This window comes from Nocardiopsis alba (assembly GCF_000710955.1).
Lineage (GTDB): Bacteria > Actinomycetota > Actinomycetes > Streptosporangiales > Streptosporangiaceae > Nocardiopsis > Nocardiopsis alba.
The window spans coordinates 1-57,671 of sequence record NZ_BAZE01000012.1 but is presented as its reverse complement, the minus strand read 5'-3'; the positions used below and the strand labels follow the sequence as shown (position 1 = coordinate 57,671).

Below are 57,671 nucleotides of genomic sequence, written 5' to 3'. Positions count from 1 at the left end.
GCGTGGGCCCTGCTCCAGGACCAGCTGCCCTCGACCCACCCGATCGCCGCCGACATGGTCGACATCCAGGCGGTCGAGGTCAACTTCGACGGCATCACCTACGCCAAGGGCGCCTCGGTCCTCAAGCAGCTCGCGGCGTACGTGGGCGTGGACGCGTTCTTCGCGGGCGTGCGCGCCTACTTCAAGGAGAACGCCTACGGCAACACCGAGCTGAAGGACCTCCTCAAGCACCTGGAGGCCGCCTCCGGCCGTGACCTCTCCGGCTGGTCCCGTGAGTGGCTGGAGACCACCGGCGTCAACACGATGCGCCCGGAGTTCGAGGTGGACGCGGACGGGAACTTCACCTCGTTCGCCGTGCTCCAGGAGGCCGCCTCCGAGCACCCGACGCTGCGTTCGCACCGCCTCGCGGTGGGCCTGTACGACCGCACCGAGAACGGCATCGTGCGCCGCGAGCGTGTGGAGCTGGACGTCAGCGGTGAGCGCACCGAGGTCGCCGAGCTGGTCGGCAAGGCCCGCCCGGACCTGGTGCTGATCAACGACGACGACCTCACCTTCACCAAGATCCGTCTGGACGAGCGTTCCCTGCGCACCGTGGTCGAGGGCGTCGGCGAGATCCGCGAGTCCCTGCCGCGCGCGCTGGCCTTCGGCGCCGCCTGGGACATGACGCGCGACGGCGAGATGGCCGCCCGCGACTACGTCGAGCTGGTCATCTCCGGGATCAGCGGCGTGGACGACGTGATGGTCGCCCAGACCCTGCTGCGGCAGGCCGCGGGCGCGATCGTCAACTACGCCGACCCGGCCTGGCGCCCGATCGGCTTCGAGAAGCTGGGCTCCCGCCTGCGCGAGCTGCTGTCCTCGGCCGAGCCCGGCGGCGACCTCCAGCTGGCCTACGTCAACGCGCTCGCCTCGGTGGCCGTGACCGAGGCCGACCTGTCGCTGCTGCGCGGTCTGCTCGACGGCGCGATCACCGTGGACGGTCTGACCGTCGACACCGACCTGCGTTGGACCCTGCTGCGCCGTCTGGTCTCCACCGGTGAGGCCGGCGAGGCCGAGATCGACGCCGAGCTGAAGGCGGACCCGACCGCGGCCGGTCAGCGCAACGCCGCCGGCGCCCGGGCCGCGATCCCCACCTCCGAGGCCAAGGAGGCCGCGTGGGAGCGGATCGTGGGCGGCGACCTCGCCAACGCCGAGTTCCGTTCGGTGCTGGTGGGCTTCACCGAGCCGCTCCAGGCCGACCTGTACCGTCCCTTCCTGGACCGGTACTTCGCCCGGCTCGCTCCGGCCTGGGAGAGCTGGACCGGTGAGTTCGCGCAGTCCTTCGCCGAGATCGCCTACCCGAGCCACCTGGTGGAGGAGGCGACCCTGGAGCGCACCGACGCCTACATCGCCGAGAACTCCCCCGCTCCGGCGCTGCGTCGTCTGCTGATCGAGGGTCGGGCCGGGGTGGAGCGCGCCCTGCGCGCCCGCGCCACGGACATCGCCGCCGGCGCCGAGGGCTGATCTCGGACCGTTCGGTCGACCGTCACGGCGGCCCCGGGGTTCCTCCCCGGGGCCGCCGTCGTGTTCCTAGTCCCGGGTCCAAAGACCCAGGGGGCCCAGGGCCCTGCGGATGCGGCCCACCATGCGCGGGTCGGCGGACAGTTCGTCCACCAGGACCGGTTCCCCTTCGCCGCTGGTGAGCGGGATCCGCCAGTTCGGGTACTCCGTGGAGGTCCCGGGTTGGTTCTGCATGCGCCGCTCCCCCACCACGTCGGTGAGCGCGACGCCCAGCATCCGCGCGGGGGTGGCCTTCAGGTAGGCGTGCATCGCCGCGACCACCGCCGGGGGGTCGGCTATAGGATCCACACCGGCGTCCAACAGGCCCAGTTCGACGAGGAGGTCCCGCCAGCGACCCACCCGCTCCTCGGAGTCGGCGAGTTCCTCCTTCAGAGGACGGTCGAGCAACCCCAGACGGGCGCGCAGGTCGACGTGTTCGGCGGACAGGTGGGAGGCCACCGGCGGGAGGTCGTGCGTGTCGACCGTGGCCAGACAGTCGCGACGCCACCGACCGGGGGCGATCGGGCGTCCGTCCTCGTCGTTCTCGAACCAGAGCACCGAGGTCCCGAAGACGCCCCGGTCGGACAGGTGCTCGCGCACCCACGGCTCGACGGTGCCCAGGTCCTCGCCGATCACGATCGCGTCGGCCCGACGCGCGGCCAGGAGCAGGGCCCCCACCATGCCCTCGTGGTCGAACCTCAGGTAGGTGCCCTGGTCCGGGGAGGCGCCCTCGGGGACGCACCAGAGACGGAAGAGACCCATCACGTGGTCCATCCTCAGCCCGCCCGCGTGGCGCAGGTTGTGGGCGAGGATCTCCTGCAACGGCCGGTAGCCCGTACGGGCGAGTTCGGTGGGGTGCCACGGAGGCTGCCCCCAGTCCTGCCCGAGCCGGTTGAACTCGTCGGGCGGTGCCCCCACGTGCAGGCCCCGGACCAGGGCGTCGCCGTACATCCAGGAGTCGGAGCCGCCCGGCCGGACCCCGACGGCCAGGTCGTGCACGATGCCCACGCTCATCCCGCCTTCGAGGGCGTTGCGCTGGGCGTGGGCGAGCTGTTCGTCCAGGATCCACTGGAGCCAACGGTGGAACTCCACCCGATGCCACCGTCGCAACGCCTCCTCGCCCACCGCGAGCGCGCCGACGTCGCGCAGGTGGGCGGGCCAGGTCCGGTGGTCGGGGCCGTACTCCTCCGCCAGCGCCGACCAGGTCGCGAACTCGACCAGGGGGCGGCCCTCACGTTCCAGGTAGGAGCGGAGCCGCTCCTCCCGTACCGGGGTCCTGGGCACCTGGAAGAGCACCTCCAGCGCGGCGCGCTTGGCCTCCCAGACCGCGTCACGGTCCAGCAGGTCCGCGGTCCTGCCGCGTTCGCGCAGGGGGCGGGCCAGACGCTGCACGCTCTCGCGCCGGGTCGGGTCGAGGCGTGCGTACTCGGGCACGTCCTCGACCCGGATGTAGAGGGGGCTGGTGTAGCGCCGGCCGACCGGGAGGTAGGGCGAGGCCTCGATCGGGGGAACGGGCTCGGTGGCGTGGAGGGGGTTGATCATGGTGAAGTCGGCCCCCAGATCGCGGGCGCTCCAGTCGGCGAGTTCGGCCAGGTCGCGCAGGTCGCCGGTCCCCCAGGAGGCCCGGGATCGCACGCTGTAGAGCTGGGTCATCACCCCCCACAACCGGGGGTTCTCCCGGAGCGCGGTGGGTTCGATCCGATCGGGGACGACCAGCAGCGGGGCGGTGTGCTCTCCGTCCCGATCGGTCACCCGCAGAGTGTGCGTCCCCAGTGGTAGGCCCGGGTCGAAGGGCAGCAGGGAACCGTCGGCGGTCTCCACCGTGCTGCGGACCCCCTCCGGCAGCACCGGGTCCGGGGCCTTGCCCTCACGGACCACGACGGCGGGCGGGAGCGGTCCGCGGCCCGTCTCCGGGGAGGACCCGGGGTCGGACATATCCACCCCCAACGCCTCCAGGACATGGCGGATCGTCTCCGGGGAGACGGACACCCGCCGTCCCCGCCAGTCCTCGTATGCGGTCGCGACCCCGTACCGCTCGGCCACCCTGGCAAGCTGAACGTCCTTCACAGAGAACGATCATGCCCCACCTGGGCTTCCGTACACCGGAGGCCGACCCGGCGTGGGGTCGAAAGATCGCCCCCGGGCCATCGATGAGGCCCTCGGGCGCTCTCCGGAACGAGTCCGATATCCCATCGCGCCCGAGACGGACGAACTGCATAATCGAAAGCGTGCTCGCCAACTACCGGCGCCTTTTCGCCGTGCCCCACGTCACGTCCCTTCTCGTGTGGTCCCTGACCGCCAGGTTCTACACGCCGGGACTGATGATCGCGGTCACCTTCCTGGTGGAGGGTTGGACCGGTTCCTACACCCTCGCCGGTCTGGTCGCGGGCGCCTTCACCCTGGGGATCGCGCTGGTGGGACCGTTGCGCGGACGGATGGCCGACCGCGGCGGCTCCGACCGGCTGGTGCTGGTGTGCGGTGTGGTGTTCACCCTGGGCCTGTTCGCCCTGGCCCTGTTGCCCGCCTCGCTGTGGTGGCTGTCGTTGCCGTTGGCCCTCGGAACAGGGCTGTTCGGCACCCCCGCCAACCAGATCGTGCGTGCCCTGTGGCCACGCCTGACACGAGGCCCCGAACGCCAGGCCATCTACGCGGCCGAGGCCACCACCCAGGAGCTCCTGTTCGTCTTCGCCCCGGTCCTGACCGCCGCCGTGGTCGCCATGGCCGGTCCCCGCCAGGCCCTGCTGATGCTGGGTGTACTGGGGCTGTTGGGCGCGGTGGGGTTCGCCTGGGCGTTGCGCCGTGCCGGGGTGACCGGGCCCGCGCCGGTCGAGGAGGCCCTGGAGGGAGAGGCCGCGGAGAAGGGCGACAAGGGCCCTCGCGGGAGCCTGCTGTTCCATCCCGCCCTGTGTCTGCTGTTCGCGATGTGCCTGCTGATCATCTCCGGTGTGGTCGGGATGGACCTGGTCATCGTGGCCTGGGCCAACGAGCTCGGCGCGCCCCAGTACGTGATGGTCCTGGCCTCGGTCTGGGCCCTGGGTTCGCTGGTGGGCGGTGCGGTCTCCGGCATGTTGAAGGGGGCCCCTCGGCTCACTCTGCGGGCGTTCGCCGCCGCGCTGGGCATGGCGGTCCTCATCCCCTTCGTCCCGCCGATCTCCCACCTGCCCACCCCGCTGCTGATCACCCCGCTGCTGTTCGTCTCGGGGCTGGCCCTGGCCCCGACCCTGGCCGCCATGATGGGAAGGCTCGGCGATACCGCCCCCTCCCACCGTCGCGCGGAGGCGTTCGGCTGGATGTCCACCGCCATGAGCACCGGGGCCGCGGTCGCCGGCCCGCTCACCGGAGCCCTCGTGGACACCAACGGCATCGCGGGAGGGACGGTGGGCGCGGCCTCACTGGTCCTCCTCGCCGCGGTGCTCACCCTCTTCCTCCCCCGCACGGGGGCCTCCACCGCCCCTCCCGCGGACGTTCCGGAAGAGCCGGCGTCCGACGGGACGGCCGTCCCCCTCGCGACGGACGGAGGCGATCGGATCAGTCCGTCCAGCCCTCGGGGACACGGTGGGCCCACGGTCGGGCCCGTTCCAACTGAGCGGACAGGGACAACAGCGTCCCCTCCCCGCCCATCCTCCCCGTGAACATCGAACCGATCGGCAGGCCGTCCTCGGTGTGGTGCAGCGGGACGCTCACCGACGGCTGCCCGGACACGTTGTAGACCGAGGTGAAGGGCGAGAACCAGGTCATCAGCCGGAACTCCGTCTCGGGGCCGTCCCCGGTGAAGTGGCCGACGGGGACCGGGGGCGACGCCAGCGTGGGACTGAGGACCACGTCGTAGACCTCATGGGCCGTGAGCATGGAGCGCGCCCCTCGTTGCAGGCGGCCCCAGGCCGCGACCAGGTCGGGGGCGGCGGTGGAGCGGGCGCGCTCGCGCAGCCACCGGTTGATGGCGGTGAGCTCGCCCTCTCGGGCCGGGTCCACGGGGATGGTCGAGGCGACGGCCTCCCACAGGTACTGGAAGTCACGGGCGTAGGAGCCGCCGAAGTGGGCGTCGGTGGGGGTCTCGATCTCCTCCACCTCGTGCCCCAGGTCGGTCAGGATCCTCAGGGTCCTTTCGTGCGCGGCGAGGACCTCGGCGTGGACGGGGATCCCCGCCGTCCCGGTGTCGGCGTAGTACCCGATCCGCAGCCGTCCCGGTTCGCGGAGGACGTGGTCGGCGAAGCTCGTACCGGGGGCCGTCGGCGGGGCCGGGTAGACGTCTCCGGGGGCGCTGTCCGCCATGACGTCCAGGAGCAGGGCCGCGTCCAGGACGGAGCGGGTCAGGGGCCCCGAGGTGGAGAGTCCGAACAGCTCGGCCCGGTCGGCTCCGGTGGAGATCCTGCCTCGGGTGGGCTTGAGGCCGAACAGTCCGCAGACGGAGGCCGGGATCCTGATGGAGCCCCCGCCGTCGCTCGCGTGGGCGACGGGCGCGAGTCCGGCCGCCACCGCGGCCGCGGCCCCTCCGCTGGAGCCGCCGGGCGAGAGCCGTGTGTCCCAGGGGTTGCGCGTGGGCGGGGCGACGTCGTTCTCGGTGTAGCAGGTCGACCCGAATTCGGGGGTGTTGGTCTTTCCGAGGAGGACCGCCCCCGCTTCGCGCAGTCGACCGACGACGGCGGAGTCGTTCGGGGCGACGAGATCGGCGTGGAGTCGTGAGCCGAAGGTGACACGGGCGCCCGCGAGGGGATCCAGGTCCTTGATCGGCAGAGGGATCCCGAGAAGCGGGGGGAGTTCCTCCGGCGTGTCGCGAACGATCCGGTTTCGGGCATTACGGGCCTGTTCCAGGGCACTTTTCTCAAGGACCGAAATATAGGCACCGTAACGGTCGTCGAGACGGTGAATCCGGTCCAGATAGTGCTCAGTGATCTCAACAGGCGACAGTTCACCACTGCGGATCGACGCCGCGAGCCGATGAAGGGGAAGGTCGTGAATCCGTGTCATGCCGATCGAGATTAACGGGGTAGGGCAACGGGCACCACGGCGAATGAGGTAGGTCTTCTCTAGAGAGACAGAGAAAAGGAAATCCTTCCCCGCCCGAGGTATCCGAACACATGGAGGACCACGAGTACCAGGGAGGGAAAGTGTGAGATCCAATGCACTAGGACTCGCTTATGGATGGAACTACCCTGTCCGACGTGGAATCGGCAACCAGAGTGAACAGTCGTAGCCCATCGTCCGGCGGTTCGGATCCCGACCCGCCCGAAGCCCTCTTCTTCCCCAACCAGCGCAAGGAATCCAGCACCAAGGCCCTCTACGGTGCCCTCAAGGCCAACGACGCCATGCGTCGGTGGATCATCCGGAGCACCGTGGCCGCCCTGGTCGCGGGCGGCTGCGGCATGCTCACCGGCGACTGGCGGGTCGGAGTCACCCTCGGACTGATCACACTGGTCTCGGTCATGGTGTGGAGCTCGCGCAGGGAATCGGAGATCCCGCGCTGGCGTAAGCCCTCGGCGGCACAGCGTCGCACCGAGGCCCAGCTCAAGGTCATGAAACAGCTCGGCTACCGGGTCCTGCACGCTCGCGCCGTGCCCGGCGGCAACGGTCAGATCGACCACTTCATCGTCGGTCGACGCGGCGCCTTCGCGATCGACTCCGAATCCTGGGACAAGCGCCTGCCCCTGCGCAACAAGCTGGAGAAGCTCTACCACGGGCGGTTCAGCAAGAACGAGAGGATCGACGAGGCCCTGGAGGAGGCCAAGCGGGCCGAGGAGCTCATCAGCGAGGAACTCGGCCGTGACATCAAGGTCCGGGCCTCTCTGGCCATCTACGGGCCCGGCATGCCCTGGGACAGCCACCGGCTGCGGGGCGTGGACATCATCACCGGGACCAAGGTCCGCAAGTGGCTGCGCACCGGCCGCGACCGGCTCAGTGAGACCGAGATCGAGGAGATCTATCAGGCCGCGAAGAAGGCTCTGCCACCCCGTTACTGACCCCGACCCCCTGTCCGCCCTCGGGCCCGGAGCCCCCGTACCACGGAGCCTCCGGGCCCGACGCATGTCCGCTCACCCCAGGGCGAACCAGGGCGAACATCCTTCGATGTCTCATAATACGGAACAGCCGTCTCCCCGAGCGAGACCGAAGCTGTCCGCGAGGGGGGCTACCATCGTGGGGAAACACCTGTAACGAGGGGAGCCCAACCCATGCCGGCCCTACGCTCACGCACGGTCACCCACGGCAGGAACATGGCAGGCGCACGCGCCCTCATGCGCGCCACCGGTGTAGAGCGTGAGGACTTCGGCAAGCCCATCGTGGCCGTGGCCAACAGCTTCACCGAGTTCGTCCCCGGTCACGTGCACCTGCGCGAGGTCGCCGCGGTCGTCGCCGACGCCATCCGCGAGGCGGGCGGGGTCCCCCGCGAGTTCAACTCCATCGCCGTCGACGACGGCATCGCCATGGGCCACGGCGGCATGCTGTACTCGCTGCCCAGCCGCGAGCTCATCGCCGACTCCGTCGAGTACATGGTCAACGCCCACTGCGCCGACGCCCTGGTGTGCGTGTCCAACTGCGACAAGATCACCCCGGGCATGCTGCTCGCCGCGATGCGGCTGAACATCCCCACCGTGTTCGTCTCCGGCGGCCCGATGGAGGCCGGCAAGGTCACCGTCGTGAACGGCACCGCCACCACGGTCCGCAAACTCGACCTGATCAACCCCATGATCGCCGCCGCCGACGAGAGCGTCTCCCAGGCCGAGCTGGACGAGATGGAGGAGAACGCCTGTCCGACCTGCGGTTCCTGCTCGGGCATGTTCACCGCCAACTCGATGAACTGCCTCACCGAGGCGATGGGCCTGGCCCTGCCCGGCAACGGCACCGTCCTGGCCACCCACACCGCCCGCCGGGCCCTGTACGAGGACGCCGGTCGCCTGGTCGTGAAGGCCGCCAAGCGTTACTACGAGGACGACGACGCCTCGGTGCTGCCCCTGTCCATCGCCACCCCCGCCGCCTTCGGCAACGCGATGGCCCTGGACGTGGCGATGGGCGGCTCCACCAACACGATCCTGCACCTGCTGGCCACGGCCACCGAGGCCGGTGTGGACTTCGGGCTGCCCGAGATCGACGAGATCTCGCGCCGGGTCCCCTGCCTGTGCAAGGTCGCGCCGAACACCGAGAAGTACCACATCGAGGACGTCCACCGGGCCGGAGGCATCCCCGCCATCCTGGGCGAACTGGCCCGAGGCGGTCTGCTCGACACCTCACTGCCCACCGTTCACGGCGAGACCATCGGCGAGGTGCTCGACCGCTGGGACATCGTCTCGGAGACGGTGAGCGAGGAGGCCCTGGAGCTCTTCCACGCCGCCCCCGGAGGCCGCCGCACCACCAAGGCCTACTCGCAGAGCGTCCGCTGGGACACACTGGACACCGACCGCGAGAAGGGCTGTATCCGCTCCGTGGAGCACGCCTACACCAAGGACGGCGGGCTGGCCGTGCTGTTCGGCAACCTCGCCCCGGACGGCGCGATCGTCAAGACCGCCGGCGTGGAGGAGGAACTGTGGACCTTCTCCGGCCCCGCCAAGGTCTTCGAATCCCAGGAGGACGCGGTCGACGGCATCCTCAACAAGCGGATCGTCCCCGGTGACGTGGTCGTCATCCGCTACGAGGGCCCCAAGGGCGGCCCCGGTATGCAGGAGATGCTGTACCCGACGAGCTTCCTGAAGGGACGCGGTCTGGGCAAGGCCTGCGCGCTCATCACGGACGGCCGCTTCTCCGGCGGCACCTCGGGGCTGTCCATCGGCCACGCCTCTCCGGAGGCCGCGGCCGGGGGCGATATCGCCCTGGTCGAGGACGGCGACGTCATCGAGATCGACATCCCGAACCGGGGCATCGTGCTGCGGGTCCCCGAGGACGAGCTGGACACCCGACGCGAGCGTCTGCTCAAGGAGCTGGGCCGGTTCCGGCCGCGCGACCGCGAGCGTCCGGTGACCGCCGCGCTGCGCGCCTACGCCGCGATGGCCACCTCGGCCTCCACCGGCGCGGCCCGCGACATCTCCCAGATCGAGCGCTGACCGACCCGGGGCCCACGCCCGAGGGACGTGGGCCCGGGGACCCGACGTGGTCCCACCGGACCGTGGTCGGTTCAGGAACAGCAGCCGCCCCCGCAGCACCCGCCACCGGTGGGGGCGGCGGGGGCGGACGCGCGTCCGCCCACCGCGACGGTGGACAGCAGGCGCACCGTGTCGTCGTGCCCTCGCGGGCAGTCCGCCGGGGCGTCGGAGTCGGCCATGGGCCGGGAGAGCTCGAAGGTCTCGCCGCACTCGCGGCAGCGGAAATCGTATCTGGGCATGGGCTCAGGATAGATCCGCGCTCGAGGTCCCCGGCAGGGCGACGCCCCCGGAGCCGGGCCGGGGAAGGGCTCCGTCTCCGAGGGCGTTCACGGGACCGGGTGGGACGCGTGCCCCCGACCCCGCGGGCCGCCTCAGGCGGCCAGATGCGCCATGTACGGCTCCCACTGGGGGTCGCCGTGCAGGTCACCGTTGATCAACCGCCAGTGGGGTCCCTTGGGCACCTTGGGGGTGATGTGCAGTTCCCAGCCGATCTCGTCCAGGAACTTGTCCGCCTTGCGGTGGTTGCAGGGCTTGCAGGCCGCCACGACGTTCTCCCACACGTGGGCACCGCCCCTGCTTCGAGGGATGACGTGGTCGATCGTCTCGGCCTTCTTACCGCAGTAACCGCAGGTGTGCCTGTCTCTGCGCATGAGCGCCACTCGGGTGAGGGGCACCCTGCGGCTGTACGGAACACTGATGTAGCGCCTGAGCCGGATCACCGACGGCACGTCGTAGGAGCGGGTGGCCGAATGCAGCATCGCCCCCGTGCCGTCCTCGTGGACGACCTCCGCCTTTTCCCGCAGAACGAGCAGGATCGCTCTGCGTAGCGGAAGCGTCGTCAATGGTTCGAAGCTGGCGTTGAGCAGCAGCACGTGGCGGCGGGCGGTGCCTGGACCACCCTCCCGGCTGCGTCGGGCGCTCATCGCGTCACCCCGACGGTCGTCGTCGACCGCCGTGTCTCCTTCCCGGTCGGCCGTTCGGCCGCCCGGGAAACCTCCCTGTGCACCGGTTCGAAGACCGATGTCTCCTTACGCCTTGCCACACGGACCTCCCGGTGGTTCCCGCCGAGTTGCGTCCCGCATTCAGTTTGCTGGGTGGAACCGTCCCGGCGCCACCCCAATTTACGTCGGGCGTCCAGAAAACCGCTCGTTGTCGCTTTCTGGAACCCATTGTGCGGCCGAGAAGCCGGGTTTCACGTTGCCGCCGCGCCGAACACACACGGTGAGATATGGGTGGATAGGGTGCGAAGTATGAGCGAACTCCGCTATCCCCCGGCCCAACGGCTGGACATCCAAGAGAACCTGCACGGCCACATGGTCCGGGACCCCTACCGATGGTTGGAGGAGGCCGACTCCCCCGACACCAAGGAATGGTCCGACGCCCAGGACGACCTGTACCACCGACTCGGCTCCGAACATGTCGCCCGCGACCCCTTCGCCGAACGGCTCCGCTCACTCATGGGTGCCGGGAACGTGGGGGTGCCGGTGTGGCGGGGCGAGCGCCGCTTCAGCACCCGTCTCGGCCCCGGCCAGGAGCACTCCGTACTGTCCGTCCAAGACGGCGACGGCCCCGAGCGCACCCTGATCGATCCCGGGGTCCTGGACCCGAGCGGAACGACCACCCTGGACTCCTGGAGCCCCTCCCCCGACGGCCGTCTGCTGGCCTACCAGCTCTCCGAGGGAGGCGATGAGGAGTCCCTCCTGCGCCTCATGGACGTGGACTCGGGGGAGCTCGTCGACACCCCCATCGACCGCACCCGGTACAGCCCGGTGGCCTGGCTGCCGGACGGCTCGGCCTTCTACTACGTGCGCCGGCTGTCCACCGACCTGGTCCCCGAAGGCGAGGAGAGCTACCACCGCCGCGTCTACCTGCACCGGTTGGGGACCCCCGCCGAGGAGGACGCGATCGTCTTCGGCGAGGGCCGGGACAAGACCGAGTACTACGGCCTGTCCATCAGCACGGACGGCCGTTGGCTGGTGCTGTCCTCGGCCAAGGGCACCTCCGCCGCCATCGACCTCTGGGTCGCCGACCTGCACGAGGGCCCTCTGGAGAGCCCCCGCCTGGTCACCGTTCAGGAGGGCGTCGACGCCGACACCGGCGCCCGGGTCGGCCGCGACGGTCGCCTGTACCTGCTCACCGACCGCGACGCCCCGCGCGGACGTCTGTGCGTGGTCGACCCGGCCTCCCCCGGGTACGAGAACTGGACCACCCTGATCCACGAGGACGAGGAGGCGGTGCTCCAGGGACATGCCCTCCTCGACGGCGAGGAGCTCGACTCCCCCGTGCTGCTCGCGGTCTGGAGCCGGCACGCGATCAGCGAGATCACCCGCCACGATCCGGCCTCCGGAGAGCTCCTGGGCACCCTGCCCATGCCCGGGTTGGGGAGTCTGGCCGGTCTGACCGCCCGCCCCGAGGGCGGCCACGAGGCGTGGTTCGGCTACACCGACAACACCCACCCCTCCTCGGTCTACCGCTACGACGCCCGCGCCGACACGGTGGAGCGTTGGGCCCAGGCCCCCGGCGAGGTCGACCTGCCCGAGGTCCGCACCGAGCAGGTGTCCTTCACCTCCAAGGACGGCACCACGGTCCGGATGCTGGTCGTCTCCCCGGTCGCTCCGGCGGACGGCCCCCGGCCGACCATCCTGTACGGCTACGGCGGCTTCCAGATCCCGATGACCCCCTCCTACTCCGCGACGGTCCTGTCCTGGGTCGAGGCCGGCGGCGTCTACGCCGTGGCCAACCTGCGGGGCGGCCTGGAGGAGGGCGAGCAGTGGCACCGCGACGGCATGCTCGGGAAGAAGCAGAACGTGTTCGACGACTGCGCGGCGGCCGCCGAACACCTGATCTCCTCGGGTGTCACCGACACCGACCACCTGGCGATCATGGGCGGCAGCAACGGCGGCCTGCTCGTGGGCACCATGGTCACCCAGCGACCGGACCTGTTCGCCGCCGCCGTGTGCTCGGCCCCCCTGCTGGACATGGTGCGCTACGAGAGGTTCGGGCTCGGACAGCTGTGGAGCGTGGAGTACGGCAGCGCCGACGTGCCCGAGGAGCTGGGCTGGTTGCTGGGCTACTCCCCGTACCACAACGTGCGTGAGGGCACCCGCTACCCGGCCGTCCTCTTCACCGTGTTCGACAACGACACGCGTGTGGACCCGCTGCACGCGCGCAAGCTGTGCGCGGCCCTCCAGCACGCCACCTCGTCGTCGATCGAGGAGAGCCCGGTGCTGCTGCGCAGGGAGGGAGAGGTGGGGCACAGCTCCCGTTCGGTGAGCCGCAGCGTGGAACTGAGCGCCGACCAGCTCGCCTTCCTCGCCCACCACCTGGGACTCTCGGTCGGCTGACCATCGACGCGGGCTCCGGGTGGGAGAGCAAGGACACAGGACCACCCGGGGCCCCGTCCGGTCCTCTTTGGAACAATGAGGGGTCGTGCCCCGACGTTCCCCGCCGGGCGCACCCGAGCGCAGGAGCCCCTCCGGGGGTGACCCGAGGGAGAGGACCCGCAACGTGACCCCGACCGAGACCACCGCCGAGACCAAGCGGTACGTGCACCACGCGCAGGTGCGCTACGCCGACCTGGACCCCCAGCAGCACGTCAACAACGTGCGGATGCTCACCTACCTGGAGGACGCCCGGGTCTCGTTCCTCAACCTGGGCTCGGTGGCGCGGGGCGATGGCTTCGGGGCCATGGTGGTGGCCCGTCAGGAGGCCGATTACGTCGCCCCGCTGCTGCCCCGGACCGACCCGGTGCGGGTCGAACTGTGGGTGACACAGGTGCGCAACGCCAGCTGCACCCTGGCCTACGAGATCCTCGACGACGAGCGCGTGTACCTGAAGGCCTCGACCGTCCTGGTCGGTTTCGACGTGGCGACGCAGAGCGCCCGGCGTCTGAACGACACCGAGCGCGCCCTGCTCGCCGAGTACTCCTGAGCGGAACCGCCCCGGCTCAACGCTTCAGTGAGATGGTGATGGCCTCGCCGTCGTCGTCACCGTCGTCCGAGCCGCCCGCACGCACACCGCCGTCGGGTCCGACCGTCACCGAGGTCGGCTCGGCCACCTCCGGAGGCGTGGCCTCCTCCGGGACGTTGACCATGCTGTGCGCGGCCATGACCATGTACTCCCAGAGACGGCGCTCCAGGCTCTGGGGCAGCTCCAGGGAGTCCACCGCGGCGCGCATGTGCTCCAGCCACAGGTCGCGCTCGACGGCACCGATGCGGAAGGGGAAGTGCCGCATCCGCAGACGCGGGTGGCCGCGCAGCTCGTTGTAGGTGCGCGGCCCTCCCCAGTACTGGATGAGGAACAGCCGGAGCCGTTCCTCGGCGGGGCCGAGGTCCTCCTCCGGATACATGGGTCGCAAAACGGGGTCTTCGGCCACACGCTCGTAGAAACGGCGTACCAGGCGGGTGAAGGTCTCCTCCCCGCCCACGGCCTCGTAGAAGGTCGTCCGCACGGGCTCGTCGCCCGCGCTCTGGTGGTCATCACGCGCGGAAGTCATCGCCCCCAGGGTATGCGACGTCCCCCGTTCCGTCAGGTCGAGCCCTCCGGAGGGAATAGATCGACCATCGGGCACGGAAGGGCCCCGCCCTCCGAGGCCGGAGGGCGGGGCCGAACACGAGCGTTCCGCGACTAGTCGCGGGTGAGCTTGCGGTGGGTGACCGCGTGCGGACGCGCGGCGTCCGGGCCCAGGCGCTCGACCTTGTTCTTCTCGTAGGCCTCGAAGTTGCCCTCGAACCAGAACCAGTTGGCGCCACCCTCCCAGGCGAGGATGTGCGTGGCGACGCGGTCCAGGAACCAGCGGTCGTGGGAGGTGATCACGGCGCAGCCCGGGAAGTCCAGGATGGCGTTCTCCAGCGACCCGAGGGTCTCCACGTCCAGGTCGTTGGTGGGCTCGTCCAAGAGCAGCAGGTTGCCGCCCTGCTTGAGCGTGAGCGCCAGGTTGACGCGGTTGCGCTCACCACCGGAGAGCACCCCGGAGGACTTCTGCTGGTCCGAACCCTTGAAGCCGAAGGCGGCGACGTAGGCGCGGCTCGGGATCTCGACCTTTCCGACCTCGATGAAGCTCTCGCCGTCGGAGATGGTCTCCCAGACGTTCTTGGTGTCGTCGATACGACCCCGGTACTGGTCGACGTAGGAGATCTGGACGGTGTCACCGACGTTGATGGTGCCCTCGTCGGGGGTCTCCTCGCCCACGATCATCTTGAACAGCGTGGTCTTACCGACACCGTTGGGGCCGATGATGCCGACGATGCCGTTGGGCGGCAGCGAGAAGCTGAGGTTCTCGATGAGCACCCGGTCGTCGAAGCCCTTGGTGAGGTTCTTGACCTCGACCACGGTGTTGCCCAGGCGCGGACCCGGCGGGATCTGGATCTCCTCGAAGTCCAGCTTGCGGGTCTTGTCGGCCTCGGCGGCCATCTCCTCGTAGCGCTGGAGACGGGACTTGCTCTTGGTCTGACGGGCCTTGGCGTTGGAGCGGACCCACTCCAACTCCTCCTTGAGACGCTTGGCCTTCTTGGCGTCCTTCTGCCCTTCGACCTTCAGGCGGGCCTGCTTGGTCTCCAGGTAGGTGCTGTAGTTGCCCTCGTAGGGGTAGAACTGTCCCCGGTCCAGCTCCAGGATCCAGGTCGCCACGTGGTCCAGGAAGTACCTGTCGTGGGTGATGGCGATGATGGTGCCGGGGTACTTGGCCAGGTGCTGCTCCAACCAGTTCACGCTCTCGGCGTCCAGGTGGTTGGTGGGCTCGTCGAGCAGCAGCAGGTCGGGGGCCTCCAGCAGGATCTTGCAGAGGGCGACCCGACGCTTCTCACCACCGGAGAGCTGGGTGACGTCGGCGTCCCCGGGCGGGCAGCGCAGAGCGTCCATCGCCTGCTCGAGCTGGCTGTCCAGGTCCCAGGCGTTGCGGTGGTCGAGCTGCTCCTGGAGCTTGCCCATCTCCTCGAGAAGATCGTCGGAGTAGTCCGTCGCCATCTTCTCGGCGATCTCGTTGAAGCGGTCCAGCATCGCCTTGGTCTCGGCGACGCCGTCCTGCACGTTCTCCAGGACGGTCTTGGTCTCGTCGAGGTGCGGCTCCTGGGCGAGCAGGCCCACCGTGAACCCCGGCATGAGTCGCGCCTCGCCGTTGGACGGCTGCTCGATGCCGGCCATGATCTTCAGCAGCGTCGACTTACCCGAACCGTTGGGTCCCACGACACCGATCTTGGCTCCGGGCAGGAACGAACCCGAAACGTTGTCCAGGACGACCTTGTCGCCATGCGCCTTGCGCACGTTTTGCATGGTGTAGATGTACTCCGGCATGCCTCCAGCCTAGGGCGTCGGGAGATGTGCCGGGGCCACGAGTTCCGTGCGGCCTCCCCCGCCCCACAGGGGTTCGCGCCCCCTCCTATCCGATTCATCCCTATAGGCGCCCTTCCGGTGGGTCGTCGGGTTCGGGTTCCCGCTCCAAGGTCGCCCGTGTCAGGCCCTCGGCTCCCCCGTGTTCGGCCACGTATCCGGCCCAACGGTCGGCGGGCAACCCCCAACTCAAGGCCCGTTCCATCAGCACCGCCATCGCGTACCCGGGAGCGGCCTCGGTGGCGACCCGCAGGGCGGCCCTGGCCAGAGGTTCATCGTCCAGCTGCCAGGCCGCGACCGCGAGCAGGGCCGCCGGGGCGGCCCGATGGCGTTCGGGGACGTGGCGGGCGACCCTGGACCACAACCCGAGGTGGAGCCGGGCCGTCTCCGGGGTGATCCCGGCCCAGACCGCGTCCCGAGCCCGGAGATCGAGCAGATGGACCCCGAGCGCCGCCAGGGCGCCGGGGTCGGTGACACGCCCCTCCCGCTCCCTCCGGACCGCCCTGAGCACCGAGGGGACACGGCCCGCGGCCCGGGGGTCCTCGCGCCGCGCGCGTTCCTCCTCGGCCGCGGCGGCCCGTTCCGCCGTCGCGCGGGGCGTGCCCTCGACCGGTTCGAGCAGGGCCCGGATCCGGGCGTCCCGTACCGGTTCCCCGGGTTCCAGGCCCGGGAGGGGGATCGGTGCGGGTCGAGGGGCGAGGGGGTGCCCTTCCTCCGGGCAGCAGTCGGCTCCTCGGCACAGGTAGGAGAGGTAACGACCGTCGGTGATCCGCAGCGCCTCCGGCACCGCCAGGCCCGCCGTCCCGGCCGCCACGAGCAGCGAGGTCACGTGGGGGTCCACCCGTTCCGCCGGGCCGAAGGCGATCACCAGGATCGAGTCGGCCGAGGAGCGCAGGGCGATCTCCACCGCGCTCGAACCACCGTGTTCGGTCGCCGAGGTCCGCTCCAGGTGGTCGAGGGGGCCGTACAGCACCCCGAGGACCTCGTGCCGGTCCAGGACCAGGGTGACGACCGCGTCGACGAGCGGTCGGCGGACCAGGCGGGGCAGGATCGCCAGGAGGTCGTTCGCGTCGTTCAGCCGCAGTGGGGGGCCGAGGGTCGGCGGTCGAGGGCCGGGGCCGGCGCCCCCTCCGTCGAAGGCGGCGGGGCCGTCGGTGGGTCGGGGAAGGTCGTCGGGGTCCGGGGAGGGTTCGTACCGATCACGAGGCATGTACTCACGTTCGGTCACCGGGCGGTGACGGCGCAAGCACAGGTGTCGGAGCCTGTGGACAACCCGCGCGCCTCCCCGACCCACCGCTCAGAGTTGATCGGCCGAACCGCCGGCCCGGTGGGTCTCCCCCTCCCGGGGGCCGGGGATCTTCCCGCTCACCTCGGGCCGCCCCGCGGGCAGGCAGACCCGGTCGCGGCCGGTCTCCTTGGCCCGGTAGAGCGCGAGGTCGGCCGCGGTGAGCAGCTCGACGAGATCGTCGCCGTGGTCGCCGACCACCGCCAAACCGATCGAGATGGTGATCGACACGGGGACGTCGTCCACCGCGATCTCCATCCGGCCGACCTGGGAGCGCAGTCGTTCCGCCGCCTGCCATGCCTCGGTGGTGTCCGCGCCCGGCAGCAGGACCACGAACTCCTCGCCCCCGAAGCGACCGAGCAGGTCGGACTGGCGCAACTGCTGGGAGATGGTGGTGGCCACCCCCAGCAGGACCTGGTCGCCGAAGAGGTGCCCGTAGTTGTCGTTGACCCGTTTGAAGTGGTCGATGTCGACGATGAGCACGGCGGCCTGACCGGACGAGGAACGCGCGCGAGCGATCTGCGCCGCCGCCTCCTGTTCCCAGGTGGGGGCGTTGAGGAGCCCGGTCTTGGGGTCGGTACGGGCGGCGGTCTGCAACTGCTGGTAGACGAGGCTGCGCTGGAGCAGGAGCACCGGGGGAACGGCGATCACCAGCAGGAACAGGGAGAGCTGCGCGAGGATGGCGACGGTGACGCCGACACATAATTCGACGGAGTCCACCAGGAGCGCCTCACGGTCCCACATGCTCGGCGTACTGCCGGCCCCGGTGCTGAGCCGGGCCGCGAAGAAGACCAGGAGGGTGTTGAGCAGCGTGAAGACGGCGCAGCAGGCCAGGGCCAGGAAGACGCCGTTGACGGTGGTCAGGGTCTCGTGCGCGGAGGAGGTGCCGCCGATCCCGGCGATCGGTCCGTTCTGCCCGCTGTTCCAGAGCACCGAGGCCAGGAACCCGGAGACGCCGACCGAGGCGGCGTTGAAGACCCTGCGGTGCAGGAGCGCCCGCCTGCTCCTGCGTTGCAGGATGAGGAAGACGGGCGCGGGGATCAGGAGCGAGTACAGCGGCGGCAGCAGGAGCATCGCCGGTAGCCACCAGGCGCCCAGCAGGTCGCGGCTCACGCCTTCGGGGATCCCGATGCGCCGGATCGCCTCCACGCACACCACGGCGCACAGTGTGAGGGCGACGAAGAGCGTGAGGTCGTAGGCGGTGAACACCGTCTGCGCGGCGGCCACCCCGAACAGGAACAACGCGACGAACACCAGTAGGACCAGGTAGACGACCAGCCCCGGAGGCTGTCGGAAGACCGGCCAGGACCGCCAGACCCCCGGCGGGCTCCCCTCGGGCGCCATCGGCTTCTCCGAGATACTCACCGTTCCGTCCTCCCCCCTCGTTCCGCCCTCTGCCCTTCGGCCTCTGGGACTCTGATGTGCCCACCGCCTCTCACGGTTCTCCCTTCGACGAACCGGATTCGCCCCACGTTCCCCCGCGATACCGTTCGGTCACCGGAACCGGCGAACAACCCCCCTGGTCGGCGCCTCGGCAAGCACACCCTCCCCACTTTACATTACTTTGGGTAATAACTTAATCGCCGATTGTATGTGACTCGTGGGTTGGGGACACGGTAGCCCTCACCCTGTGTCCCAAGGGAGTTGACAAGAGTCACGATTTGCCTTCTACCAGCCTGAATTCGCTCCAATACATACGAACGGGGACGAATCGCCCTTAGACGATCCGCCCCCGATCACCCGTCGTCCCCGAAACATCACCCTCGGACGACGGTTTCGATCCTCACTCCTCGTGCGCCCCGTGCCGTCGGCCGGCCCGCCGATCCCGAGGCACCGCCGCCTCGTAGGCCTCCCGGAAGGCGCGATAGCGCTCCAGTTCCTCCTCCATCGGGGCCACGACCCGCTGCGCGGCGATCTCCCGGACCCGCTCCAAAGCGGTCCGTTCGACCTCCTCACGGCGCTGGACCGCGGCCACCTCGACGAGGTTCCCGCAGCCCACGCCGGTCAGCCATCCCACCACCAGGCCGGCCGCCACCACGGCGCCCGAGTAGGCGATGAAGAGCGGATCGTCGAACATCCGCAGTCCGGTGATGCCACCGCCGATCAGACTCACCGACGACACCAGGGCCCAGAGAAGGCCGATACCGGCCACCGTCAGCAGCGCGTACTGCACCGCCCGGGCCGGACGCCACCATGAGGGGCTGCGATCCGGGTCGCCGACCGCGCCGGAGACCGCCTCGCCCAGCTCCGCCGACAGCTCGGACAGCCCCGAACGGGCCGCCGCGCGCATCCTCCGACGCCAGAGCGAGGGCATCTCCCGCGAGATCTCGTCCGCCGCCTCGCCCAGGGCCGTCTCCAATTCGGCCTCGTGGGCGTCGACCGGGCCGCCGACGCCGGGCTCGGCCCGACGCAGGAAGTCCAGCTGGACGGCGGCCAGCGGGTCCTTGCGCAGGCTGGAGGCCCGCCGCGCCACCGGCCAACCGACCCGACGTTTGCCACGACGAACCTCGTTGGTCTCGACCACGTCGGCCACCGCCGCCACACCCGCGGCGTCGGCGAGCCCCTCCTGGACCCGGGAACGCACCCGCTCGGAGACGGTCCGGGGGATCTCCCCCGTCCCCCGGAACTCCTCGAACGGCTCGACGACCTGGTCCAGGTCGGCGACCAGACGGTCCACGAGGGCGCGTCGCTCTCCGACCGTCTCCCCCAGGAACCCGCGCAGTTCGTCGATGCCCTGACCGGTGAGGGTCGAGGTGGTGATCACCCGGGGGTGCACCCCCGACTCCGTCTCCAGGAGACGGCGCAGGTCCGTGAGCAGCTCCTCCAGCTCCTCGGGTTCGACCTTGTCCACCTGGTTGAGGACCGCGACGGTGACCGCGCCGTGCCCGGCCATCTTGGCCAGGTAACGGTGGTGGACGGCCGCGTCGGCGTACTTCTGCGGGTCCAACACCCACACGAGCAGGTCCACCGAACCGATCAGCCGATCGGCCTCGGCCGTGTGCACGCTGCGCACCGAGTCGTGGTCGGGCAGGTCGAGCAGGACCAGGCCGGTCAGCGCCGAGTCGCCCGTGTCCAGGACGCTGGTGCGCGAGTGTCGGTAGCGGGTGGGCACGCCCAACCAGCTCAGCAGGGCGTCGGCGCCCTCGTGTCCCCACACGCAGGCGTGCGCCTTGGATGTGGTGGGTCGGGTGACCCCGATCTGGGAGAGCTCCAGTCCGCACAACGCGTTGAACAGGGAGGACTTACCACTCCCGGTGCCACCGGCCAGGGCCACGACCGTGTGTTCGGCGGACAGGCGCAGACGCGCCCCCGCGTGGTCGAGGAGCTGTCCGGCCCGGCCCGTCGCCTCCTCGGGCAGGTCGTCGCCGCCCAGTTCGACGAGGGTGCTCAGGGCCTCCAGCCGCCCGATGAGCTCCGAGCGGGTGGTGGCCCCGGCCGTGCTGGGACGGTCGTGGTCGGTGAAGCGGTACTCCTCCTCGACCTCCTCGGTCCTCCCGGTCGCCTCCTCCTCGGTGGGGCGCTCGGGGACCGTGGTGTCGGGCCCGATGGCGCGGAAGGCGCCCGAGACCGCGGAGGGTCCGGGGACCCGGCGGGGCAGAGGCTCCGGTTCGTCCGGCTCCTTCACCGCCCCGGTCTCCTCCGGGACACGGTCCTCCGAGGCCGGCCCCCCGGTGTCCTCGCCCTCCTCGTTCTCGTCCCCGTCCTCGTCGGTCTGCGGGTCGGGGACCCAGGTGGCCTGGGAACGGGGGTCGCCCGCTCCGGGCGCGGGACGGGCGCCTCGACGATCGGGTTCCTGTTCGGCCACGGCCTCATCGGCCTCGGCCTCGGCCTCGGCGGGCTCGCGTTCCGGGTCGACCTCGGGCTCTGGCTCGGGCCGGATCGCCGGGAAGGCCCCCGTGTGACGGCCCGCGATACGCGCGTCGTCGGCGGCCTCGGTGAGGCTGCCGACCCAGCCCGCGAGGTTCTCGGGGTCGTCGTGGTCGCCCTCGACCGGGGCGCGCCGCGCCTCTCCGGTCAGGCGGGCGTGCCGCCCGGAACGACGCCTGCCCTCGCCTCTCATCTCCTCGGGCTCGGCCTTCGAGGCGGCGGGTTCACGACGCGCCTCCGTGCCGCTCTGGAGGGCTCCGTGCGCCGCGCCGGCTCCGGAGGGGTCCGGGTATCCGGTGATCCCGTCGTACGCGGGCTGGTCGTCGACGCCCCTGATCCGCTCCTCGGCGTGCTCGGGATGTTCGGGGACCGGCATGGTGTAGCCACGCCAGGGGCCGCTCTGTTGCTCACGCACGCGGGGAGCGGTGGGTTCGGGCGCGGGGTCGTCGACCCACGGCCCGGGACCCGCCGTACTCTCGCGTTCGGTGTCCTCACCGGTGGGGCGAGGTTCCCCGCCACCGGTGTCCCCCGCCTGCGCGGGGTTCCATTGAGTCGTCATCGTGCAATCTCAAGGTTGTACGTGGCCTGGTAGAGCTGGACGGCGCTGTCGTCGGACGGGATGTCCGCGCCGGACAGGGCGGTGTCGAAGGGGACCCGCTCGTACGCGAGCAGGCCGAGGACACGTCGACGCAGGTTCTCCCGCGCCGATCCGCCGATACTGCGCAGTGACTGCGCGCCGAACAAGCCCTTGAGCAGGCGTTGTGGGGAGGGGCCGGAGGACTCGGCCGCGTGGGCTCCGCCTCCGGAACGGGTCTGTTCGTAGCCGAGCAGGTCGATGATCATGACCAGGGCGACGACGTCGTGGTCGAAGGAGACGAAACGGGCCACCGAGCGTTTGGTGGCGCCGTCCGCGGCGGTCAGCTCGGCGATCTCGCGCTGCCACTCGCCGATCTCCTGGCGCATCTGGCGGGCGAGGTCCATCCCGCCGGGGTTGGCCAGGGCCTTCTCGACCAGGGCGTCGCCCCCGGGCACCTTGCGCCACCGCTGTTCGACCCGCTCGGCGGCGCGTTCCGCGGCGGAGACCACAAGGGCCTCCAGGGAGTCGCGCACGGCGTCCTCCAGGGCACCGACCCGACGACCGCGTTCGGCCTGTTCGGAACGGCCCTTGCGGGAGCGCTTGCCCCGAGGACGCATGCTCTTGGCGAGGTCGCCTCCGGCGGTGACCTCCTGCCAGCGGGCCAGCAGGGAGCCGCGCAGGAGCGACCCGTCGCCCAGGGAGGTGTCGATACGGTCCTGGGCGTCGGAGTAGGCGTCGTCGACGACGGCCCCCAGGGCGTGGCCCGTCTCGATCTGCCGTTCCACCTGGCGGGCCAGTTCGGGGACACGGGTGCGGAAGCTGTCGATGACACCGATGAAGGTGCGACGGGACACCCGGTCGCGCTGTTCGGCCTCGCCCGCCACGTCCGCGAGGTACTCGCGAATGTGGTCGGCGACGTTGGAGGTGAAGCGCTCTCCCCGGATCTGGTCGGTCTCGGGGATCGCGAACCTGGCGGCGTGGCCGAGACCGTTGGCCTCCAGCATCGCGCCGAAGTGGTCGAGGAGACGACGACGCCCCCTGCGCGGCACCCGGGAGAGCACCACGGCCATGGAGGTGTCCCGGTCCCGGGCCACCTGGAGGAACTCCCACACCCGGGCGTCGGCGTAACGGCCGCTGGTGGTGACGAACACCCACAGGTCGGCGGCGTCCAGGAACTTGGCCGCGAACTCGTGGTGGGCGGAGACGGCGGAGTCGACGTCGGGGGTGTCCAGCAGGGCCACGCCCGGAGGCATCGCCTCGGTCGCGGCCAGGACCAGCATGCCGTCCTTGCCGGGCATGGCCAGACCCTGCTGGCGCACACGGGGCAGGGAGGGGATGAAGGAGGCCTCGCTGAACCAGTCCACGTCGGCCGGGTTGCAGGCCAGCACGGGGCTGTTGGTGGTGGGGCGGCGCACGCCTGTGGTGGTCACCTGCTCACCGACCAGGCTGTTGACCAGCGTGGACTTGCCGGCACCGGTGGAACCGGCCACGGCGATGAGCAGAGGGATGTCGGGGCGTCGTACCCGGGGCAGGACGTAGTCGGAGAGCTGGGCCAGGACGTCCGCCTTCAGGGCCCGTCCCTCTTCGGCCCCGTCCAGACCGTCGGCGAACTCCAGGTCCAGGACCTGCTTGCGCAGAGTCTCCAGAACCTGTTCGAAACGGCTGTCCTCGCCGGTGGGGGCACGGTGTTTGGCCTGCCCGGAGGGTAGAGGGACGGTGGGTCCTCGACGTTCTCCGTCGAGGTCGTCGGCCGCGGGGCCGAGGCCCGGGCCGGTCTGGTCTGAGGTGGCGTCCGGTCCGGCTTCGAACCGGTCCGGGGCATCGGATTCCGAGGTGTCCGATGCTGCCGACGGCCGGGTCATGATCGGTATGCCCTCCTCATCGGTGCTGAGATCCCCTCGTCGGCGCGGCGAACGCGCGCCTGGATCGAAGGTGTCACGGAAGATCGCGCCCGGTCGCCAGTCGCTCCGGCTCGTACTGGGCACCCGTGTGCAGTATGTCAAGATCCCGAGCCGTTTTGACCACTTCTCCGATGATCACCACGGCGGGGGGCCGCACGCCGGCCGATCGGACCGTTGCGGCGATGTCCGCCAGCGTACCCGTCACCGTTCGCTGTCCCGGCAGGGTCGCCTCCTGGACCACCGCGACGGGGGTGTCCTCCGACCGACCGTGCGCGATCAGCGCCTCGGTGACGGCCTCGATCCGTTCCACCCCCATGAGGGCGACGACCGTACCGTGGGCCCGGGCCAGCCCGGCCCAGTCGACGGTGGAACGCGGGTCGTCGGGGGCCACGTGCGCGGAGACGATGTGGATGTCCTGGGCGACGCCCCTGTGGGTGGCGGGCACCCCGGCGGCGGCGGGGGCGGCCAGGGCGCTGGTCACCCCGGGCACCACGGTGACCGGGATCCCCGCAGCGGCGCAGGCGGCGGCCTCCTCTCCCCCTCGTCCGAAGAGGAAGGAGTCCCCGCCCTTGAGACGGACGACGAAGAGGCCCCGGCCCGCACGTTCGACGAGCACCTCGTTGATGGCCTCCTGCGGCATGGAACGGCCGTAGGGGATCTTGGCGGCGTCCACGATCTCCACATCGGAGGGCAGTCCGTCCAGGAGCGAGGTGGGCGCCAGACGGTCGACCACCACCACGTCGGCCTGGGCGAGCAACTGCCGCCCCCTGACGGTGATGAGGCCCGGGTCGCCGGGGCCGCCGCCGACCAGCGCGACCCCGCGCAGGCGCTCCCGGCCGCGGCGGGCGTCCAGGGTGCCGTCGGCGAGGCCCTCGGTGATGGCGTCGCGCAGGCCCGCCGCGCGCCGCGGGTCGCCCGAGGCCAGGACACCGACGGTGATGCCGTTGGCGGAGCCTCCCGCCGGTGTCCACGCGGAGGAGGTGTGCCGATCGTCGGCGCGCACGCACCAGACCCGGGCGCCTTCGGCCTCCTCGGACACCTCGGCGTTGATCTCCGGGTCGTCGGTGGCGGCGTGCACCAGCCAGAAGGCGGGAGCCTCGGGCCCCGAGACGTCCCCCGCCCGCCAGGCACGGCGGAGCCAGGTGATCCGCCCGGCGGCGGCCAGATCCTCCAGGGCCGGGGAGACCTCGGGGGATATGAGGGTGATCCGGGCCCCCGCCTCCAGGAGGACGGGGACACGGCGCTGGGCGACCCTGCCCCCGCCGACGACAAGCACGTCACGGTCCCGCATGCGCAGGCCCAGGAGATAGGTCACGGATCGCACCCCTCATGGTCGTCCGTGCCGGCCCCCGACGTCGGCGGCGGGGTGCGCGCGCGGGGCCCTGCCTCGGCGCGCCGCCGGCGATGTTCGGCGATTGGTTCAAATTACCTTGCCGAAACGGTGTCACGTGGAGGTCAAGGAGCGGGCACGGGAGAGGTGATTCACACCGTGCCCGTCCTCACGTCCGGGCGTCTCACGCGCCCGGTCCGGGCCGCCGGAGGCCGTTCCCGTCGGGGTCGGGTTCCGGCGGCCCTTCGGCCTCACGGGGCGGTGGAGACCCCGGCGGTGTCGAAGGTGGCGACGTCGCGCAGGGCGCGTGCGGCCGCCTGCAACAGCGGCAACGCCAGCAGGGCGCCCGAGCCCTCGCCCAGACGCATCTCCAGGTCGATCAGAGGACGCAACCCCAGGTGTTCGAGCACGGCGTCGTGCCCGGGCTCTGTGGAACGGTGCCCGGCGAAGCAGGCGGCCATGGACTCCGGGGAGATCGCCGCCGCAGCGGCCGCGGCGGAGCCGGCGATCACCCCGTCCAGCAACACCGGGACGCGCAGGGCGGCGCCGCCCAGGATGAAGCCGGTCAGGGCCGCGTGCTCCAGACCACCGAGGGAGGCCAGGACGCCGATCGGGTCGTCGAGGTCCGGCGGGTCGACCGTCAACGCCTGGCGGACCACCTCGACCTTGCGTCCGTAGGTGGCGTCGTCCACCCCCGTTCCGCGACCGGTGACCAGAGCCGGGTCGGCCCCGGTGAAGGCACAGATCAGCGCGGCGGACGGGGTGGTGTTGGCGATGCCCATGTCACCGGTGAGCAGGCAGCGCGCGCCCGACGAGACCAGGTCGCGGGCGACCTCGATACCGGTCTCCAGAGCGTGGAGCGCCTGTTCCCGGGACATGGCCGGTCCGCGGGCGAGGTCGGCGGTGCCCCGCGCCACCTTGCGGGACAGCAGGCCCGGTCGAGGGGCGAGGTCCTCGATGACGCCGACGTCCACCACGGTCACCTCGGCCCCCACCTGGGCGGCGAAGGCGTTGACCACGGCTCCCCCGTCGAGGAAGTTACGGACCATCTGCGCGGTGACCTCCTGCGGCCAAGGCGTCACACCTTGGGCGTGCACGCCGTGGTCACCGGCGAAGACGGCGACGGCCGCGGGTTCGGGGATCGGCGGAGGGGACTGTCCGGCCAGCCCGGCGAGCCGGATCGACACCTCCTCCAGGACCCCCAGGGAGCCCGGGGGCTTGGTCATACGGGCCTGCCGGTCGCGGGCCTCCTCCACGGCGCGGTGGTCGAGCGCTCCGATGGCGGTGATGGTCTCCTCCAGGAGGGTCGTGGGCTCCTGACCGGGCAGACCTCGACGACCGTAACGGTCACGGTGCACCACCCACGCCAAGGGGCGTCCCCGGGTCCGTCCGTCGTCCTCGGTGTCGGTCGTCGGTGATTCCTCAACGTAGCCGACGCAGAGGTAGGCGACGACCTCCAGGTGGGAGGGGAGGTCGAGGGCGTCGGCGACCTCTCGTTCGTCGACGAGCGAGACCCAACCGACGCCGAGCCCCTCGGTGCGGGCCGCCAGCCACAGGTTCTCGACCGCGAGCGCAGCGGAGTAGGAGGCGGGTTTGGAGTGCCGCCCCGGTGTACGACCGCCCCGGGTGGGGTCGACCGTCACCGCGATGTTGGTCGGACTCTGGGCGATGGCCTCGACCTTGAGGCCGGAGAGGGCGTGGGCCCGGGTGTCGGGGTGGGCGTCGTCGTAGGTGGCGCGCTCGCGCTCGGCGAGGTCGCGCACCCGGGCGCGCAGCTCCGGGTCGTCGATGACCAGGAAGTCCCAGGGCTGGGTGTGGCCGACCCCGGGCGCCTGGTGGGCGGCCTCCAGGACACGGGTGAGCACGTCGGCCGGGACGGGGTCGGGGCGAAAGCCCGCGTGGACGTCACGGCGTTCGCGTATGGCGCGGTAGACGGCGGCGCGTTCGGTCTCGTCGAAGTCCCTTTCGGAGGCGCGCGGAACGTCGTCGGAGGGGCTCCGGGGCGTCTCGGGGCTCGGTCGGGGGCGGTCCGCTTCGACGGCCTCGTCACTTCGGGGGCTCCCCTGGTGCGGCGGTTCCGGAAGAGGGTCGAGCGTCTCGTGCGCGCGCTCGACACCGTCCCGGACCGTCGGCCGGACCGACATCGGCGGTTCGTCCACCTGACCGTGGTCCGTGCTCGCCCCCGTGTCCCACTGCGGGCGGGGAGGTGTGGAACGGGGAGGCTGGGCGCCGCCCCGGAAGGGGATGACGTTGGGCCGCAGCTCCTCGGCCCGCTCCTCGGCGGCCGGAACGCGGCGCCCCTCCATCGACGGACGCGATGCCGGTTCGGTCCGGGGGGTCGTCGTGCCCGACGGGTGGCCGGCCGTTTCACCGTGGTCGTGTTCCGGGTGCCTGGAGACGTGCTGTTCCGGGCGGCTCTCCTCGTACATCGTGTGCCGTTCGGGGCGGACGGGGTTCATGGGCGCCCCCTGGGGTTCCTGGAGGACCCGATGGGAGGGGTCTCCCATCGCGTCCCGTCCCCGGGGCCCCTGACCGGTTCCAGGGAGACCCTCGAACAGGCCGCCCAGAGCCGGGCCGAGGCCGGGGGCGGTGCGTCCGCCCATCCATTTCGGCCCCTCGTACTCCCGGTGACGCGCGTCCTCGCGGTCGTGGTCGGTCATATCGCTCCCCGCAGCAGAAGTCCGTGGGCTGCCCGGTCTCATCCGGTCCGGTAGGGGTTCGGACCGACGTCGTCCCCGGTGTCCGCACCGTTCGCACAGGTCCCCCGACCCTGGGCAGCCTGCCCCCGCAGAGCGCAGGGGCCTCAGGTCATCACCAACTCTGCCAGAGACCACCCCCGTACGTGGTGGCCTTCGGGGTTCCGCATACCCCCTGGTACCGAGGACCGATAAGGCCGGAGGGGGCACGACCCGACCGTGATATCGGCGGCCCGCGCCCCTCTTCGAACACCTCTCAGTCAGCGGTCTCCCGTTCTTCGAGGCTTTTCGGTCGGGCCGAACACGCGTCGCGGTGGGTCCGACACCCGGGGTTATCGTGTCGCAAGTCACATGCCTGTGGCAGGCTGTTCCGGTGCCGAGCCGCGTCTATCCACAGCACGCGCTTCACGCCCCTCCCATGGGGCACTCTCATCCCCTAGAACAGATCGGACACGCATGCGCAGGCGTACCTTCCTGACCAGCGCCACGGCGGTGGCGGGCCTGAGTTCCCTCGCCCCCTCGCTGTTCACCTCGGCGGCCTCGGCGGAGACCACCGACGGGCTGAAGGCACCCCGGGTGCTCGCGGAGCGGGCCACCGCCACAGGAGAACTCGTCCGCCCCGAACGGCGCTTCGACCTCATCGCCGTCGCACGGCCTCCCGAGGTCGTCTCCTCCGAGACCGCCGTACGCTTCGAAGGCCCCGACGGCCTCGGCCCTTGGCGGGAACTGGACTTCCACACCGAGGGCCCCGACCACCACGAGCCGGTCGCCACCGCGATGGCGCTCGCCCCCGAGGGCGCCACCGGCTACCAGGTCCGCGGTGCGGACGGCGCCGAGCTCACCGCCCTGAACACCCGTGACGGTGAGGAACTGAACCTCGGCGGCCCCGAGCGGGTCGCCCTGTCGGCAGAGGGCGAGGGGATCCGGTCCTTCTCCGGCCCCACCGTCCTGCGCATGCGCAGCCGCGCGGGCTGGGGCGCCGACGAGTCCCTGCGCTTCGATGAGGACGGCACCGACCTGTGGCCGGCCGTCTTCCACCGGACCCAGGCCCTGACCGTGCACCACACCGCGTGGGAGACCACGGACGACCACGCGGCCGACATGCGGGCCGTGTACCGATACCACGCGGCCGACCTGGGCTGGGGCGACATCGGCTACCACCTGCTCATCGACCCCGAGGGCACGATCTACGAAGGACGGCACTCGGGCGAGGACGGCGTGCCCGTCTTCTCCGGTCCGCCCCTGCCCGGTCTGGCCCGTTCGGTGACCGCGGGTCACGCGGTCGGGTTCAACCACGGGAACGTCGGTGTGTGCCTGCTCGGCGACTTCACCGACGGCCTGCCCACTCAGGCCGCTCAGGACTCGCTGGTCTCTCTGCTCCGCCTGCTGTGCGCGCTGACCGGGATCGATCCGGGCCGGGACATCGAGTACGTGAACCCGGACACCGGGGTGGTGACCCCGCAGGAGGCGGTCGCCCGCCACCGGGACTGGCTGGACACCGCCTGCCCCGGCGACGCCTTCTCCGAGGTCTTCGACACCCTGATCCGGGAGCGGGTGGCCCGAGGCCTGCTCTGATCCCCTACGCGTTCGGCCCGGCGCCCTCCGTCGGGCCGAACGCGCCCTCGACGGGCGGCCCGATCGGCCGCCCCGCCCTTGCGCGTCTCCCGGAACGAACACATAGGGTGATCGGACCCCGCGCCGTCCATAACCCGTTTACCTGGAGAAAGAGGGACGAGAGCCACCATGACCAGCGCCCGGAGCACGCCGATCATGCCCGCGGTCATCCTCGAGACCGAACGGCTGCGACTGCGATCCGCGCTCGAAAGCGACATCGATGACGTGTACGCCTCCTGCACCGACCCCGGGCTCCAGCGATGGATCCCGATCCCCGCTCCGGGAGAGCCCTACACCCGCGAGTCGGCCGAACACTTCTGCCTGACTCTGGCCCCGTCCATCCGCACCTCCGGGGACGGCCAGCACTGGGCGATCCTGGAGCGCGAGAGCGGGCGTTTCATCGGTTCGATGTCCCTCCTGCGCACGGAGTGGCCCGCGATGGTCACCGAGATCGGCTACTGGATCTCCCCCTGGGGCCGTGGAAGGGGCTATGCCACCGAGGCGACCGTGGCCGTCTCCCGCTGGGCCCTCGGCCAGGGGTTCCAACGGATCGAGATCAAGGCCGCCACCGGCAACACCGCCTCCCGCCGGGTGGCCGAGGCCGCCGGTTTCGTCGCCGAGGGCGTCGAACGCAACGCGATGCCCCTGCACGAGGGACGCGCCGACCTGGCCGTGTACAGCCTCGTCCCCTCCGACGTACGGTCCGAGGCCGACTGAGGCACCCCGGCACGAGCGTCCGGGTCAGCCCCAGACCCGGGCCAGGGTCCACTCCCGCGTGATGGTGTCGTGCCGCAGTTCGTACACCCCCTGGGAGTAGGCGGACCCCGCCTCCACCCTCCAGTGCCGACATTCGGGCGCCCAGGAGCCTTCGCCCGGCTTCCGTAGCGAACTCAGGGTCACCCAGTGGTCGAGGATCCTGCGGATCCCGTAGACCCTTCCGTTCCAGACGAACCTGGCCGGACGCCCCTCGTCCTCCACGACGGTGACGTCCGCCCCGTAGTACCGCCCCACGACGACTCCCCCCGGCATCGACCGACCTCCAACGACGTCCGATGGTGCTGAGTCGAGGGCACACCACCAGGTGCCCACCCGTGGGGAAGTACGGCCGGGCATTCGAACAAGCATTCGAATACTAGCGAAGGAGGCTCCGGTCCGGAACCGTTTCCGCTCAGGAGACGTCCCCACCTGTGACACCATCGCCGGAACCCGGCGTTCCCGCCTTCGAAGGTGTACGAGAGTCATGGGCGGCGCCGATCCCACCACCGGGTCGAACCCCCCGCCCGAAACGCGCCCGGGCGGGGCGTCGATACGCTGTCAGGCGCGAACCACACGATCTACGAGGGACCCCCTACTGTGACGTCCAAGGGCCACGAAAGCGGCAAACCCCTGCGCGCGGGGGACCCGCGTGAACTCGACGGTTACCGCGTCGTCAGCCGACTCGGGCGCGGCGGCATGGGAACCGTCTACCTCGCCGAGGATCCCGCCGGCCACCCCGTCGCCGTGAAACTGATCCACCCCGATCTGGCCGACGACGAATCCTTCCGCAGGCGCTTCGCCCGCGAGGTGGACGCCGCCCGACGCGTGGCCCGTTTCTCCACCGCCGGCGTCATCGACGCCCGCCTGGAGGGCGAGCCCCTGTTCATCGTGTCGGAGTACGTTCCCGGTCCCAACCTCGACGAGGCCGTACGGCACGGGGAGCCCATGCGCGGCGGCACCCTGGACGGCCTGGCCATGGGCGTGGCCGCGGCGCTCACCGCCATCCACGGTTCCGGGGTGATCCACCGCGACCTGAAACCGGCCAACGTCCTGCTCTCCCCGGTCGGACCGAAGGTCATCGACTTCGGGATCGCCCGCGCCCTGGACGATTCCAGTGGCGGCATCACCCGCTCCAGCCAGCTCATGGGCACCCCCTCCTACATGGCGCCGGAGCTGATCCTCGGCGAGCAGGCGACCCCCGCCGCCGACATCTTCGCCTGGGGCTGCCTGGTCGCCTTCGCCGGTACCGGACGCGCCCCCTTCGACGCCGCCACCGTGCCCGCCGTACTGCACAACATCTCCTCCGCGGAACCGAGGTTGGACGGCCTGGACCCGAGCCTGCTCGACCTGGTCGGCTCCACCCTCGACAAGAACCCCGACAACCGCCCCACCTCCCAGCAGCTCCTGGCCCGGCTCACCGGGCAGGAGTCCCCGGAGGAGTCGGTGGTGCGACGCACGATCAGCACCTCCTGGGCCCCGCCGAGTTCGGCCCCGGTCGCGGGCACCCCGCCCCAGGAGACGGTCGAGGAGCTCCCCCGGGAAGAGGCGGCACCGCCACCGACCGCGGTCGCTCCCACGCTTCCCGCGCCCGACCAGGGGCGGGTCCCCACGGGAGGGTCCACCCCTCCCGGCGGGCAGAACGCCGCTCCTCAGCCCCACATACCGGGTCCGTACGCCCAGCGACCGCCCTCCGGCCCCCAGGAGGCACCGGCCCATCCGCCGCAGGCCGGCCACCCCTACGGAGCCCGACCGCAGGGCCCGGGCTCGGGTCAGGGTCAGGGCCCCTACGCGGGGGTCCCACAGGGGCCCGGCCACGGCGGATGGCACAACGGCGGCCACCCCGTGCCGACCCATCAGGGTGGGCACCCCGGCCCCTCCCCCGCCCACGGTCAGCCCGCCTTCGGCGCCCACAGCGGACCCGGCGGTCCCGGGGGGCCCGGCACGCCCGGTGGTCCGGGTTCCGCCCCTGAGAACGGCGGGTCCGGTGGGCGACGCCGCCTCATGCTCATCGGCGGCGGCGCGACCGCGCTGGTCCTGGTGGCGGTGATCGGCGGCGCCGTCCTGTTCTCCGGTTCCTCCGCGCCTCCGGAGAACACCACCAGCCTCTACTCGCACGACTTCGCCACCGACCCCGGCTGGTCCTCCTACGAGTTTGACCCTCAGGACCCGGACACCGGCCAGGTCTCCTACTGGGGCGCCCAGAACGCCATGATGCTCTGGCTCGATCCCGAGTCCGGCCCCTCCCGGGGCTCGGTCGTCCCCTACGAGCGCGAGACGCCCGACGGGATCCTCGTCCGGACCACGATGATCGCGCTGGAGGGGCCCGGGGAGTCCACGTCGGGGGTGCGCTGCTGGGACCAGGAGGACGACGAGCGCACCACGTACGAGGCTCTGCTGCGCTTCGACGGCGCCGAGGCGCAGATCCGCCGGGTGACGGAGGAGAGCGGTGACAACGCGCTCGCCTCCACCACCGACCTCGGCGGTTTCCGCACCTACGATCTCTTCGATGAGGAGAGCGACGTCGAGGGGCTGCCCTACCGGGCCGACCTCGGTGACCTGGTCACCAACGAGATCGCCCTCTCCTGCGAGTACGTGGTCGAGGACGATCAGGACCCCTACATGGACCTGCGCATGTGGGTCAACGACGAGCTGGTCCTTCAGACCAAGGACGACCAGCCGCTCCCGGACGACTCCTCTCTCGACGACGAGGAACGCCGTCGGGTCGGGATCGTGTTGCGTCCCGGTGCCGCCAATGACCCGATCGGCGCCGCCTACACCGACTACTCTCTCTACCGGATCGACCCCGAGGACTGACCCCATCCCAGGAGGAACGACATGCGCGCCATCGTGATCGAGGAGTTCGGTGGACCCGAGGTCCTGCGCCCGGCCGAGTTGGACGACCCCGCCCCCGGTCCCGGTCAGGTCCTGGTGGACGTATCGGCCAGAGGCGTCAACTTCATCGACGTCTACCAGCGCGCCGGCGCCTACCAGGTGCCGCTGCCCTACGTCCCCGGTATGGAGGCCGTCGGCACGGTCGCGGCCCTGGGCGAGGGGGTCGACTCCTTGGCAACGGGCGACCGTGTCGGCTGGGCCATGGCTCCGGGCGGCTACGCCGACCGGGCCGTGATCGACGCCTCCCGGCTCGTACCGGTGCCCGACGACGTCACCGACGAGCAGGCGGCCGCCGTACTGCTCCAGGGGATGACCGCCCACTACCTCACCCACTCGGTGCACCCCGTGGCCGAGGGCGAGACCGTCCTGGTGCACGCCGCCGCCGGCGGCACCGGTCTGCTCATCGTCCAACTGGCCAAGGCCCGAGGCGCCCGGGTGATCGGCACGGTCTCCACCGACGCCAAGGAGGCCGTCGCCCGTGAGGCGGGCGCCGACGAGATCGTCCGCTACACCGAGACCCCGGTGGCCGAGGCCGTCCGCGACCTCACCAAGGGGGAGGGCGTGGCCGCCGTCTACGACGGGGTCGGCCGGGACACCTTCGACGCGAGTCTGGCGTCGCTGCGACCGCGCGGTGTGCTGGCCCTGTTCGGCCAGTCCAGCGGAGCGGTCGAACCGGTGGACCCCAAGCGGCTCAACGGCGCCGGTTCGGTCTATCTCACCCGACCCTCGCTCGCGCACTTCGTCGCCGACCGCGACGAACTGCTGGGGCGCGCCCGCGACCTGTTCACCCTGATCGGCGAGGGGCGGCTGAACCTGCGAATCGGGGGCCGCTACCCGCTGGAGGAGGCGGGCCGGGCCCACGAGGACCTGACCTCGCGCGGCACCACCGGCAAGCTGCTGCTGATCTGACCCTCGACGAACCGGAGGCGCCCTCGTCGAGGGCGCCTCCGGGCGTTCGTGGAACCGATCTCCTCACTCGCCGTCGCGCGGTTCCGGAGTGCCGAGCCCCGCGCCGGCCCTGCGCACGTCGTCTCGGGCGTCGGCGACCGCCCGCTCCGCGGCCTCGGCCGCCTGGGCCGCGGCCCGGGCCGAGGAGGAACCGGCCGGATCGGGTCCGGTGATCTGCGCCGGACCGCTGTCGGCCCCCTCGTCGGCCGCCTTCTCCGTCGAGGGCGTGGACGCCGCCGCCTCGCCGGCGAAGGCCTGACTGACGTTCTTGACCGCCTCGGTGAGCTCGCCCGGGATCACCCAGAAGGTGTTGTTGCCCTCGCCCTCGGCCAGGCTCGGCAGGGTCTCCAGGTACTTGTAGGCGAGCAGCTTGGCGTCGGCGTTGTTGGCGTGCACCGCCTGGAAGACCCGCTCGATCGCCTGGGCCTCACCGTCGGCCCGCAGGATCGCCGCCTGCTGGTCTCCCTGCGCCTCCAGGATCGCCTGCTGACGGGCGCCCTCCGCCTTGAGGATGCGGGACTGACGCTCACCCTCGGCGTGCAGGATCGCCGCGCGCTTGTCGCGGTCGGCCCGCATCTGCTTCTCCATCGCCTCCTTGATGGTGGGAGGCGGGTCGATCGCCTTGATCTCGACCCGGTTGATCCGGATCCCCCACTTGCCGGTGGTCTCGTCCAGGACCCCGCGCAGTCGGGTGTTGATCTCCTCACGGGAGGTCAGGGTGCGCTCCAGGTCCATGGAACCGATGACGTTGCGCAGCGTGGTGACGGTGAGCTGGTCTATGGCCTGGATGTAGTTGGCGACCTCGTAGGCGGCCGCCTTGGGCTGGGTCACCTGGTAGTAGAGGACGGTGTCTATGTTCACCACGAGGTTGTCCTCGGTGATCACCGGCTGCGGCCGCGAACTGAACACCTGTTCACGCAGGTCGAACTTGGTGTTGACGCGGTCGACCCCCGGGATGATGAAGTTCAGTCCGGGGTCGAGCGTCCTGATGTAGCGGCCGAAGCGCTCGATGTTGTAGGCGCGCGCCTGCGGCACGATACGGATCGCCGACAGCGCGGCGGCGACCAGGATGACCGCGATGATGATGAGCGGTATGGCTGATTCCATCTTCTGCACCTGTCCTTCGGTCGTGTCCTCGTCGATCGTCGCCCGCTCGTCACGGACCGGCTCCGCCGGTGCCGCGAGAGCGTCGACGAGAACACTCCCTCGTTCGGGGGATGCGGCCGCCGTCCGTGGCCGGTCGTCGGGCCCCGTCCCCGATGTGGACGGAAGCGGTCCCGCCGGCCGACCCGCCGCGGTGTCGGCCGGTCAGTCCTGCTCGGGTCTGTTCTGTTCCGGCGGTTCGGGCCGTTCCGGCAGGGCCTCGCGCGGATAGACCACGGCCGTCGCGCCATCGATCTCCATGACATCGACACGCGCCCCGACCGGGACCACCAGGTCCTCGTCCAGGCAGCGCGCCGACCACTCCTCACCGTTCAACTTGACGAGCCCGCGATCGGCGTCGACCTCCTCCAGGACCACCGCCGACCTGCCCACCAGGGCGGCGGTTCCGGAACGGACGTCGGGGCCCCGGTTCATCTGCCGGTCCATGAGCGGCTTGACCAGGACGAGCCCCGCGGCGGCGGCCGCGGCGAACCCGATGATCTGCACGACCACGGGAAGCCCCAGCGCGCCCAGCAATCCGGCCACCAGAGCGGCGGCGGCCAGGAGACCCAGGACGAAGGTCAGCGTGAAGAACTCGGCGACGCCGAGAGCGGTCGCGAGAATGATCCAGATCAGCCAGACCGGCATGTTCCTGTGGCCCTCCCCGCCATGGTTCCGGGTAGTCCTTAAGCTACCCACACAAACCCTCCGCACCACAAGATCCCCTGAACGGATACACGATCGCGGCCCGCGGCTCCCCCGAGGATCGAGGTGTGCCGCGGGCCGCGTCCGTTCCGAGCGGCTAGCGTCCGCCGGAGAACTCGTAGACGAGCTGATAGGTGGGTCGGTTCTGCCAGTGGATCGGCCACATGTCGATCCCGCCCACGGACTGGTGGATCACCGTGTCCGCGCAGAGCTGGTCGCCGGCCGAGCAGTTCCCGTCACCCGGGTAGACCTCGCCCGCGGGGACCGCCGCCGCCTGGGCGAGGCTGTCCAGCAGCACCGTCCGGCAGTCGCCGAGGTCGCCCTCGCCGCAGTAGGCCCGGTCGCCGAGCGTGCCGTCGACCTCTCGATCCAGGACCGTGCGCAGGTCCTTGTCCACGTAGGACCACCATCCGTACTGGAAGGCCGAGCCCACGTGCCCGTTGCGCGCCGGGGACTCGTCGACCGAGGCGGCCCGGGTGATCTGGGTGAACAGATCCTCGCCCAGGCCCGGCTCGAACTGGGCCCGCACCAGGATCGGCCACCAGGCGTCCAGGACCCGGATGGCGTCGGCGTGGTCGTAGTAGCCGGCGTCGCGGTGCGGTTCGCGCCGCAGGGCTCCGCCGTCGACCCAGGCCCGCAGGGAGTCCACGGTGGCGGCCAGCTCCGGGTCGTCGACCTCCTCGGAGTCGATGACCTCCAGCAGGAGCGGGAGCACCTGCTCGGCGCGCAGGTCGGCGACCCCGGCCTCCATCATCGTCGCGGTCAGGGAGGCGGTGGTGAACCGATGCCCCTCCCCGATCAGACCGGACACCCGGGCGTCCAGCAGGTCGTTGCGGTGCACCGAACCGGTCGACCAGCCCGAGGTGTACCCCTGCGCCGGCTTGTTGTTCCAGTTGACGATGTAGTCCGGGTTGATCTGCTGCGGGTGGTCCTCCTTGGGGTGGTAGTCGGCCTCGTTGGTGGCCGGGTCCCAGCCCGACCAGCCGGCGGACGAGGAGGCGTCGATCGGCAGGTTGGGGTTGGTGCCCTCGAGCCGCATCGGGTTGGAGCCCGAGTTGATGAAGGCGATGTCCTCGTCGTCGACATAGTGCCAGTTGAAGGCGTAGCCGATGTCCCCGGCGGCCTCGGTGAAGCTCTCCGCCGAGGTGATCTCGTCGGGGTCGTTGAACCTCTGGAAGCCGAGGATCGAGTCGACCTCGCGCATGTAGGTCGATCGCAGCTCGGTGAAGGCGACCGGAGCACCGTCGACGGTGGCGAAGGAGCGCACCAGGCCGTGGTCCGAACGCAACGAGGTGAGCGTGTAGCCGCCCTCGGGGGTCTGGTCGGCGATGGTCGGGGTCCAGTCGTTGCTGACGCTCAGCGACTCGAAGTCCACGCAGTCACCGGAGGCGTTCACGTAGGAGCGCGATGAGGTCGTGGGCGCCGAACCGTCGGTCTCGCACAGTTCGACCGCGAAGGTGTCGGTGATGTCCTGGCCCGCCGAGGTGGCGCTCCAGGCGTAGTCGACCCCGCGTCCCATCTGGACGTAGAAGCTGACACCGGCGAAAGAGGCGCCGCGCGCGCTGATCCCGGGCCCCTGGAGCTCCTGGAGCATGAGCAGCTGCGGAGAGAAGTACCCGGTCTGGGGACCCATCACGGCGACGGGGTTGCCGCTCTCGGTGTGCTCACCGGAGACGAGCAGGGCGTTGGACATGCCCCTCGGGTCGAGGAAGCCCTCGGGGAGCACGCCGTCGTCGAAGATGCCCTCGACGGCGGACAGGTCGCCCTCCTCGGCCATCTCCTCCAGCTCGGCCCGCTGCTCCTCGGTGAGGTCGTCCACGGTGGGGGCGTCGGCCCCTGGGACCTCCTCGTCGGAGACCGACTCCGCCGCGGCGACGGAGGCGTCGGAGGCCGCCGAACCGTACTCGTCGTGGACGATGTCGTAGGGCTCCACCGATCCGGCGTCGGGGATCACCTCGCCGACCGGGTCGTCGGGGGTCTGGCTGTAGGGGAACTCACCGTCGACGCTGACCGAGGCCTCGGGGTCGTTCTCCATCCGCCAGGCCCGCCAGAGCTCCAGCCCCTCCTCGGCGCCGTAGCGGTCCTGGAAGTTGGCGAGGACGATCGCGGACTGGACCTCGCCGCCGCCCCCGCCGCCGAAGATCCCGCCGACCATGGCGGCGATGCCGACGACGTCGGTGGGGGTGAAGGGCTCGATCTCGCCCGCGTTGGTGATGGCGTTCTTGTGCCCGGTCAGGACGTACTCGCCGGGGAAGTAGCGGCCCTTGTCGGACTCGGCGATGTAGGCGTTGACGCCTTCGAGGTAGGAGTCGACGTCGGCGAGGGCCTGAGCGCCCCGTTCTCCGCTGTCGGCGACCCGATCGATCTGGGCCTGCTTGTCCTCCTCGGTGTAGGGCGCCGTGGCCCACAGGTCCTGTTCCAGACCGCGGTTGCCCTCGGCGCCTCCGGCGAAGGAGGTGAGTTCGCCCCGGCCGACGCGACGCAGGACGTCCATGAGGAAGAGGCGGTCCTCGCCGGCGGCGTATCCGGCGCCGAACATGGTGCCCTCACGGGTCGTTCCCTCGATGTGCGGGATGCCGTGGCGGGCGTCGCGGGTGATGGTGACGTCCTCGCGCGGCCGGTACTCCCGGTCCACTCCGGCGTCGCCGACCCCGAAGGTGGCGTCCTGGAAGAACTCGTCCAGACGCTCTTCGGTGAGGTTGTCGTACTGGTGCACCAGCTCGTCGTACATGTCGAGCTGACTGGAGGAGTAGGCCGGACGGGTGCCGAAGACCTGGTGGCCGAGGATCTCGACCAGGGTGGCGCTGCCGTTCTGGCCCGGCGGGAGGATGTCCAGGCACCCGGCGGGCGCGCAGTAGTCCTCGTAGGCGACCGGTTCGGCCAGGGCGGGCGCGACCGGCACCGCGGAGACGGTGGAGGCGACGACCGCCATGGCGGCCCCCACCGCGCCGGCACGGAACCGGCGCCTTCGGGCAGGGGGGCTGAGGGGCGGAGGGGAGGGAGGCATGTGTAGCTGTCACCACCTGGGGGTGCGGGCGATGGATCAGCCGCATGTTACGTAGGGGCGCGCAAATCGCGAAAGTCTTTCACGTTTTCGGGAGCGTCCTGGACAGAACGACCCGAACCCTCATGTTTGAACGTGACGGGTGACACACCAGGGCCGATACTCCGAACGCACCGCACACGATCCCTCACACCCATCCCCTCGAATGGCCACAACCGGCCACAACCTCCCCCGGCCGCGGAACGACGGGCCGGGGCGGGAAGGGCGCGATCAGACCCCGTTCGCGGCCTTGGCACGCGCCGACCAGGCGATGACCGGCAGGACCGCCAACGCGAGCACACCCCCGCTCAGGGACAGCAGGGCATAGCTCCCGGCCGCCACCACCATCCCCGAGGCCAGACCTCCACCGGCGCCCGCGATCGCGATCGCCACGTCCACGGTGCCCTGGACCTTCGCCCGGGTGGCGGTCGGGGCCGCGTCGGTGATGATCGCCGTCCCCGAGACCAGACCGAAGCTCCACCCCAGCCCCAGCAGGGCCAGCGCCAAAGCCAACAGCGGCACCGACGCGGGCGGGGCCAGGGCCGCCACGATCCCCGCCGCCACCAGGGTGACCCCCGAGGCCGCCGCCACGGGCAGCCTTCCCACCCGGTCGACCAGCAGACCGGAGATCGGTGAGGGCAGGTACATCGCCGCGACGTGGACGGCGATCACCAGGCCGGCCGCGCCCACCGAATGCCCGTGACCGATCATGTGGATCGGGGTCATCGTCATGATCGCGACCATGACGAGCTGGGACAGGACCATGACGGTCGCCCCCAGGAGCAGCATCCGCCGGTCGCCGTCCGACCCGGCGTCGTCCTTCACCGCGACGCCCTCGACACCCGTCTCCCGGGCCAGGGCCGTGAGCAGCGGGTCGGGCCGCAGCAGGAGCCACAGCACCAGACCGGCCGAGGCGTAGGCCGCGGCGGCCAGCAGAAAGGGGCCGGACAGCTCCGGGATCCCGATCGACCGTGCCAGAGCCCCCAGTTGTTCGACCAGGTTGGGGCCCACGACCGCGCCCAGGGTGGTCGCCACCATCACCGTGCTCAGGGCCCGCCCTCGGCTGCCCGGCGTGGCCAGGTCGGCGCCGGCGTAACGGGCCTGGAGGTTGGTGGCGGTCCCCGCCCCGTATACGAACAAGGACACGAACAGCAGCGCCACACTGTCCGCCATCGCCGCGGCGACCACGCCCAGAGCACCGACCGCGCCCACCGCGTACCCGGCCGCCAGACCGGTACGCCGCCCCAGACGCTGCGAGGTCCGACCGATCAGGGCGGCGGCCACCGCCGAACCCACCGTGAACAGGGCACTGGGCAGACCGGCCCAACCCGCGCCGCCGAGCATCTCCTGGGCGAGCAGGGCCCCCACGGTGATGCCCGCCGCCAGGCCGGCGCCGCTGAGCACCTGCGCGACGACCAACACGGTCAGGACACGTCTCTGGTCGGGATGGGGAGAGGACTCGATGGAGGTCATGTCGGGGCCTTGTCTCGATGGGGTCGGCGAAGGGGGGTGGCGGGCGACGGCGAATCCGACGTCCGAGCGCCGCTTCGGTCCTTCGAACATCGGAACGGCGTCACGTCCGTGGAAACGCGGCGGACGCACGGCGTCGTAGGAGAGTAGACGACTCACCTCCGGCCGGCGACGGCCCCCCGACGTCGAAGGCGGCCACCCGGCGCGCGCCCCTTACCGAACCCCGCGCCGACCACCGCCACCGCGAGCGCGCCCACGTTCACCGCCCGCGCCAACCGCACCGCCCGCCGGATGTCGGCGACCCCCACCTCGGGCCCCTCCCCCATCCGCGGCCGGTGCTCCACCCGATCCCCGTAGGTGTTGGTCCCGCCCAGCGTCCGCCCCAGCGCGCCCGCGAACGCGGCCTCGCACTGTCCGGCGTTCGGACTCGGATGGGCACGACGGTCGCGCCGCCATACCTTCCAGGCCTTCCCCATGTCCCCGCCCACCAGCGGCGACGCGGCCACCGCGAGCAGGGCCGTCAACCGGGCGGGCGCCCATCCGGCCACGTCGTCCGACCGGGCCGAGGCCTTACCGAACCGCTCGTAACGCTCGTTCCGGTGACCGACCATCGCGTCCAACGTGTTGACCGCCCGGAAACCCACCAACCCCGGCGTTCCGCACAACGCGCCCCACACCAGCGGACCGACGACGGCGTCGGAGGTGTTCTCGGCGACCGACTCCACCACCGCCCGCGCCACCCCGTCCTCGTCCAGGAAGCTCGGATCACGCCCGCACAGGCCCCGCACGAGCGTCCGCGCCCGTTCCAGATCCCCTCGTTCCAAGGCGTCGGCCACCCGTTCGGCCTCACGTCCGAGCATGCTTCCGCCCAGGACCGCCCAGGTCGCCGCGGCGGTGGCCACCGGCCCCCGCAACCCACGACCCGCCACGACCGCCGGCACCACGGCGGCGGCCGTGAACACCGCCCCCGCCGCCACCGAGTCGCGGTAGAGCCACCGTTCCAACCTCCCGGCCGCCGCGCCGAAGAGCGCCACCGGATGCCCCTCACGCGGATCCGGCACCAACCCGTCCAGCACGAACCCCGAGATCAATCCCCGTCTCATGCCCTCAGTCAACAGCACCGACCCGGGTCACCGGACCACGGCCGAATCGGTTTGGCGCACCGCTCGTTCGTCCATACCCCTAGAGCCCCATACAGTCGGCAAGAGAGGCGAACACATGCTGGTCGAGCTCGCGTCAACGGAGATCTCCGCAGGTCAGTGGTGGGTCTTCTGATCGACCGGGCCGCCTCTCGGTGAGGGGCGGCCCCTCGCAGTTCGCGAAACACCGGCCGCGCAGCACCGCAACCGGGGTTAATCACCGGTAACGTGGGGCGGGAAGCCCATAGAGACCGATTTGGTGGAACGCGCGTGCTAAAGAGACGCAACTACGAATCCCCGTAGTCGATGAGGCTTTGCCCGGCTGTGGGCGACATCTGCCGAATACCCTAGAATGTCTGCTCGGGACAGCGGAGGCACCACCGCGCGGGCCCTCCCGCCAGAGGATCGCCCCTCTCGCCCCACCCCCGGTCACAACCCGGTCACGTCCGGCGAAGTCGGGCCACAATTGAATGCTGGCACCCGTAGCTCAGTGGATAGAGCACCGGACTTCTAATCCGACGGTCGCAGGTTCGAATCCTGCCGGGTGCGCCACAAAACCCCAGGTCAAACGGGGTAAGCGAGGACCTCAGGCGAGGTCCTCGCGGCGTTTCGGGGCCATGTGTGCTCCTCGTGTGCTCCCCAGTACAAGGTGAGTTCAGGTGGGCGTCCACCTTCCGGAGCACTTTGCCATCCCGTGATCGTGGCGCCCGCGCCGGTGCAGGGCCGTGTCCGCCCACCAGCGCCCCACAACCGCCCAGACGCTCCGCGTGGGCGCTGTGTACGCCGCGTAGCCCAACGGGCCGCCTACAGCTGTTTCAGTCCAAACCCCCTACCCCGCAGGGGTTCACACGACATAATCGGGACATGAACAAAGCGAGGTGGATCTGGGCAACAGCGGTGACCATCGCGATCTTGACCGCGCTGGGAGTCGGACTGTGGTTCGGCGGCGGCTCCACCACACGAGAAGGGTGGGAAACCATGTCCAGGGCGGCAGGAATCACCGCCGCTCTTGTTCTGTTCGTCGCCGTCATCGCCTGGGCCACTACGTCCCGATCTTCCGCCTCAACCCGATCTCCAAATCCGACAGGTAGAAGCGATGCCGTGAACACGCTGAACGGCAACATCTCCGGAAGCACCGTCATCCAAGGCCGGGACATACATGTAGAGAACACCGCCCCTGGGCAAACCGCTAACTTCCAGCAACAGAATCTGCTCTACTCAGACCAACAACTTGCCCGACGTTCACTGACAGGCTGGCTGCACAGCCTCCAGCTTGATTTCGACGAGCTCTGGAGCGACCTGTGCCACGAGAGCGAAGAGCACCACAAGAGCGCCAGAGACAAAATCGAACGAATCCCATGGGAGCACCGGAGGCTCCCAAAGGAAGTTGCAGAAACAAAATACCTCTGGGGAAAGGAAACCAGGAACGTATTCAATGGCATCTCGCCCATCATGAGCAAAGCTTATAACTCCGGAAGCCTAGCACTAACTTGCAATTACCATAATTCTGAATCGATTCCTTCTCCCATCAAAGACGACAAAGAAGCCCGAAAAAGTTACCATGAGCATCTGGGTCGGTTCCACGAATCAATGGGTGAACTGGAAGCCTTCAGAAGAAAGATAGATTTGTGCCTAGAGTCACAAACTCTCCCACGCCTGCCCAGCCAACCCCTCCATACTCAACGGGATCTTTAATCCAACCAGCTAAATATCCAAGGCCGGGAGGGATGTCGGTGCCCTTGGGCAGGTACTCTCGGATCAGCCAATTCGTGTTCTCGTTTGTGGAATGCTGTCAGGGGCTATGCGAATCAGCGAAGAACACCGGCAGATCGGTGGCCACCGTCAATGCCGCGTGACGGCCCATCTCCGTTCCCAGATCCCAGGTCAGCGACTTACGCACCAACTCCGGTAGCCCCGATACGTGGTCGATGAGCACATCGGCCACATGATCGGCCGTCCATCCCTGGGGCAGAGCCAGGATCACCGTGAACCGGCTTTGGCGGTCCACCAGAGTGATCACCGCGCTCTCACCTTCCTTGCCCACCACCAGGTCCCCTTCCCAGTGTCCGGGGACCCGGCGCCCTGATTCCTCAGCGGGGCGCTCACGGATGGAGCGCATCCCACAATCCGGGCACCGGACAGGCCGTTCTTACGGTGAGGGCGGCGGGCCCCGCGTTTGGAGGGCAGCATCACCCCGAGCCGGGCCAGCTCGCCCTTGGGCAGGGCGTAGATCCAGCAATAGAGCGCTTCGTGACTGATGCGGGCACCGCCGGCGGGGATCGAGCTTTCCATGGCCTCCACACTCGTGCCGGTGGCCTTCAGCTTCAACCAGCCCGCGATCTGGCTGGGTGTGCAACCCCGTCCCAGATCGGCCAACACTCGTTGGCGGATAAGCGGGTCGGCCTCCATCAAGCGCTGTTGCGGGCGGATCCGACGGGCCTTGGCGCGTTGGTGGCCCGGTAGCCGCGTTTGGAGGTGTTACCAGCCAGTCCACGACTGATGACGGAGGGGTCCCGGCCGATCAAGCGAACGATGGCACGCACACCTTCCCCTCGGGCTTGAGCCAGGGCGATCTCCTCGCGTTCAGCGAGGGCGAGCATCCGTCATATTCCCATGAGAAACCCCTATGACCTGTGATGTTGCTGCTACGGTATGACACCACCCCCTCCTACTGAGCCGTGCAGGGTCGGGTAGCCGGAGGGTGAAACTCCCTCCGGCTACCCGACCCTGGGTGCTGGCCGGTGAGACCAGGGGCTTGATCAAGGCCTACTAGCCATGGGTTAGGGCAAAGGGGTGGGTGGGTCGTCGCTACATGTTGGCCATGCTTGCGGCCTGACGGCAGCGGCTTGGTCAAAGTGCCCGGACCGTAACCCCTTCTCAAACACGCTCTCACTTGCGATAGGGGCGAGTGGCCGTGTGAAGGTTCCAGAGGATCCCTTTCTCGCCCTGGATCATCTTATTGCAGGAGTCATACTTTTCCTGAGTGAGAAGTTCAGTATGCGCGGCCGGGTTTCGGTATTCTCGGGCCAACCGCTTCACTGATTTTATGAAACCATCTTCATTTTTTTCAAATAGCCATTCGGAGTTAGGCCAATCACGACTAAGATCACGCAGCGCCACGGAGAGAACGCTCTCTTTTTCTCGCCTTCGTTGCTTTCCGACCGCGGCTAAGAAATACCCCAGAGCTCCGAGCCCCGGAGGGTTCCCAGATCCGCTGCAGAAATGGGCCATACGTTTCGTATCCCTGTTATGGAGGTCACGGGAGAGGTCGAGCCCTTCAACTGATCTTCGGAGGGGTTCGGCGACAAGACGAGCAGCCTCGATCTCAACAGCTTTACACAGACCGATGATCGCCGCCGACCAGTCCAGTTCGGTGGCTTTAAGAGCAAGACCGCTGGCGACCGCTTCGGATGTCGCGAGCATCGTCAGCGCCGACTGAGATAGAAGCCCGGCTTGACCGTGCCGTTCCAGCAAGGCCTTTCTGGAACGTTCTACTTGGTCACCGGTCGACAACCCTCGGAGGAGACTCAAAATCTCCTCATGCCTCTCTTCATCTGTGGATTCACCCGACTTGACCTCCCAGAGAGAGAGCAGCCTGCCGTAGCACGCGTTGCAGAGCAGCCGACCCCAGTCATCAAGTATAACCGATACCAGCTTCGCCTTCTTGCTCTTGGCGCATCTGCTGCACTCGAATCCCGTCGCCGCAGACAGGCGATACTGACGAAGCGGACCGCGCTGAGGATAATTCTTAATTACATCGAAGCGAAACGGAACCTGAACTCGAGAATCAGACACAGTTCATTCATTTCGATAGGAATTGAATTCGGATACGGCTTCCGAAAAATTCGACCACAATATTCTACAGCACATGGACTTGATCCAGGAAGTCATTTCACCTCAGTTTTTGGCCATCGGACCTTTGATCCGATGGCCCACAGGCCCCGGGCGCGAGGAAACCCCAGGCCAGGACGGGTGAACCCGTATCCTCACCTGGGGCCGGTAGCCCTTGTGGGGCTCCTGGTGTGCTCCCCTGAACCGGCTACCGCACCGGGGCCAAGTTGCTCACCTTGGCCGGGGTCCCGCGCAGCAAAGCGGCGGTCGCCTCAGCCGCTGCTTTGGCCACCTCGGGAAACACCGTCTGATAGGTGTCCTGCGTGAAATGGGCGGTGGAGTGACCCAGCTCGGCCGAGACCACCTTCACGTCCGTTCCCGCGGCCAGGGCCATCGAGGCGGCCCCGTGGCGGAGCCCGTGCAACGTGATCGGCGGGAGCCCAGCCGCCCGTGCGATGCGGGCGAACCAGTCACTCACGTGCGAGGGGTGCCAACCCGTGCCGTTTTGGCGGGTGAACACCAACCCCGAATCCGCCCACTCGGCCCCGGCTTGGAGGCGGGTCTGGTTCTGAAACTTCTTCCAGCCCCGCAACACCTTGATGGTGTCGGCGTCCAGGGTGATGGTGCGCTGTCCCGCCTCACTCTTCGGGGTCGAGGTGAAAGTGGTCCAGGACAACTGCACCACCTGGGTACGGATATCGGCCTCAGCATCGGTGAGCCGGGTGTTGGCCCAGGGCAGGCCCACCGCTTCGCCTCGGCGCAATCCTTTGACGGCGATCAAGTGGAACAGCGGGTGCAACCACACGTACTTCCTCGCATGGGTCAGGAAGGTGCGGGTCTGCTCGGGTGTCCACACCATCACCTCCCCCGGCACGGTGCCGTCCTTCTCCCAGCGCTCCACCCGTCCCGGGGTCCATACCAACGGCTTCTTCCTCGGACACGACGGCAACCTCGCGTGGGAGGCGGCGTTGATGTTCACCACTTCCTCGGGGTTGCGCACCGCCTCCGACAGCGCGCTGCGCAAGGTGGCGCGGATCCGGTGCTTGGTCGACAGCGAGATCACCCGTTGGTTACGGACCGAGGCCCGCACCTGGGGGTCGGCGGAGTCCCGGCATTCCAGGATGTGGACGTTGTCGGCCTCGATGGAGTCGAACATCGCCTCGACCTGGGTGGACTTGAGCCGGTCCAACCGCACCTTGCCCAGGTGCGGGATCAGGTATTTACGAATGTGGCCCTGGTAGGAGGCTCGGGTGCCCTCGGCCAGATCCGGCTTGGCCTGAATCCACCCCGTGAGATACGCACCTACCGTGGGGGCTTGTTTGCGCACATCCGCTCCCGTTCCTAGACGCTTGCGCACCTCCTCGACCGAAGGAAACCGGGTGCGGGCCTTAAGGGCGTTCTGGATCAGGTCCCCGATCTGCACCTCCACCTCCCCTTCCCCTTCGGCCAACTCCAGTAGAGCCTTGAGGTGATCGAGTACTTCCCATGCCTGTTCCTGGCTGTCCAGCCCCGTGCGGCGGGCCTGACGACGCTTTCCCCCACTGGTGCGGGGTAGTTCGAGTTGGTAGCCCCAGTCGCCGTGGCGGGGGTTGAACGCCCCGCCCTGACGGCGCAGCTTCGGACACCGCACCCCCAACGCACGCCCGGAGTTCTCGTCCCGACATCCGCAGCGTTTGAACACTCGTCCCTGGTGAGAAGCCATCTACGACTCCCCCTCCTTGTCATGGTCACCGCGCGCACCACACCGTGCACACCCACCCAAGGTGGAAGGCACTTCCAGGCCGAGGTGGGCCAAGACCCCCGCGGTGGGGATCTTCCAGGACCGGCCGGTCCGGTGGACCGGCACCGGGAAGGCCCCCTGGCGCAGGAGCCGGTAGGTGGTGGTGCGGCCCAGCCCGAGCATCCGCCCGGCCGTGACCGGGTCCAACACCACCGGCAGTTGTCCGATCTCGCCCATCCGGACCGAAGCATCCGGCCTCACCTGGACCACCTCCCCACCACCTCTGATCTGCACGGATATAGTGCGCGGCCCCGCACGGTGCGGGGCACCACGCATCCACGCTCGACCTCGCCGAGAAGTGCAAGCGGATTCACCAACAACCCCACCGGATTTTTCCTCCACCCCGAACCGCCACCCGCTACGGGTGGTTTGTCGTTTTCGCTGATCAGGGCCGCCACAGCGCCCAAGTGGGGCCCGTACCCCGGGCCCGGCCTGGGTTGCGGGGACTGGGGGCTGGGGGCGGTGTGGGGGCGCTGGTGGCCCCACACCGCCCTACCCCGCTGTCACACCAACCGCCGTGTCCGGCCCGTTCCCCGCCCGGGGCCGGCCGATCAGTCTTGGCGGGCGTGTCCGGTGGAGGTCAACCAGGACCGGTACCGGGCCCGCACCGCCTTAGGGATGGCCACCACCCGGTAGCGGCCCGCACCGCCGGTGTGTTCGACCAGGTAGTGGTCGCCCTCCCAGGCCGGGATCCGCCCCAAATACGCTCCGGCCTCGACCACCTCGGCCAGGGCCGCCTGGTCGCTTTCGGTACGTGGGAAGTAGGTCACGTCCACACCGGTGTGCGGGCTGATCGGCAACTGCGGGTGCTCTTCCAAAAACGTGGCCAGGGCCCGCATGTCAGCGATGATGCGCCCGCGCAGCTCGGGGCCGGCGGCGTCGGTGAAGAACTCCCGCTCGGGCAGGAACGGGCCCGGCACAGTGCGGCTACGAGGTTTCTCGGGTCCGGTGTTGCTCATGCCGCTGTCCTCTCTTCCCAGGTGTGCTGCTCGGGGTCGGGGTTGGTGAAGACCAGGACGTCCTCGTGCTGGATCACGTGCACCGGCCAGTCCGCCTTGCGTAGCCGGCGGGTCTCGATGAGTTGGAAGAACGAGGTGCGTGAGACCACCTGTTCGTCGCGCACCGCGCACAACAGGGCCGCGCACCGATCCACCTGCACCAGCCCGGCCCGTCGTCCGGCTTCGGCGACCTGCCCGGGGAAGTCGATGAGCTCCCCGGTTTTGCGGTAGGGGCGGGTGGTCACCACCACCATCCCGCCCGGGGCGAGCAGTATCCGGCAGGCGACCATGATGCGGGTGAACGAATCCGCCAACTTCTCCGGGCGCTGGTAGGCGAGGTTGGCCGCTCGCCGATCGCGGTCTCGGGAGTAGCGGTGGGCGTACTTCTCCACCGCCTTCGCACCGTCGCGGCGGGAACGGACCTGGCCGTGGGTCATCGACCCGTACGGGGGTGAGGTCACCACCAACCGCACCCGGCCGGCCAACGAGGTGGCCGCCAGCTCGGTGGCGACCTGGGCCCCTTCCCCCGTGTGCACCCGTCCTTCACCACGTGCGCCCTGGACGGTGGCGGTTTCCAGGTTCAGTCGGGCGATGGAGGCCCACTTGGGCTCCAACTCGATCCCCACCGCATGGCGGTCGAGGTGGGTGGCTTCGACCAGGCTGGTACCGATCCCGCACATCGGATCCAGCACCACCTCCCCCGGCCGGGTGTAGGTGGTGATGGCATGGCGGGCGATCTCGGGCAGCATTTTGGCCGGGTGTTCCACCGACAACCGCGAGTACCGCTCCCCACGCTGACGCTGGGCCTGTTGTTGACCGGTGAACCACACCGACCACCCCGCACCCTCGGCCAGATGAGCTCCAGGTGAGTGCCCGTGTTCGTGGTCGTGACCCCACACCTCAGGAAGGGTCGTCTCCTCGGCACGGCCGAGGTGGGTGTTGTCGTGGTCCTGGCTCACACGCCCACCTGCCCACCGGTCACCGCGGTGGCCAATCGGCCCTTCTTGCGGAACACGCTGACGTTCAGATGGGCAGGCGAGGTGATGGTGGCCGCCGCCTCGGAAACCGAGGTCGGCAAACCCACCTCGCTCTCCTCTCCCCCGACCTCGGTGTCCTTCTCGGGACCGAACCCACCCTGTTCCCGTACCGAGATCGTGGCGCCCAGCCCTGCTTCGCAGATCGGCACCGTCAACGCGATCACGTGCTGGATGTAAACCAGGCCCGCGCAGGTGGCGGCCCGCACCACCCCCGGTGCCGGATCCGGTCACCGATCAGGTCATGGCCGTGCTGCGCCGTCGGCTGCGCACCGCTCAAGGACGCAGCGGCAAGCCCTCGGCCGGGATCATCGACTCCCAGAGCGTCAAGGGCGCCGACACCGTCGGCCAGGGGACCAGGGGCTATGACACGGGCAAGAAGGTCAACGGCCGCAAGAGGTTCATCGTCACCGACACCCTGGGGTTGTTGCTGGTGGTGTGCGTGATGGCCGCATCCGTCCAGAACCAGGACGGAGCCAGGAGCACCTAGTTGAGCCTGTACCTGTGCACTCCGGTGCGGTCCGTGTTCGCTGACGCGGGGTTCGCTGGAAAGCTGGTGGCCTGGGCCGAGAGGGTCGTGGCCACAACGGTGCACATCGTGCGCAAGGCTCCCGGCCAGGTGGGATTCGCGGTGATCCCACGGCGGTGGGTGGTGGAGCGCTCGTTGGCGTGGCTGACCGCCCACCGGCGTCTGGCACGGGACTACGAGCGCGACCCGGCGGTGTCCGAGGCGATGGTGCGCTGGGCCACGATCGGCCAGATGGCCCACCGTCTCGCACGAGGACGAGATGCCGTCCGCCAGCGTGCTTGGACAAGCGAAGACCTCATTTCCTGACCCTTCTCAAACACGCTCGGAGGGTGTAAGGGCGATAATGGGGTTGGCTTGAGACCGAACACGGAAAACAGCACAGCATCTTGCTGACCGTGGCGCCCCGGAGGTATGACCAGTATGAAGAGCCACCTGCGCAAGCGACTATACGAGGCGACACGTTGCCATCCAAGCGCCTCTGAGAACCTCACTGCTGGGAACAGGTCCACCGCTGCCTCACTCTGTGCGTGAGCTCATCGATCCACCGAGTAAGGGAAACCCTTAGTGCCCAACATCTTCGACAACCTCACCAAAGCCACCCGCCTCGGGCCCGCGCTGCGGGATTCTCTGGGTGATTTCGACACCATGGATGTAGCCACCGGGTACATCGACCTGCGCGGCTGGTCGAGCATGTCCGACATCCTCGACACCAAGCCCACCTCCGGCACAGGAAATCGCCCGACTGCGCGGGTCCTGGTCGGCATGGTCGCTCCCTCGGACGCCGAACAGCTGCTGAACACACTGCAGGACGACGTCCAACCTCCCGAGTACGGCGCGGACATCCACGATCGGGAACAGGCCATAGCCCGCCGTGACCAACTCGTCGCTCATCTGCGCAACCAGCTCATGCGCGGGCTGGCCACCACGCAGGGACAGAAGACCCTGCAGAGGCTGAAGCGGCAGCTCAGCGACGGTGTCGTGGCCATGAAGGTGTTCACCGAGACTCCCCTGCATGGCAAGACCTACATCTTTCACGCCCCTGGTAAGAAGCACGCCTCCCGCTGGGCCTACGTGGGGTCCTCCAACCTCACCGGCGCGGGGTTGCACAGCAACCTCGAGCTCAACATCGATGTCCAGGACTCCGACGCCACTGCCAAGCTGGCCACCTGGTTCGAGGATCGGTGGAACGACAAGTTCTCCCTGGAGATCACTGCCGACATCATCGACCTGATCGCCAACTCGTGGGCCGACGAGGACCAACCCACCCCGTTCGAGATCTACCTCAAGGTCTGCCACTCTCTGTCCCAAGATGCCCGTGACGGCCTGGGTTACGTCCTGCCCCGGTCGATGAGCGATCTGCTGCTGGACTACCAGGAGAGTGCGGTGCGGACCCTGTCACGGCGCATCGTGCGGCGCGGCGGCACCATGCTCGGCGACGTCGTCGGTCTGGGCAAGACCCTCACCGCCGTGGCCACCGCCCTGATGCTGCAGGCCGCCGAGGATTACTCCACCCTCGTGTTGTGTCCGAAGAACCTGCAGGCCATGTGGGAGAAGCACATCGAGGAGTACGACATCAACGGCCGGGTCGTGCCCTACTCCATGGCCGATAAGGTCCTGCCCGAGCTCAAACGGTTCAACCTGGTCATCTGCGATGAGTCGCACAACCTGCGCAACAACTCCACCGTCGCCTACGACGCGATCCACCAGTACATCCGCGAGAACAACTCGAAGGTCCTGCTGCTGACCGCGACCCCGTACAACCTCACGTTCACCGACGTCGCCAACCAGATCGGGCTCTACATCGACAAGGACGACGACCTGGGCATCGTCCCGGCCGAGGCGCTACGCAAGGATCCCACTCTGGCAAACAAGGTCGACGGGAAAATCAACACCTTGACCGCGTTCTGTCTCTCCGAGGAACCCGAGGACTGGAAACGGCTCATGAGCGACCACCTCGTGCGCCGCACCCGCTCCTTCATCAAGCGCACCGCCAAAACCGAACTCGTCCCCGGCCCAGACGGCACCCCGGTGGAACGGGAGTACCTGCAGTTCGCCAACGGGCAGAAGTTCCATTTCCCCACCCGGGTCTCCACACCAATCAGCCACACCTTCGCCAAGGACGACCCGGCCGCGCTGATGGAGGACGAGACCACTCTGGACGCCGTCCGCGACCTGATCCTGCCCAGGTACCGGCTTGCGGACTACGAGGACCCCAAGGCCGCACGCAGCCAGACCGACACCAAGAACTTGAACGACATCCGCTCCGGCCGCGGCAACGTCAGCGGCTTCGTACGCACCGGCCTGTTCAAGCGCCTGTCCTCCTCCGGGTACGCGTTCATCCTGTCACTGCAGCGACAGCGGGCCCGCAACGAGCTGTTCGTCTACGCCATCGACCAACGGCTGCCCATCCCGCTCGGCACCTTCACCGACAAGCAGATCAACGTAACCGACGAAGACATCGAAACCGACGGGAGCCTGCACGGCAGCGCCGAAACCCGCTACAAGCACCTGGTCGACTCACTGCCGGCCAAGACCAAATGGGTGAACACGACCGTCTTCAAACCCGACCTGCGCAAGGACCTGGTCACAGACAACGACACCATCACTGAGCTGCTGGAGCGATTCGGTGACTGGGACCCCACCAGGGACTCCAAGATCAACGCCCTGGTCGACCTGCTCACCAACGACCACCCCGGTGAAAAGGTCCTGGTTTTCACCGAGTACAGCGACACCGCACAGTACATCGCAACCGCCCTCACAGAGGCGGGGATCCCCAACGTGGGACTGGCCACCGGCGCCACCGACGACCCCGCCGACCTCGCCCGCCGCTTCTCCCCGCAATCCAACCGGTTGCCGTCCGAACCCGACGACACACCGGTCACGGTCGACAATCCGATCGACGTGCTCGTGGCCACCGATGTGCTGTCAGAGGGCCAGAACCTGCAGGACAGCCACATCATCGTCAACTACGACCTGCCCTGGGCGATCATCCGGATCATTCAGCGTGCCGGCCGTGTCGACCGCATCGGCCAGCAATCCGACACCGTCAACCTGTACCTAATCACCCACGAAAAGATCGAGGAACAGATCCGCCTGCGACAACGCATCAAGGAACGGCTCGGCGCCGCGGCCGAGGCGTTCGGCTCCGACGAGAAGTTCTTCGGCGGAGACCGGGAGATCAGGATCCTCGACGACCTCTACAAAGGCAAGGTCACCGAGGACGACAGCGACGACGAGGCCGAGGTGGACTCGGTCAGCGAAGCCTGGCTCGTGTGGTCCAACGCCCAGGAGAAACACCCCGAGGTCACCGACAAAGTACTGCGGATGCAGGACATGGTCCATTCCACCCGCGAGCGGTACATGAACGAGGACCGTGGTGGCGTGACCTGCTACATCTCCACCAGCTCCGGCATCGATGCCTTCGCCACCGCCACGATCACCGAGCACGGCATTCAGGAACGCATCCTCACACCCTTGGAGGCTCTGCGGATCTTCCGGGCCGAACCGACGACGCCGACCGCACCGCAGCGCCCCGACCACTTCGAGAGGGAGACCGCCCTGGTCCAGGGTCCGCTGAAGACCGAGACCGTGGCAGCCGGCAACCTCAAAGGTGTCCGCAAGTGGGCCTGGCAACGACTCGGCGGCACCGTCTTCGGGACAAAGGCCCCAGCGGCCCTGGATGCCCTCCACGCCCGGCCGTTGACCGAATACGCCACCACGCGGTTGACCCTCGCCCGCCGGAACAGGTACAACCTCGACGACCTGGCCGACCTGATCAACCAGCTCCACGACGAGGACCGGCTCGTCATCGGAACTGCCGACACCGACACCCTCAAGATCGTCTGCTCGCTAGGAGTGCTCGACTCATGACCAGTTCACTGATCACCCGCGTAGAGCAGCACGACTACCAGAAGCTGTTCATCCAGGACTTGAACTGGTCCCGGCGGGATCACCCTCCCGTCACGATCGACTACGAGGGGCGCCAGGTCACCGCCACCAACGTCTCCTCCTACAAGGGCCTGCGCGTCTGGGTCGTCAATGAAAAACCCGACTCCAAACTTGAGGCGGCCCTTGACCGGTATCTGGCCCAGACCAGCACCGACCGGATCCTCATCGTCCACAACGACACCGAGCAGGTCTGGCGCTGGCCTGTCCGCCGAGCCGTCGGTAACACCACGACCACCCGCCTGAGTCGGCACCGGCACCGTACCGGCGACCCCGATCCTCGGTTCGCTGAAAAGCTCGAGGCCATCCGCCTGCCGTTCGATGTCATCCTCGACAGCAACGCCGTCTTGGCCAAGGTCCGCCAGGCCTTCGACGTCGAGGCGCACAACGAGACCAAGCACGCCTCCAAACTCATGGCCCGCCTCTACACGGCCATGGAGAAGGCCTACCCCACATCTACCCCCCGGGCCGTGAAGGATCACGAAATCTCCGTCACCCTCGCCCGCATCCTCTTTCTCATGTTCGGCGACGACACCGACATGTGGCCCTCCAACCTGTTCCGCGACTTCATCCGCGACCACACCAACCCTGACGGCTCCGACATCGGCGTCCAGCTCACCGTTCTGTTCGACTACCTCGACACCCCCGATAAGCAGCGCGGCACCCCCGAACCCGGACTCGAGGGCTTCCGGTACGTCAACGGACGGATCTTCACCGAGCGTCTTGCTCTGCCCGCCCTCAACGCCGAGTTCCGCACCGTGGTGCTCGAGGCATGTGACCGCGACTGGGCCAACATCAGCCCGGCCATCTTCGGGTCCATGTTCCAGTCCGTCCGCGACGCCAAGACCCGACGCCAACTCGGCGAGCACTACACCTCCGAGGAGAACATCCTCAAGACCCTCAACCCCCTCTTCCTGGACGAGCTCCGCGCAGAGTTCGAACACATCAAGACCTTGGGCAAGTACGAGGCTGACCGGCTCCGCAAACTCCGAGACAAGCTCGGTCGCATCCGTTACATGGACCCCGCCTGCGGGTGCGGCAACTTCATCATCGTCGCCTACCGCGAGCTGCGAGACCTCGAGCTGGCGATCATGGAACGCCTCCAGGAGATCACCGGAGACAACCCCATGCTCCTGGCCAATGTCGGACTCAAGGTCACCCTCGACCATTTCTACGGCATCGAGATCGACGAATGGCCCGCCCGCATCGCCGAGACCGCCATGTTCCTCGTCGACCGCCAATGTGACCTCAAACTCACCGCCTCACTCGGTCATGCTCCCGACAGGCTCCCTATTCAGGATCAAGCCACCATCGTCGTCCAGAATGCCCTGACAATCGACTGGGCAGAGGTCATGCCCATTACAGAAAACACGACAAGAATTGTGGCGGGCAACCCTCCCTTTTTGGGAATTTCATTGCGCTCCCAGGAGCAAACCGATGAACTAAAGCATGTATGGGGGGATCGCTATCACGGGACGCTCGACTATGTGACAGGCTGGCATGCCAAGGCGCTCGAATATTTTCGCAAACATGATGGCCTATGGGCATTCGTTTCAACAAACTCCATTACGCAAGGAGAGGCCACAGCCCCACTTTTTGACGCCCTGTTCAATGAGGGGTGGAAGATCCGTTTCGCCCACAGAACCTTCCGCTGGACGTCAGAAGCCGCTGGCAGTGCTGTCGTGCACTGCGTCATCATCGGCTTCTCCAAGAACGTTCATAAACCACAGCTTTTCGACTACGCCGAACCTGATGCTCCAGCAGCAGAGAAAATCGAAACCCGGAACATTACGCCTTATCTCACAGATGGCCCTACTGTCATCGTCCGACCGAGTACCAAACCCATCAACCTTCAACTCGGCGAGGTAGCCTACGGGAATAAGCCGACAGACGACGGCAACTTGGTTGTCGAACCAGCGGACTACGAGCGCGCCATGGCAGACCCCATAGCCGCGAAATATATCCGCAAGTACGTGGGCGCCCGTGAACTTCTTCATAATGGAGAGCGCTACTGCCTCTGGCTTGTCGACGCCACAGCAAGCGACCTTGAAAACAGCCCCTTTTTGCGAGAGCGAGTTGAAGGCGTACGCGCCTTCCGAGCAAAAAGCCGTGCGGCATCGACACGAAAGTCCGCAACAACAGCACACCTCTTCCGCCAGATTGCTCAACCGAACACGTCCTACCTCTGCATCCCGCAGCATGTTAGCGAGAGTCGACCTTACTTCCTCAGCCATCGATTCCCGGCCGACGTCATTTGCAGTAATGCCAACTTCATCTCCCCCGATCCTGATGGTTTTGTGTTCTCCATAGTCTCTTCAACAATGTTCATCGTCTGGCAAAAGACCGTCGGGGGGAGAATTAAATCAGACCTCCGCTTCAACAAATTGTTGACATGGAACACTTTCCCACTGCCGCCAACCGGCGAGGACGTGAGGGGTCGCATTGTTGAGTCAGGGAAAAGTATTATCGCTGCACGGCAGGAACAGAAGGGGAAAAGCCTGGCCAGTATGTACTCTTTCGAGAGTATGACGAGCAGTCTTCGGGAAGCGCATGGAAAACTTGACCAGGAAATAGATAAGCTGTTTTCCTTGAAATCCTCGGCACCAACAGAGTTGGAACGCCAGGATGCCTTGTTCGCCCACTACGAAGAACTCACAGCCCCCCTGCTGGCAGCGGCACACACGAAACCGCGTAGACGCCCCTTCTAATCCGACGGTCGCAGGTTCGAATCCTGCCGGGTGCGCCACAAAACCCCAGTTCAGAAGGGGTTCAGCGACCTCTCCCGCGTCTTGTTCTCCTACTGATGGGGCCAGGGTGGGACCGAGGTGGGACCAGACTTTCCTCTAACGCCTTCTCCAGACCTGTACCGACAGGCTCTGTCGGCACCCGCGGTGTCAGCCACGAACGCCAAGCCAGTCGTCTCCTGTGCGGTCAGCAACGAGGCACCACGCGACTGGACGCGATGGGGCTCGCTGTCCATACAGAAGGTCACCGAGGACTACGCTACCCGCCTACTCAGTTGATCTCATTCGATGGAGAAATGTCCCCTCATCGCCTTCCTGAATTCATCCTGCTGATAGTTAAATTCATTCTGCACTGCAACTGCATCTTCTGAATCCACTCTTGCGACATAGTCAACAATCGCATTGTGAAAGGCCCTGGATGTCCTGTGGCTCGCATTGTCGAGATAGAGCGAGAGTTCTCCAAACTTTTGAGAAACAACCTTAACTAGAGTCCGAAATTCTGACTCCAGCTCCGAGTTGATCGCCAGCATCCTACTGATGCTCTCTTTAATTTTCTCCACGTAGGGATCTGAGTCCTCATCCTTGGTTTGCATTATTCCACCCCGGTCTAGGGTCTTGATCAGCATGTCCCTGGCGGACCTTGATCTGCATAGAGAGTCGATTTGGGAAGTTGTGGAGGCGATGCTTTCTGCTATGGCGAATGCCTTTTCTTCCCATCTCTGGCGCTGTGACATCGCATATTTATCTCGCTCTATTTTTCGGCTCGTCAAATTTTGCAACTGGGATATCAATGCACCCAAAATCGTCCCCAGCAACATCATGACAGACGTGAGAAGTGTGACTGTAGTCGGCTCCATTTTCGCTTAGAGCTCATCTCAAAAGTCCTCGCTGTGCTTGGCCAGATGCTTGTAGCAGATGAGGATGCAGGCGATGCCGAGCATGGCCAGGAAGTTGGAGGCCTTGCGTTCCCAGCGCACGTTCAGTCTGCGGTAAGAGCCCAGCCAGGCGATGGAGCGCTCGACCTTGTACCGGTGCCTGCCCAGTCGCTGGGACGACTCGACGCCGGGGCGGGCGATGCGCACGCCGATCTGGCGTTCGCGCAGCCAGCGGCGCCGGTCGCGGGAGTGGTAGGCCTTGTCGCCGTGCAGCTTGGCGGGGCGTCGCCTGCGGGGTCCTCGGCGTGAGCGCACCGCGGGGATGCCTCGCACCAGGGGTTTGAGCGCTTCGCCGTCGTTGACGTTGGCCGCGGAGATCGCGCAGGTCAGCGGCAGCCCTTGGTTGTCGCACAGCAGATGGAGCTTGGAACCGGGTTTACCCCGGTCGGTGGGGTTTGGCCCTGTCTTCTCCCCCTCTCTTGGCGCGGATCGACTGGGAGTCGACGGTGGCGCGGGACCAGTCCAGCAGGGCCCTTCTGCCCAGCTCGTCCAGAACCGCGCGGTGGATCGTGGGCCACAGGCCTGTCGCGGTCCAGGTCTGGAACCAGCGGTGGGCGGTGGCGCGGGTGATGCCGAA

The 57,671-nt window shown here is 68.6% G+C and carries 38 protein-coding genes, 1 tRNA gene and 3 pseudogenes (1 of these 42 running past the window's edge); 15 read left to right on the top strand and 27 right to left on the bottom strand.

Annotation, left to right across the window (positions count from 1 at the left end; genetic code table 11):
- A protein-coding gene (gene pepN / locus TR33_RS20290) for an aminopeptidase N (protein WP_014913567.1) crosses the window boundary here: on the top strand, window positions 1-1,500 show its 3' portion. 1,044 nt of this gene lie to the left of the window's left edge; only the last 1,500 of its 2,544 coding nucleotides appear in the window; its start codon lies off the left edge, out of view; it ends in the stop codon at window positions 1,498-1,500.
- A 66-nt stretch (window positions 1,501-1,566) separates the two neighbouring features.
- On the opposite strand, the gene malQ is transcribed toward pepN, so the two are convergent.
- A complete protein-coding gene (gene malQ, locus TR33_RS20285; protein WP_042284785.1) occupies window positions 1,567-3,603 on the bottom strand; it encodes a 4-alpha-glucanotransferase in 2,037 nt (678 codons plus the stop codon).
- A gap of 161 nt (window positions 3,604-3,764) precedes the next feature.
- Between malQ and TR33_RS20280 the strand changes: the two genes are divergently transcribed.
- Window positions 3,765-5,168 (top strand): MFS transporter, encoded by a 1,404-nt coding sequence (locus tag TR33_RS20280; protein WP_042284783.1) that lies wholly within the window; start codon window positions 3,765-3,767, stop codon window positions 5,166-5,168.
- Here TR33_RS20280 and TR33_RS20275 read toward each other — a convergent pair.
- Window positions 5,065-6,504 carry an amidase gene (locus tag TR33_RS20275; RefSeq protein WP_084570296.1) on the bottom strand — a complete coding sequence of 480 codons (1,440 nt, stop codon included), beginning with the start codon at window positions 6,502-6,504 and terminating at the stop codon, window positions 5,065-5,067. The two genes, TR33_RS20280 and TR33_RS20275, sit on opposite strands and share 104 nt — an antisense overlap.
- Before the next feature lie 212 nt (window positions 6,505-6,716).
- Between TR33_RS20275 and TR33_RS20270 the strand changes: the two genes are divergently transcribed.
- On the top strand, window positions 6,717-7,493 hold the full coding sequence (locus TR33_RS20270; protein WP_014911421.1) for a nuclease-related domain-containing protein: 777 nt from the start codon (window positions 6,717-6,719) through the stop codon (window positions 7,491-7,493).
- Between the two features lie 210 nt (window positions 7,494-7,703).
- Window positions 7,704-9,566, top strand: a complete 1,863-nt coding sequence (ilvD, locus tag TR33_RS20265) for a dihydroxy-acid dehydratase (RefSeq protein WP_017533761.1) — start codon at window positions 7,704-7,706, stop codon at window positions 9,564-9,566.
- A 71-nt stretch (window positions 9,567-9,637) separates the two neighbouring features.
- Here the strand turns inward: ilvD and TR33_RS20260 are convergent, their stop codons facing one another.
- A complete protein-coding gene (locus TR33_RS20260) occupies window positions 9,638-9,844 on the bottom strand; it encodes an FmdB family zinc ribbon protein (protein WP_014909920.1) in 207 nt (68 codons plus the stop codon).
- A gap of 132 nt (window positions 9,845-9,976) precedes the next feature.
- The gene (locus TR33_RS20255; RefSeq protein WP_014909715.1) at window positions 9,977-10,477 is read right to left on the bottom strand and encodes an HNH endonuclease; all 501 of its coding nucleotides are present in this window, start codon (window positions 10,475-10,477) and stop codon (window positions 9,977-9,979) included.
- A 378-nt stretch (window positions 10,478-10,855) separates the two neighbouring features.
- Between TR33_RS20255 and TR33_RS20250 the strand changes: the two genes are divergently transcribed.
- Complete coding sequence (locus TR33_RS20250; RefSeq protein ID WP_042284781.1) at window positions 10,856-12,949, top strand: prolyl oligopeptidase family serine peptidase; 2,094 nt, start codon at window positions 10,856-10,858, stop codon at window positions 12,947-12,949.
- 163 nt (window positions 12,950-13,112) lie between these two features.
- Window positions 13,113-13,535, top strand: coding sequence for an acyl-CoA thioesterase (locus tag TR33_RS20245; protein WP_017533759.1), 423 nt, complete (start codon window positions 13,113-13,115; stop codon window positions 13,533-13,535).
- 16 nt (window positions 13,536-13,551) lie between these two features.
- On the opposite strand, the gene TR33_RS20240 is transcribed toward TR33_RS20245, so the two are convergent.
- The 8 genes from TR33_RS20240 to cobT all read right to left on the bottom strand — a co-directional run bounded on the left by TR33_RS20240 (window position 13,552) and on the right by cobT (window position 27,552).
- Window positions 13,552-14,100 (bottom strand): globin, encoded by a 549-nt coding sequence (locus TR33_RS20240; protein WP_017533758.1) that lies wholly within the window; start codon window positions 14,098-14,100, stop codon window positions 13,552-13,554.
- A 131-nt stretch (window positions 14,101-14,231) separates the two neighbouring features.
- Window positions 14,232-15,896, bottom strand: coding sequence for an energy-dependent translational throttle protein EttA (gene ettA, locus TR33_RS20235; protein ID WP_014911447.1), 1,665 nt, complete (start codon window positions 15,894-15,896; stop codon window positions 14,232-14,234).
- A gap of 100 nt (window positions 15,897-15,996) precedes the next feature.
- Entirely contained in the window at window positions 15,997-17,142 is a 1,146-nt protein-coding gene (locus tag TR33_RS20230) for a DUF4192 domain-containing protein (protein ID WP_042284960.1), read from the bottom strand.
- Window positions 17,143-17,229: 87 nt separating this feature from the next.
- Window positions 17,230-18,582, bottom strand: coding sequence for a GGDEF domain-containing protein (locus TR33_RS20225; protein ID WP_017533756.1), 1,353 nt, complete (start codon window positions 18,580-18,582; stop codon window positions 17,230-17,232).
- Window positions 18,583-19,000: 418 nt separating this feature from the next.
- The gene (locus tag TR33_RS20220) at window positions 19,001-21,643 is read right to left on the bottom strand and encodes a YfjP family GTPase (protein WP_042284780.1); all 2,643 of its coding nucleotides are present in this window, start codon (window positions 21,641-21,643) and stop codon (window positions 19,001-19,003) included.
- The gene (locus TR33_RS20215) at window positions 21,640-23,523 is read right to left on the bottom strand and encodes a dynamin family protein (RefSeq protein WP_014908531.1); all 1,884 of its coding nucleotides are present in this window, start codon (window positions 23,521-23,523) and stop codon (window positions 21,640-21,642) included. The genes TR33_RS20220 and TR33_RS20215 overlap by 4 nt, the downstream gene beginning before the upstream one ends.
- A 73-nt stretch (window positions 23,524-23,596) precedes the next feature.
- Window positions 23,597-24,877 (bottom strand): uroporphyrinogen-III C-methyltransferase, encoded by a 1,281-nt coding sequence (gene cobA, locus TR33_RS20210; protein ID WP_014909720.1) that lies wholly within the window; start codon window positions 24,875-24,877, stop codon window positions 23,597-23,599.
- Window positions 24,878-25,143: 266 nt separating this feature from the next.
- Window positions 25,144-27,552 (bottom strand): nicotinate-nucleotide--dimethylbenzimidazole phosphoribosyltransferase, encoded by a 2,409-nt coding sequence (gene cobT, locus TR33_RS20205; RefSeq protein ID WP_014911059.1) that lies wholly within the window; start codon window positions 27,550-27,552, stop codon window positions 25,144-25,146.
- Between the two features lie 492 nt (window positions 27,553-28,044).
- Between cobT and TR33_RS20200 the strand changes: the two genes are divergently transcribed.
- Complete coding sequence (locus TR33_RS20200; protein ID WP_042284779.1) at window positions 28,045-29,163, top strand: peptidoglycan recognition protein family protein; 1,119 nt, start codon at window positions 28,045-28,047, stop codon at window positions 29,161-29,163.
- Between the two features lie 168 nt (window positions 29,164-29,331).
- Complete coding sequence (locus tag TR33_RS20195; protein WP_042284777.1) at window positions 29,332-29,919, top strand: GNAT family N-acetyltransferase; 588 nt, start codon at window positions 29,332-29,334, stop codon at window positions 29,917-29,919.
- A 24-nt stretch (window positions 29,920-29,943) separates the two neighbouring features.
- Here TR33_RS20195 and TR33_RS20190 read toward each other — a convergent pair whose 3' ends face one another.
- Window positions 29,944-30,231 carry a DUF6504 family protein gene (locus TR33_RS20190; protein ID WP_014912338.1) on the bottom strand — a complete coding sequence of 96 codons (288 nt, stop codon included), beginning with the start codon at window positions 30,229-30,231 and terminating at the stop codon, window positions 29,944-29,946.
- A 324-nt stretch (window positions 30,232-30,555) separates the two neighbouring features.
- Here TR33_RS20190 and TR33_RS20185 point away from each other — a divergent pair, with 324 nt between their 5' ends.
- Together TR33_RS20185 and TR33_RS20180 are read left to right on the top strand one after the other, a co-directional pair.
- Complete coding sequence (locus tag TR33_RS20185; RefSeq protein WP_042284776.1) at window positions 30,556-32,772, top strand: serine/threonine-protein kinase; 2,217 nt, start codon at window positions 30,556-30,558, stop codon at window positions 32,770-32,772.
- A 21-nt stretch (window positions 32,773-32,793) separates the two neighbouring features.
- A complete protein-coding gene (locus TR33_RS20180) occupies window positions 32,794-33,759 on the top strand; it encodes a quinone oxidoreductase family protein (protein ID WP_014909772.1) in 966 nt (321 codons plus the stop codon).
- Window positions 33,760-33,822: 63 nt separating this feature from the next.
- Here the strand turns inward: TR33_RS20180 and TR33_RS20175 are convergent, their stop codons facing one another.
- The 5 genes from TR33_RS20175 to TR33_RS20155 all read right to left on the bottom strand — a co-directional run bounded on the left by TR33_RS20175 (window position 33,823) and on the right by TR33_RS20155 (window position 41,262).
- The gene (locus TR33_RS20175; protein WP_014910501.1) at window positions 33,823-34,905 is read right to left on the bottom strand and encodes an SPFH domain-containing protein; all 1,083 of its coding nucleotides are present in this window, start codon (window positions 34,903-34,905) and stop codon (window positions 33,823-33,825) included.
- Window positions 34,906-35,106: 201 nt separating this feature from the next.
- Window positions 35,107-35,589 (bottom strand): NfeD family protein, encoded by a 483-nt coding sequence (locus tag TR33_RS20170; protein WP_014913583.1) that lies wholly within the window; start codon window positions 35,587-35,589, stop codon window positions 35,107-35,109.
- A 154-nt stretch (window positions 35,590-35,743) separates the two neighbouring features.
- The gene (locus TR33_RS20165) at window positions 35,744-38,578 is read right to left on the bottom strand and encodes a penicillin acylase family protein (RefSeq protein ID WP_199806166.1); all 2,835 of its coding nucleotides are present in this window, start codon (window positions 38,576-38,578) and stop codon (window positions 35,744-35,746) included.
- Between the two features lie 342 nt (window positions 38,579-38,920).
- Window positions 38,921-40,162 carry an MFS transporter gene (locus TR33_RS20160; protein ID WP_199806165.1) on the bottom strand — a complete coding sequence of 414 codons (1,242 nt, stop codon included), beginning with the start codon at window positions 40,160-40,162 and terminating at the stop codon, window positions 38,921-38,923.
- Between the two features lie 152 nt (window positions 40,163-40,314).
- Window positions 40,315-41,262, bottom strand: a complete 948-nt coding sequence (locus tag TR33_RS20155; RefSeq protein WP_108914160.1) for a cobalamin biosynthesis protein — start codon at window positions 41,260-41,262, stop codon at window positions 40,315-40,317.
- Window positions 41,263-41,774: 512 nt separating this feature from the next.
- Between TR33_RS20155 and TR33_RS20150 the strand changes: the two genes are divergently transcribed.
- Window positions 41,775-41,850: transfer RNA gene (locus TR33_RS20150), tRNA-Arg, on the top strand.
- A 312-nt stretch (window positions 41,851-42,162) separates the two neighbouring features.
- The gene (locus TR33_RS26730) at window positions 42,163-42,993 is read left to right on the top strand and encodes a hypothetical protein (RefSeq protein WP_159068811.1); all 831 of its coding nucleotides are present in this window, start codon (window positions 42,163-42,165) and stop codon (window positions 42,991-42,993) included.
- A gap of 10 nt (window positions 42,994-43,003) precedes the next feature.
- Here the strand turns inward: TR33_RS26730 and TR33_RS27575 are convergent.
- From TR33_RS27575 to TR33_RS26165, 7 genes and pseudogenes are all read right to left on the bottom strand, one after another.
- Window positions 43,004-43,898: pseudogene (locus tag TR33_RS27575) on the bottom strand (IS30 family transposase); the annotation flags it as partial.
- 289 nt (window positions 43,899-44,187) lie between these two features.
- Entirely contained in the window at window positions 44,188-45,093 is a 906-nt protein-coding gene (locus TR33_RS26725; protein ID WP_159068810.1) for a hypothetical protein, read from the bottom strand.
- 244 nt (window positions 45,094-45,337) lie between these two features.
- Window positions 45,338-46,831, bottom strand: coding sequence for a tyrosine-type recombinase/integrase (locus TR33_RS20140; RefSeq protein ID WP_042284774.1), 1,494 nt, complete (start codon window positions 46,829-46,831; stop codon window positions 45,338-45,340).
- Entirely contained in the window at window positions 46,832-47,110 is a 279-nt protein-coding gene (locus TR33_RS20135; protein WP_234305905.1) for a helix-turn-helix transcriptional regulator, read from the bottom strand.
- Window positions 47,111-47,460: 350 nt separating this feature from the next.
- A complete protein-coding gene (locus tag TR33_RS20130; RefSeq protein ID WP_042284769.1) occupies window positions 47,461-47,868 on the bottom strand; it encodes a hypothetical protein in 408 nt (135 codons plus the stop codon).
- Complete coding sequence (locus TR33_RS20125) at window positions 47,865-48,866, bottom strand: TRM11 family SAM-dependent methyltransferase (RefSeq protein ID WP_234305904.1); 1,002 nt, start codon at window positions 48,864-48,866, stop codon at window positions 47,865-47,867. Before TR33_RS20125 ends, TR33_RS20130 begins: the two co-directional genes overlap by 4 nt.
- Window positions 48,863-49,153, bottom strand: a complete 291-nt coding sequence (locus TR33_RS26165) for a hypothetical protein (RefSeq protein WP_199806164.1) — start codon at window positions 49,151-49,153, stop codon at window positions 48,863-48,865. The genes TR33_RS20125 and TR33_RS26165 overlap by 4 nt, the downstream gene beginning before the upstream one ends.
- Window positions 49,154-49,185: 32 nt before the next feature.
- Here TR33_RS26165 and TR33_RS27300 point away from each other — a divergent pair.
- The 3 genes and pseudogenes from TR33_RS27300 (at window position 49,186) to TR33_RS20105 (ending at window position 56,123) form a co-directional block, all read left to right on the top strand.
- A pseudogene (locus tag TR33_RS27300) lies at window positions 49,186-49,776 on the top strand (transposase).
- A gap of 339 nt (window positions 49,777-50,115) precedes the next feature.
- Window positions 50,116-53,340, top strand: coding sequence for a helicase-related protein (locus TR33_RS20110; protein ID WP_234305903.1), 3,225 nt, complete (start codon window positions 50,116-50,118; stop codon window positions 53,338-53,340).
- Window positions 53,337-56,123 carry a class I SAM-dependent DNA methyltransferase gene (locus TR33_RS20105; protein ID WP_042284763.1) on the top strand — a complete coding sequence of 929 codons (2,787 nt, stop codon included), beginning with the start codon at window positions 53,337-53,339 and terminating at the stop codon, window positions 56,121-56,123. The genes TR33_RS20110 and TR33_RS20105 overlap by 4 nt, the downstream gene beginning before the upstream one ends.
- 317 nt (window positions 56,124-56,440) lie before the next feature.
- On the opposite strand, the gene TR33_RS26720 is transcribed toward TR33_RS20105, so the two are convergent.
- Both TR33_RS26720 and TR33_RS26715 read right to left on the bottom strand, forming a co-directional pair.
- Window positions 56,441-56,893 carry a hypothetical protein gene (locus tag TR33_RS26720; RefSeq protein WP_159068809.1) on the bottom strand — a complete coding sequence of 151 codons (453 nt, stop codon included), beginning with the start codon at window positions 56,891-56,893 and terminating at the stop codon, window positions 56,441-56,443.
- Window positions 56,894-57,034: 141 nt separating this feature from the next.
- Window positions 57,035-57,671: pseudogene (locus TR33_RS26715) on the bottom strand (IS5 family transposase); the annotation flags it as partial.

Excerpts from the sequence above, each read along its gene's own strand:
- TR33_RS20275 (WP_084570296.1), bottom strand. The coding sequence starts at position 6,504 with ATGACACGGATTCACGACCTTCCCCTTCATCGGCTCGCGGCGTCGATC.
- ilvD (WP_017533761.1), top strand. The coding sequence starts at position 7,704 with ATGCCGGCCCTACGCTCACGCACGGTCACCCACGGCAGGAACATGGCA.
- TR33_RS20260 (WP_014909920.1), bottom strand. The coding sequence starts at position 9,844 with ATGCCCAGATACGATTTCCGCTGCCGCGAGTGCGGCGAGACCTTCGAG.
- TR33_RS20250 (WP_042284781.1), top strand. The coding sequence starts at position 10,856 with ATGAGCGAACTCCGCTATCCCCCGGCCCAACGGCTGGACATCCAAGAG.
- TR33_RS20240 (WP_017533758.1), bottom strand. The coding sequence starts at position 14,100 with ATGACTTCCGCGCGTGATGACCACCAGAGCGCGGGCGACGAGCCCGTG.
- ettA (WP_014911447.1), bottom strand. The coding sequence starts at position 15,896 with ATGCCGGAGTACATCTACACCATGCAAAACGTGCGCAAGGCGCATGGC.
- TR33_RS20230 (WP_042284960.1), bottom strand. The coding sequence starts at position 17,142 with ATGCCTCGTGATCGGTACGAACCCTCCCCGGACCCCGACGACCTTCCC.
- TR33_RS20220 (WP_042284780.1), bottom strand. The coding sequence starts at position 21,643 with ATGACGACTCAATGGAACCCCGCGCAGGCGGGGGACACCGGTGGCGGG.
- TR33_RS20215 (WP_014908531.1), bottom strand. The coding sequence starts at position 23,523 with ATGACCCGGCCGTCGGCAGCATCGGACACCTCGGAATCCGATGCCCCG.
- cobT (WP_014911059.1), bottom strand. The coding sequence starts at position 27,552 with ATGACCGACCACGACCGCGAGGACGCGCGTCACCGGGAGTACGAGGGG.
- TR33_RS20200 (WP_042284779.1), top strand. The coding sequence starts at position 28,045 with ATGCGCAGGCGTACCTTCCTGACCAGCGCCACGGCGGTGGCGGGCCTG.
- TR33_RS20195 (WP_042284777.1), top strand. The coding sequence starts at position 29,332 with ATGACCAGCGCCCGGAGCACGCCGATCATGCCCGCGGTCATCCTCGAG.
- TR33_RS20190 (WP_014912338.1), bottom strand. The coding sequence starts at position 30,231 with ATGCCGGGGGGAGTCGTCGTGGGGCGGTACTACGGGGCGGACGTCACC.
- TR33_RS20180 (WP_014909772.1), top strand. The coding sequence starts at position 32,794 with ATGCGCGCCATCGTGATCGAGGAGTTCGGTGGACCCGAGGTCCTGCGC.
- TR33_RS20175 (WP_014910501.1), bottom strand. The coding sequence starts at position 34,905 with ATGGAATCAGCCATACCGCTCATCATCATCGCGGTCATCCTGGTCGCC.
- TR33_RS20170 (WP_014913583.1), bottom strand. The coding sequence starts at position 35,589 with ATGCCGGTCTGGCTGATCTGGATCATTCTCGCGACCGCTCTCGGCGTC.
- TR33_RS20165 (WP_199806166.1), bottom strand. The coding sequence starts at position 38,578 with ATGGCGGTCGTCGCCTCCACCGTCTCCGCGGTGCCGGTCGCGCCCGCC.
- TR33_RS20160 (WP_199806165.1), bottom strand. The coding sequence starts at position 40,162 with ATGACCTCCATCGAGTCCTCTCCCCATCCCGACCAGAGACGTGTCCTG.
- TR33_RS20155 (WP_108914160.1), bottom strand. The coding sequence starts at position 41,262 with ATGAGACGGGGATTGATCTCGGGGTTCGTGCTGGACGGGTTGGTGCCG.
- TR33_RS26730 (WP_159068811.1), top strand. The coding sequence starts at position 42,163 with ATGAACAAAGCGAGGTGGATCTGGGCAACAGCGGTGACCATCGCGATC.
- TR33_RS20140 (WP_042284774.1), bottom strand. The coding sequence starts at position 46,831 with ATGGCTTCTCACCAGGGACGAGTGTTCAAACGCTGCGGATGTCGGGAC.
- TR33_RS20130 (WP_042284769.1), bottom strand. The coding sequence starts at position 47,868 with ATGAGCAACACCGGACCCGAGAAACCTCGTAGCCGCACTGTGCCGGGC.
- TR33_RS20110 (WP_234305903.1), top strand. The coding sequence starts at position 50,116 with ATGGATGTAGCCACCGGGTACATCGACCTGCGCGGCTGGTCGAGCATG.
- TR33_RS20105 (WP_042284763.1), top strand. The coding sequence starts at position 53,337 with ATGACCAGTTCACTGATCACCCGCGTAGAGCAGCACGACTACCAGAAG.
- TR33_RS26720 (WP_159068809.1), bottom strand. The coding sequence starts at position 56,893 with ATGTCACAGCGCCAGAGATGGGAAGAAAAGGCATTCGCCATAGCAGAA.